The sequence below is a fragment of the Acidobacteriota bacterium genome (assembly GCA_004299485.1).
Classification (GTDB): domain Bacteria; phylum Acidobacteriota; class Terriglobia; order Terriglobales; family SCQP01; genus SCQP01.
Map to the genome: position 1 here is coordinate 1 of SCQP01000001.1, position 57,671 is coordinate 57,671.

Genomic DNA, 57,671 nt, shown 5'->3' on the forward strand with positions numbered 1-57,671 from the left:
GATGCTCGAGGCCAGCGCGCTCGCCAGGCTGGCATCGGTGCTGCCCTGGCCGAAGTTCACCGAGTAGGCGGTGCCGTTCACCGTACCCGACACCGTGCCCGTGTCCCACTCGTCGATGTACTGGTAGCAGCCGGCACGGTAAGGCTCGCAGGGCACCTTCACCACCGTATAGCCCTCGGTCCCGCTGATGGTGATCGAGCCGGTGCCGGGCGAGCCGCCCACCGGCGCGCCGCCGGAATCGGCGATGCTCGTCAGCCGGCCGCGCGCATCGTAGCCGCGCGTCTCCGTCAAGCCGTTGCCCAGCGATGCGCTGGTCTCTTCGCCAAAGGCGTTGTAGGCGACGCCCGAAATCAGCGTGCCGCTGGCGCTGCTCCCGAGCGACAGCGGACGGCCGGCGAGATCGTAGGCTGTGCTCAGGCTGGCCCCGCGGCTGTAAGCCTCCGACGTCACATCGCCGGCAAGGTCGTAGCCGTAGCTCAGCTCGAAGGGCGTGCCGCCCCAAACCTGCGGCGTGAACTCCCAGTTATCTGCCGCCCGGCCCCGGGCGTCGTACGAGAACACCTGGCCGGCATCGGCGCTGGTCGATTCCGAGCTCAGCCGGCCGGTGGTGTTGGCCAGGCTGGAAACGCCGAGCGCCGAGGTCTGGCCATAGGCGTAGGTCACCGCGGGCGTGCCGTCGGAATAGGTCTTCGAGACGAGACGGTGGTCGGCGTCATAACCGTAGCACGTTGTGATATTGCGGGCGTCAACGCGTGCCACCAGATCGCCCGGACTCGAGGAACAGGAGGCGTAGCTGCCGTATTTATAGGCGGTCGTGCCGCCGGCGGGCGTGGTCGAACCCGTCAATCGCCCGAGGCCGTCGTAGGCGAACGTGCGGCTTTCCCCACCCCGGGGCGATGCTGGTCAGATCATCGAGTGCATCGTAGGCGTAGGTGGTGAGGTAGCCATTGCCTGCCATCTCCAGGCCGCACTGCGCCGCGCCCGGGCCCTCGGTGGGCCCGTGGCTGCCGACCACCTCGCAGATATCTGCCAGCCGGCCGAGGCCGTCGGTCTCGGCAATGCGCGTTACGCGGCTGGTGCCGTTGCCCTCGTCCTGGGTTTCGGTATCGCGGCCGAGATAGCTGGTCAAAACCGTTGTGCCGTCGCCATGGGTGATTTGCGTTTGCCGCCCGAGGGCGTCGAAGGCGAAGCTGTCGCCGGGCTCGCCGCAATTGGCCGGACCATTGGCGCTCGAGGAACTATAGGCATAGGTGACGAAGCTCTTTTCGCCGGCGCCGTTGTAGCAGGTATCCGTCCGGCTCCAGGCGCCAGAGGCGGTCTCGGTAGCGGCGACGGCAACCCGGCCCAGGCCATCGAAGCTGTCGAGCGTTTCCTCCCACACGCCTGAGCTTTGCTCCCGCTCGGTCTCGAGCGTCGAAGGCGTGTAGGCGAACGTGGTCTCGCCGAGCGAGGCCGGGTCGGTGACCGAGGTCAACCGATTCCAGGAATCGTAGCCGTAGCTCGTCGTGTTGCCGTTCTCATCGGTGGAGCTGGCCATGGTGCCGCTGCTGTCGTTCCAGGTGTAGCTGCGCGTGTGGCCGAGTGCGTCGGTAATCGAGGTGATGTAGGCGTTGTCACCGGTCGAGCCGTTGTAAGCGTAGGTGGTGGTATGGCTGCCGGCATCGGTTGCGGTGAGGCGGTTGCCGTAGCTGTCGTTGGTGTAGGTGGTGGTGAGATCGCTGCTGCCGGCGACCCAGCGCGCAGCGGAGGTGAGATCGCCGTTGGCATTGTAGGCGAGATTGGCCTGGGCCGCTTCGGCACTGCCGGGGCCATAGACGGTGATCAAGGACGGCCGGTCAAGGATGTTGTTGGCCAGACTGGCGTAGCTCACCGTGGTCTCCCGCTCAAGCGGCGCGGAATTGATCACGAAGCCGTCGTACTCCTTCTTGTCGGTAATCTGGCCGCTGGCATTGTAGCCGAACGACTGCTCGCCGATGGCATCGTTGTTGCGGCTCACCTGCCGGTCGGCAAGCTGGTAGGGGAAGCCATTCGTCCAGGATTCAACCACGTCCTGCAGCGTGTTGCCGCCTTGCACCGTCTGGACGTCGCTTTCCACCGGAATCCGGGCGATGTTCTCCCATGCCGGACTGTTCGCCGGCGAGGAGGCGCCCTTGGCCGTGTAGGTGTAGGTCTTCGTCCAGCTTGTGCCGGCGACGGTATCGGTGGTGGTGACGGTCGTGGTTTTCTGCGTCCAGACGTCCGTGGCGGAAGGATTCCACGTCGTGGTGTAGGCAAAGTGCTGGTGCTCCGTCTCGTTGGTGCCGTCCGGACTGACGTAGCGGTCGGTGACGACCACACCATCGTAAACGCCGGTACAGGGCAACGGTGTGCCGCTGCCGGAGGGGGTAAAGAACACGCCCGCTTCCGACGGCGACGAGGTCGTGCCCCAGACGTAGCGCACGTAGCCGCCGTTGGGGTAGGTGATGCGCTTGAGCAGGCCATAGGTCGAGTCGTAGGAAAACGTGTAGGTGCCCTCGGGCGTGGTCAGGCTGGTGATGACGGGACTGTTGCCGCCAATGCCGGTCGCCTCCGCGGGACAGGCGCCGCTGCCGGCGCCGGTGATGCTGACGGCCGCGGCCGAGGGCCCGGTCGCCCAGTCCGCCGTATAGGTCGCCCCCGCCGCTGTGACGGTATCCGTCAGCGAGCTGTAGGTAGTCGAGGGCTGGAATCCGGTGGTGGTGAGAACCGTCCGGCCCACGCTGTCGGTGATGGTGAGCGCGTTGTTGCTGGCGGCGTTGAGGGTGTAATGCAGCCAGTCGCCGTTGCGGTCGTAGAAATAATCGGGCACCCAGCCGAACTCGGGGCCTTCGCCGCCGCCGGCAAAGGTGAGCTTTTGGCCGTCCGGCCCCTGCACGGTCGGCACCTTGGTCGAGTACGGCCCCGGCTGGGTCACGCCGGGCGTCGTCGCGGCCCAGCCATCGGCTTCGGTGTCGCTCAGATACTGCTGCGGACAGCCATCCTGCGGATCATTGAGAGTGTTGTCGCCCACATCGGAGAGATGAAACGAGTCGCGCTGACCGTCGGTGCGCTCCAGCACGTAATCCGTCGAGAGCTCGCAGTCGGACGAGCCGTTCGGGCTGGTCTGAATCTCGTTGAAGGTCAGTACGGGCGCAGTGTAGTTCCAGCCCTGGCTCGCCAGCGCCGACCACTGCGTGTACAGAAAGGCGCCGCCGGTCGAGCGTCCGCCGGCAAACACCGCCCCGGCGCTGCTGTAGGTGATGGCGAAGCGCGGCTGCCAGCCGCCCGGCTCGGCCGGCAGCGGAACGGCAAACCGCAGCGTGACCTGGCCGCTCGCCGGATCGACCGCCTCGTGCGGTCCCCGGATCAGCGCGTGGCCCGGCTCAGTGGGCGCCGGCAGCGTGATATCGGCAAGGGTGGGAATGTTTTGCGCGGAGGCGGACAGAGTCAGTGCGAGCGCGCTCACGAGGATCAGAGAGAGGAAAACAGACGTGACATGCAGCCGCATAAACATCACCTCGTGCTACTCATACCGTAAGGCAGCGTGAGACAAAACGGCGGCAGCCGTCCAAGCACAAAGTGTAAGTCCCTTGTTTACTTAGATGAATTGTGACAATTTGTCACAATCTAAGGTCTTCCACCCCATACTTGGCTGGGCGGGATGTGCTGTCGGCACAACCGCTTTAGGATAGAGCCTATGAGGAACCGCTTCTCGCCCTTTGCGCTTCTGCTCGTCTGCTTGCCCATGCTCGCTGCGCAGGCGCCGGCGAATTTCCAGGTCATCTGTCACACCACCGGTGGGGATTTCACGCTGGCCATTCACCGCGCCTGGGCGCCGCAGGGCGTGGACCGGTTTTATGAATTGCTCCAGGCTCATTACTACCGCGGCAATGCCTTTTACCGCGTCCTGCCCGGCTTCGTGGCGCAATGGGGTCTGAGCCCGGACCCGGCCGCCAACGCCTACTGGAGCCGGCGGCGCATTCCCGATGATCCCGTGCGCCAGAGCAATACCCGCGGCACCATTACCTTTGCCGACAGCGGCCGCAACACCCGCACCACGGTCGTGTTCATCAACCTCAAGAACAACCAGCGCCTCGACAAGTCGGGGTTTGCCCCCTTGGGCAAGGTTGTTGCCGGCATGAGCGTCGTCGACGAGCTCGACGGCAGTTACGGCGATGGCCCTCCTTTCGGACATGGACCGGATGCGCGCCTGATTGCCAAGCAGGGTGCGGCCTACCTGACCCGCAATTTTGCCCGCCTGGATGTGATCTACAGTTGTCAGGTGCATTAGACGGACATGGGCGCAAGCTGGCTGATCGTGATTTTCGGGCTGGTAGCGGGCAGCTTTTTGGCGCTCGCGGCCGAACGTCTGCCGCAAGGGTTGTCCGTCGTCCATCCGCCCTCGCACTGCCCGCACTGCGCACGTCCCTTGCGCGCCTGGGAGAATGTTCCCCTGGCCGCGTTTGCCTGGCTGGGCGGGCGTTGCCGCAGTTGCCGCGCAAGGATTCCCTGGGCCGATCCCCTCGTCGAGATCGCCGCCGCGGCGGCGTTTTACTGGAGCTGGCGCCGCACCGGTGGCGGAGTCGAGTTCGTGCGCGAAGCCTTTTTTCTGGGCTGCCTGATCGCGCTCGCCGCCAGCGACTGGCGCACGCGTCAATTGCCCGACGAAATCACCCTCGGCGGCTGGGTCACCGGACTGGTTCTGGCGATCTGGAGCGGCCCGGGCCTGGTCGCGGCGCTGGTGGCGAGTTTTGCCGGCGCGGGCGGGCTGGCCCTCGTGGGCTGGATCTACTTGCGCCTGCGCGGCCGCCTGGGCGTGGGCTGGGGTGATGTGAAGATGCTCGGCTTCCTGGGCGCTTTCCTGGGCGCCGGCGGTATGCTCGCCGCTCTCTTGATCGGCTGCGTGCTCGGCGCCCTCGTCGGCATCGTACAGGGCGGCCGCCTGATCGTCTTGCAGCGCCGCCGCGGCCGAAGCTGGGCGCGCGCCCGCGCCACCGCCGCCTTCTGGCCGCTGCCTCTGGGAGTGTTTCTCGCCATCGGCGGTGCAATTGCCCTCGCCTGGACTCCGGTCGTTTGGCGGGCGCTGTACTAACACGCCGCGCTTCTGGGATTGGCGTACCCGGATCCCTTGCTCACAAAGCACCCCCCGCGCGCCGCCATCCCGCTGGCCGATCCCTGATCGCTGATGGCTGATGGCCGACGACTGACAACTGATGACTGACAACTGACGACTGCTGCCTAAGAGCAGCTAAAATCGAGAGCATGGCCAAGGCCGGTTTCGACGCCCTGAAGTTGTCGCGTGAGGTGTTGGGGCACCTGCCCAGCGGAGTAGTCTTTTTCGACGGCACAGGCCGCGTCGTCGAAGCCAATCCTGCCGCGCGCGCGGCCCTGGGGTTTTCGCGGCCGGGCGGACTGACCGCGGCGCAACTGTTCCGCGACGCCGAACTCTGTGAAAGTGATGGCACGCGCCTCGGCCCAGCCACCGCGAGACTGCTGGACACCTACCGTTCCTTGCGCATCCTGCAGCGCAAGGTCATGCTGTACACCACCAGCGATGGCCAGGGCCGGCGGCTGGGCGTTACCTGGTTCCCGCTTCGGGGCCGCAATGGCCGGCCGCGGCCGCCCGCCGGCTTGATCTGCCTGCTTACCGATCTGACCGCCATTCACGCCCTCGAAGAAGAACTGCACCGGCGCCAAAGCCTGAGCGCGTTGGGCGAAATGGCCGCCGGCATCGCCCATGAATTTCGCAACGGCCTGGCCATCATTTCCGGCTACGGCCAGATGCTGCAGCACGCCGCCGCAGAGCCAGCGCGCGGCCAGGCCACGAAAATACTCGAACAGGCGGCCGGGCTGAACAATATCGCCACCGAATTCCTCTCCTTCGCCCGGCCCATGCCAGTCCAACTCGAGGCCATGGCCCTGGGGCCGGTCCTGCGGCAGTGCGTCGAGGCCGTCGAGGTTCAAAAGTTCACCAACGTCGCCGTCAGCGCCGAGGGGCGCTTCCCGCAGGTGCGCGGGGATGGCATCCTACTCGCCTCCGCCTTTCTCAACCTGCTGCGCAACGCCTGCGAAGCAGCCGGAGCTGGCAAGGGACGCGGTCAGGTCCGGGTGTGCGCCCCGGGGCGCGCCGGCACGCTGGAGCGCATTCAGATCATTGACAGTGGTCCGGGGGTGCCGGCAGACATCGCCGACAGGATTTTTGTCCCTTTTTTCACCACCAAACCTAGCGGTACCGGCCTCGGTCTGGCCATGGTCCATAAAATCGTTACCGCCCACCGCGGGGTGGTGCTGCTCGCCGATGGAACCCGGGGCCATACCGTCTTTGAAGTTCGATTGCCTTCCTGCCGATAAGCGCTTTTATGGACTCTATTCTGGTTGTAGAGGATAAACATGAACTACGCGCGATGCTGCGTGCTGCGCTCACTTCGGAGGGCTACCGGGTGGAAGAGGCCGCCGATGGGCACGCCGCGCTCACCGCCCTCCGGCACACTCAATATGACGCCGTGCTCACGGACTTGAAGCTGCCCGGCAACAACGGCATTGAGATCCTCCACGCGGCGCGCGAAGTCTCGCCCGCGACGCCAGTGCTGCTGATGACCGCTTACGGCTCAATTGAGGAAGCCGTGCAGGCAATGAAGGATGGCGCCTATGACTTCATCCAGAAGCCGCTCGACCTGGAACAGTTGGCGCTCAGGCTGCGGCGCGCCATTGGCGAGCAGAAACTGCAGCGGCAGAACGTATTGCTCCGGCAGGAGCTGGCCGAACGCTACGGCCTGCCCAAGATCATCGGCGACCACGACAGCATGAAGCAGGCGGCGGCGGCGCTGCAGCGCATTGCCACCACGGCAACCACCGTGTTGCTGCTGGGCGAGAGCGGCACGGGCAAGGAATTGTTCGCCCGCGCCGTGCACCAGCTCAGCGCCCGGGCCGCCGAGCCCTTCGTGGCCATCAACTGCGCGGCCATTCCGGAAACGCTAGTGGAAACGGAACTGTTCGGCCACGAGAAAGGCGCTTTCACCGGCGCCAATGCGCGCAAGCTGGGCAAATTCGAGCTGGCGCACCGGGGAACGATCTTTCTCGACGAAATTGGCGAAATTCCCCTGGCCGTGCAGGCTAAGATTCTCCGCGTCCTCGAGGAGCGGGAATTCGAGCGCGTGGGCGGGGTGCAAACCGTGCAGGTTGACGTCCGCATCGTGGCCGCGACCAATCGGGACCTGGAAGAAGCAGCGCACCAAAAGCAGTTCCGCGAGGATTTGTACTTCCGGCTTTCGGCCTTTCCCATCCGCATCCCACCGCTGCGCGAGCGCGGCAACGACATTATCGCGCTGGCCGAGGCATTTCTGGCGCAGTACAGCCGCGAGTTCAAAAAATCGCGCCTGCGCCTCAGCACCGCCGTGCGCAAACTGCTGCTCGCCTACCGCTGGCCGGGCAACGTGCGCGAGCTGCAAAACGCCATCGAGCGCGCCGTCATCCTGGCGGAAGGCACGGAACTGCGTGCCGCTGATCTGCAGTTGCGCGACGTGCGCAAGGCGCCCCAGCAGGCGGCCGCAGACCTGCACCTGCCCGACGATTTCGACTGGCAAGGCCCCCTGCCCGAAGTCCTGAAGCGCGCCGGTTTGATCCTGGAGCGGCGCCTGCTGCGCGAAGCCCTCGAACAAACCGGCTGGAACAAGCAGGCCGCTGCCCAGCGCCTGGGCATCACCTACAAACGGCTCCTCACTCGCATGCAGGCCACGGAGGTCTGACACGGAAGCGGCCAGGGGTAACAGGCCAGGGATCAGAACCACCAGCCCGCAGGTGCGCATAACCGCCTCATGGCTCCTGCGCTGGCTGGGATTCATTTACTTCTGGGTCTTTCTCGGATGGTGGCGCCAGGCGCCGGGACTGATCGGACCGCAAGGGATTTTGCCGGCGGCCGATTATTTGCACGCCGTCGCGGCGCATTTTCACCCCGCCGCCCGCATCTGGTTCACTCCTTCCCTGCTCTGGATCTCCAGCTCAACCGCGGCGCTGCACGTCATGTGCGGCCTCGGCCTGGCGGCAGCAGTCGCCGTCATGGCGCGTTGGCACTCGCGCTGGGGACTGGCGGTGTGCCTCGTCTGTTTTCTCTCGCTCATTGCCTGCGCCCAGGTCTTTGCCAACTATCAATCCGACGGCATGCTCATGACCGCCGGATTCTTTGCCCTGTTTGTTGATCTGAAATCCCCGAGCTGGTGGAGCTGGTTCTCACTGCGCTGGCTCTGGTTCACCATCTACTTCGGCTCCGGCATCGCCAAGTGGATGAGCCACGACCCGCAGTGGCGCCATCTGACCGCACTCGATCAGTACTATCAGAATCTGCCTCTGCCCAACTGGCTGGGATGGTACGCGCAAAACTACCTGCCCCACAGTGTCGAGGCCGCGATAGCCGCCGCAATTCTGATCCTGGAACTTTTTGTCGTCTGGCTGGCCTTTCTACCGCGCCGCTGGCGCATCGCCCTCTTCTGGATCGTCACCCCCTTCCAAATTGCGATCATTCTCACCGCCAATTACGGCTTCCTGAGCTGGTTGGTGCTGGGCCTCGGCCTGACCCTCATCGACGACCGGCATCTGCACTGGCTCTTGCGGCGCCCGTATGTTGCTGTGGAAAGCGTTCTGGCTTCTTGGCGCGTAGGCTTGGCGTCCGCGGTGCTGGTGGCGCTGGTCGCCGTGACCGGCCTGAATCTGGCTGGCCGCATGTGGCCGGCGCTGCCCACGCCGCAGCGGGTCACCTTCGCACTGCAGCCCTTCCGCATCGCCGATCCCTTCGGGCTGTTCGCGGTCATGACACGCAACCGATACGAGATCGAGTTTCAGGGAACGCGCGACGGCCGGACCTGGACGGCCTACCCATTCCGTTACAAGCCTCAAGATCCCCAGCGTGCGCCCGCAGGCGATCTTTTCCTGTTCGCCCCCTATCAGCCGCGATTCGATTGGAATTTGTGGTTTGCCTCGCTCAGTTCGGTGCAGCAGGAGCGCTGGGTGGAATCGACCGAGCTGCGCCTGCTGACCAATGATCCGCCAGTGCTCGCCTTGTTTGCTCGCAATCCCTTCGCCGCGCGGCCGCCCATCGCGGTACGCGCCGTGCTCTGGCAATACTGGTTCTCCACCCCAGCGCAAAAGCGCCGGCAAGGCATCTGGTGGCGCCGCAAACTGCTCGGTCAATACGCCCCCACGCTGGTCATGACCTCCGCCGGAGTCGAGTCTTTGCCTACTCGGTAAGCTGCGGCAGGTTCTCGACCGGCTTCAGATCGGCAGGCGTTTCCCAGTTGGCATTGAGATCCTGTAGCTTGTTCAACTGCGGCGCCAGGCGGGAGCGGTAGGAGTTGTTGGCCGAGTTGTAAGCTTTTCCGGCGGCATCGAGCGCTTTGCCCACGCCCTGGAAATGATCGAGGAAAACCTGCAAGCGCTGCCCGAGGGTGGCAATCTCGCGCAGCAGCACCTGCATTTTCTGGCCGGCATTGAACTGCTGCCATCCCTGCGCCACGATAGAAATCAGCGGAAACAAGGTGCTGGGGCTCGCCAGCAGAATCGCAGGCGCCAGTTGCTGGCCGTACCGGAACAGCTCCGGATCGGCGTCCAGCGCCGCGCGAAATGCGCCTTCGCTGGGCACGAACATGATCACGCAGGGCATGCTGTTCTCCAGGTGGCCGCAGTAATCTTTGCCGGCCAATTCCTTGGCGCGGCGGCGCAGCACCTGCGCGAAGGCGTTGTAGCAAGCCAGTCGCCGGGCTTCTTCGCTGGCGTCCAGTCCGGCAAGGAAATCGTTCAGGCTGGCCTTGGCATCAACCGCCAGCTTGCGGCCGCTGGGCAGGTAGACGACCGCATCCGGACGCAGGCCATTATCCAGCGTGAACTGCAGGTCATAGTCGATCTGTTCATGCAAGCCGCAAGCAGCAAAAATATTCTTTAAAACCGATTCGCCCCAGTCCCCGCGCACGCTATTGCTGGTGGCGAGCGCTTCGCGCAGCGTGCGCGCCTCCTGGGTCATGGCCGCACCCGCGCCCACCATCTGCTGAAGCTGCTGTTCGACTTTGGCCTGCGCCGCGGCGCGTTCTTTTTCAAACTCGGTAATGCGCGCCTGGTAGCTTTCGAGACGCGATTGCATGTCTTGCAATTTCGCCTGCAGGCCCGCGCTGGTGGTCTCGACCTGACGCACAGTTACTTCGCCCAGAAGCTGCAGTTCCGGGCCCGCGATGGATTTAAGTTCCGCGGCGACAGCCGTGCGCGTGCGCCACACCACGAACCAGGTCAACGCCACTCCGGCCGCCAGGCCGACCAGGACGTACAGCACGCCCATCATGCCGGCACCTTCCGCGCCGCCGCCACCGCCCGGTAGCGCGGCGTGAAGCCCAGCGCGCGGGCGCGCTCGAGCAAGCCGTTGAAGTCGAGGCTGATGGTGGCCCCGGCGCTCTGCGTAACCTCATCCTCGATCGGCAGGTCAAAGTCGTCGGCGCCATAGCAAAGTCCGTCCAGCGCGCCTTCGTTTTGGGTCAGCACCGAAGTGCGGATGCGGGCGATGTTGTCGAGATAAATGCGGCTGAGCGCGAGGTGACGCAGGTACTCGCGCGTCGAAACTTCCTTCCCGCCGAGAGGGGTGCCGTAGGGTTTGTAGGTCCAGCAGAGAAAACTCGCCAGACCGCCGGTCGCATCCTGAAACGCGCGCGTACGCTCCAGATGCTCCAGCCGCTCGGCCAGCGTCTCGTCGAAGCCGATCACCATGGTCGCGGTGGTCTTCAGGCCGGCAGCGACAATGGCCGCCTGCGCCGCAAAATACTCGGCAACGCTGTATTTGAACTTGCTGTGCCGCGCGCGGAAGCTTTCGGTGAGGATTTCCGAGCCGCCACCGGTGATCCAGCGCACCCCTGCGGCACGGAAGCGTTCCGCCGCCTGCGCCCAGCTCAGCTTGGCGTGGTCGGCCAGATACATAAACTCGGCAACCGTGAGCGCATAAAATTCCAGCCGGTCGCCATAGCGGGCGCGCAGCGAGGAAAACAAATCGCAGTAGTAATCGAGCGGCAGATGCGGGTTGAAGCCGCCGTTGAAACCCGCCAGATCGCCGCCCATCGCCAGCAGCTCGTCAATTTTGGCGAACACCTGCTCGCGGCTCAGCACATATCCGCCCGCTTGCCCCGGCAGGCGGTAGAAGGCACAATAATCGCACTGCGCCACGCACACGTTGGTATAGTTCACGATGCGCATGATCAGGTACGTGCACTCCCCCGGCCGGTGAAACCGCGCCCGCACCGCCGTGGCCAGCCGCTGCCAATCTTCGTCGCTGGCCTCGCGCCAGAGCTGCTCAGCGTCAGCCGCGTCGATGCGCTCGCCCGCCTCGACCTTTTCATACAATGAGGTCATTCGGAGATTAGGTTAGCAAATCCGCATGGCCTCAGACATTTTCACCATTGGACACTCCACCCGAACCAGCGAAGAATTCGTGCATCTGCTGCAAATGCATGGGGTGCAGCAGCTTTGCGATGTCCGCACCATCGCCAAATCGCGGCACAATCCCCAGTTTGCCGAGCCGGAGCTTGCCGCCAGCCTCACGGCCGTAAAAATCACTTATCGCCGCCTGGCCCAGCTCGGCGGCCTGCGCCACGCCCACAAGGACTCGCCCAACACCGGCTGGCGCAACCTCAGCTTCCGCGGCTACGCCGACTACATGCAAACCCCGGCGTTTGCCGCAGGGCTGGCCGAGCTGGAAGCTTTAGCCCGCGCGGCGCCAACCGCGATCATGTGTGCCGAGGCGGTGCCCTGGCGCTGCCACCGCTCGCTCATTGGCGACGCCCTGACGGTGCACGGATGGCAGGTATGGGACATCATCACCGAGAAACCGCCATCTCCGCATCGCATGACACCCTTTTTGCGCGTGGTGGATGGCCACTTAACATACCCTGCCACCGAATGAGGCTTCGCGCGTCATACTGTTTGTAGCAATTCTCCTTAAGGAGCCCCTCTGCATGCAATCACACTGGCGTAATGGTCTTTTCGCAACTGCTTTGAGCCTTGGAATGCTTCCCGTGGGCCTGGGCGCCCTGACGCCACCTCGCCAAAGCCACCAAAGCCAGATGACCACGGTCTATTCCGGCGTGGTCACCGATTCTATGTGCGGCGCTAAGCACACCATGGGCGGCAGCTCACCCGCAGCCTGCGTGCACATGTGTGTCGCCGGTGGCTCTGACTACGCGCTGGTGGTCGGCCAGAAAATCTACACCCTGGCCACCCACAACAACGCCCAGCTCAAAGAACTCTACAAGTACGCCGCCAAGCGCGTCGAAGTCCGCGGCACCCTAAAAGGCGACACCCTGACGGTCCACTCCGTCCGCCCCGCAGCACACTGAGGTTCGCGAGGTTCGCGGTACTGAAATACTGACGTACTGAAATACTGATGTACTGTTACGGCTGCACCTTCAAGTGCATGTTGGCGAGCAGAGTGTAAACCGCGCGTTCGTAAGCAATCTTCGCGATCTGGTAGCTGGTGTAGGAGGATAGGAGCTGCGACTGTGCCTGGCTCAACTGCACCTGGCCTTGCAAAAGCTGGAACAGGGTGATGGTGCCGAGCAGGTACTCCTGATTTTCCGCATCGACGTTCTTCTGCGAGAGATCGCGTGCGATGGTCGCCGACTTGACCTCTTCGACCGCCATGCGAAGCTGGGTGTCGGCTAAGCGCACATCCTGGCGGATGGTCTGCTCCTCGTTGCGGATGTTGTACTCTGCCTGCGTCTGCGCCAGCATCGAATCGGCCAACTGCGACTCGGCGCGGCTGTTGCGCAGCGGCAGCGTCAACTGCAGGCTGAAGCCGTAGGTCGGCGAGTTGAAAGCAAAGAGTTGATTGAAGTCGTGGCCCAGACCGGTACTGGACCCGCCGACGACCACGCCCAGCGGCGTCACGGAAGCGATCTGGTTGCCCGCGAGGGCATTCGAGCCGTAGCTGCCCGTGAGGTTCAACTGCGGCCGCAGGGCGTCGTGTGCAGCCGCGATGTTGAACTTGTTCTCCAGGTTCTGGCGTTGCAACGCATTCAACTCGGGACGATGAGCCAGCGCAACCTGGATCGCCTGATTGACGGGCATCGAGGGCGGCGTGGGAATCACGGCGCTGGGATCGTCATCAAGGATGAGGGTCGCATTTTGCGCCGTGGGATCCAGGTCGGCGCCAATCAAGCGGCGAATCTGGTCGAGCTGAAGCTGATACTGGGTCTGCGCCTGCAAGAGCGCGGTCTTATCCTGCGCGAGCTGCGCCTCCGGGTTAAAGATGTCGCCGGGGGCGAGCGCGCCCAGCTCCAGCATTTTCTTGTTGCGGTCGTACGATTGCTGCGCCAGATTCACGGCCTGCTGCTGCACTTTGATCTGGTCACGCGCCTGCACCGTTTGCCAGTACTGATCGGCTGCCTGCTGGATGTCGGTGGCGATAGAAGCCTGCGTCTGGTCGCTCACCACCAGCACCTGCGTCTTGGCGACGAGCAAGGGGGTCTTGGCCTGCAGCCCGGAGCGGTTCTGCAGTAAGGGCTGGGTAAATGAAAATCCGAGGTTGGCGCCAAGGCTGGGATTGAAGGTGTTGAACAAGGCGTTGCTGGAATTCCGGTTGGTGCCAAAATCCGCCAGGATCGTCTGGCCGCTCGATAACACCTGCGAGTATCCAATCGAGCTGCGCTGACTCAGGCTGCTGAGCGTCTCGGCGCCGCTGATCTGACTCGTCTGCGGCTGCACATTGCGGGTGCCGTTGAAGCTGGCCGTGATGCTGGGATCAAACGGGCTGTTGGCGGCAATCACCCCATAGTCCGCGGCATTGTCGTTCAATTGCAGCAAATGCACGGCGGTATCGTTTTTGAGCACCAGTTGCAGAAAATCCTCCAGCGTCAGATGCAAATCACCGTTTTGAATGCGCTGGTTCAGGCCTTCGATGGGCTGCACCGTGGGTGGGCTGAGGTGGAAATGCAGGATGGTTTGCGCACCGAGCGGTGCAGCCACCACGGCAAAGGCCAGGACCGCAACCAGAGTAACGGCCACACGGAGACGCGAACTATTCATAGCGAAGAGCCTCGATAGGATCAATGCGCGCGGCTTTGCGGGCGGGATAAATGCCGAACAGTACCCCCACGCCAACCGACACGCCGAAAGCGATAATGATCGACCAACTGGTGACCACCGTTGGCCAGTGCGCGGTGGCCGCAATCGTCCAGGAAAGGATGTAGCCGAATAAGATGCCCAGCGCACCGCCCGACAGCGAAATCAGCACCGCCTCCGCCAGGAACTGCCGCAGAATGTCGGTCCGGCGCGCTCCCGTGGCCCGCCGCACCCCAATTTCGCGCGTGCGCTCCATGACCGTCGCCAGCACGATGTTCATGATCCCGATGCCGCCCACCAGCAGCGAGATCGCCGCGACGGCGACCATGACCAGCGTGAAGATGCGCTGCGTCTGCTGCTGTTGCGCCAGCAGTGCCGCCGGAACGGTCACGTTGAAATCGTCGGTATTGTGATGCGTCGAATTGAGAATGGCGGTCACCACCGCCGCCGCGGCAACGCTGTTGGCGCTGGGCTTCAGACTCATGTCCACACCGTCGAGAAAATCCTTCTGGCGAAAACTGTTGTCGTAGAAGCGGTTGTCGAAAGTGTTCAGCGGCGTGTAGATGACGTTGTTCCAGTCACGGCTGGTCGCGCCTCCGCTCAACTGTTCATCGAGCACGCCGATCACCCGCAGCCAGCCGTCGTTGACCTTGATGTATTTGCCTACCGCGGCCGTATAGCCAAACAAACTGACTTTCGCAGTCTGACCCAGCACCGCCACCGGCGCGCTGGCGGCGTTATCCAGTTGATCGAAGAAGCTGCCCTCGAGCGCATGAAACCCATGGATCGAGGCAAACGATGGATCCACGCCTTCCAGCGCTGGCATCGCCTGCGTCGGCTGCGGCATCAGGTTCTGCGGGTGCAGCGACCGCCGCGGCGAAAGTTGGCTCAAGCCATCGAGGTTGGCCTGAATGATGCGCACGTCGCGCATCGTCAATCCCGGCGAGGTAAGCCGCCGCGCCTGCAGTTCCTGGGGACTGCCGGGCGCGATGGAGTCCACCATCAGGTTATGCACGCCCAGGGCTTCAATCGTCGCCAGGGCTTGCTGTTTGGCGCCCGCGCTGATCGCCAGCATGCCGATCACGGCGCCCACCCCGAAGACCATGCCCAGGCCGGTCAGCATCGTGCGCGTCTTTTGCGCACGCAGGTTCTGGCTGGCCTGAACCAGGTCAGTTCCAATCCGTGAGAAATCGTTCATTTAAAGTCCTCGACCCCCGCCGCCGGGTCCGCCGCCGGGCCCGCCCCCGCCAGGACCACCACGGCCGCCAAAGCCTCCGCGGCCTCCGCGGCCCCCGCGGCCCCCGCGCCGGCCGCCCGCGCCGCGTTCCTGGCCTGGCTTTGCGCCCGGGGAGGGCGTAGCGTCCGCCGCGCTGCCGCCACCTCCGCTGGCGCGATTTTGGGGATTGGTCAGCGCCAGCACGTCGCCTTGCGCCACGCCTTCCAGCACCACCTGGCTTTCGCTGCGCCCAATCACCTTCACCGGCACCTGGGCAAATTCTCCACTGCGGCGGAGGAAGACCACTTGCTGGCCGGCTTGGTTAAAGACGGTCTGCGCGGGGGCGTGGAGCACATTCGGCATCACATCGGTCGTCACTACCGCGTTGGCGGTAAAGCCAGGGTGCAGCTCGGGTAAAGGATCCAGCAGCTTCACATCGCACTCCACTTGCCGGTCCCACACCGGACCCGTGGCCTGGCCCAGCGCCGTGATGCTGCCGTGGAATGTGCGGCCCGGGAGCGGAATAAAATTGATCGCCACCGGTTGTTCCGGCTGCAGGTGCCCAGCGTCCAGCTCGTTCACCTGGAGCGCCACCTGCCAGGAACTCGTATCCGGAATTTCAGCGACCGTCTGACCGTGGCGAACCGTGTCGCCTACCTGAAAGTCCTGTGCCGCCTGCCCCGCGAACCCGCGCATGAAGCCCGAGTTGGTTTCAATCGCCACGTAGCCGGCATGGGAGGCGCGTAGCGTCATGGCCGCAATATCGGCTTGTGCCGTAGCCGCGTCGGCTTCCGCTTTCTTCTCCGCCGCCAGTTGCACCGCGATGGTGGCCTCGTTGCTGGCCTTGCGGCTGGCGATATCGTGTTCCAGTTGCGCCAGCCGGGCCTGATCCGATTTCAACTGCAGGTCGTTTTCCTGCGCCTGAATCTGCGGCAGAATCGGATTCTGCTGCACCTGCAATTTGTCGAGCTGGATCTGATACCGCGCATTGACCAGCGCGTAGTTGTCCGAGGCGGTTTGCGCCGCCGTTTGCGATTCTGCCAGCGCCACCTGCTGCCGCGCCTGATCCAGCGCCTCTTCGGCCTGCGTGAGGCTGTAATGCTCCTGCGTGGTATCAAACTGCACAACCACATCACCCGGCTTCACCAGCGTGCCGGGGGGCAGCAGGGAGCTGATCGTCAGTTGCCCATGACGGATGGAGGGTCCTACCAGCAAATCGGCATTGCCGCCTTGGAGCGTGCCCGGCGCGAACACTTGCAGCCGCACCGGGCTCCGTTGCACGATCGCGGTGGGAACGCCCGCCGTAGGCGAGGGATTGAGCGCGCGGATCAGCGCCCAGGCTCCCCAGGCGACCGCCAACACTACCGCGATGACGATGACCCAGCGCAGCAGGCGCGTCAGCGCCGAGCCGCCATTGCGGCCCAATCGCTTGGGCGGCGGCGTAACTTCGGTAAGCGGGGGAACGGGACTGGTCATGATCTGACTTTCAGTGTTTGATCTTGCCCGGCTGCGGCTGCTTCAACGCGATGCGCGTGCCCGCCTGGATTCCGGAAACCGCGGCATTGTCCGCCGAGCGCGCCAGCACGCTCACCGGCGCCGGCGTAAAGTGATCCCCATTCTGCACGTAAACATTGGGCTTCCCCTCAATCGGGAAAATGGCCTCCGCCGGCACAATGATGGCGTTGGGGATGCGCTTGGTCACCACATCCACGCTGCCGTTCATCGCCGGCTGCATGCGCGGCGAGAACTGATCGATGGAGGCGTTGACGCGAAAGACCTGCGGCGGCGGCCAGGTCGTCCCGAAGTCGGGTTCGGTGAGCGCGGAAATCGACAATATCCTGCCCCGAATCGGCAGCTCCGGCAACGAATCCAGCGTCATCCGGATCGGCTGGCCGGCCAGCAGTTGCCCGCGGGTGACTTCCGAGACCTTCGCCAGCACCTGCAGCGTTTTCATGTCCGGAATTTCCGCGAAGGCGCCGTTGCCCCACACACTGTCGCCCACCTTGAAGGGCGCCTCGTTGTCGTGCCCATTGGAGTGGTTCATCAGATAGGTAATGTGCCCGGTAATCGGCGCATGCACCGTCATCTCTTCAATCTGTTTGCTGATCAGATCGTAGTCCGCCTGGGCCTTCTCCTCCGAGCGCAGATCGGTAGCGATCTGCGCCGCGCTGGACGCCTTGTGCGACTGTACCGTCGCCTTTTCCACCTTGAGCTGTTCTTCGGCCATGCCCAGCGCCAGTTTGGCTTCCTTGCCGTCAATTGCGCTTTGCACCGACTTCAGCACCACATTCAATTTCGCCTTGGCGACCGCATTTTCATCCGTAGCGAGATCCAGGGCATCCTGCTGATCGGTAATCTTGGCCTGCGCCTGAACTTGCGCCAACTGGGCTTTCGCCTGATTGAGCGTCGCCAGATCGGAGACCTGCACATCTTTGGCCGTGCCGGAATCGAAGGTAGCCACCACCTCTCCGGCGTGTACCAGGCTGCCCGAAGGCGCCAGCGAGGCGATGATCAGTCCGCTGATGCGCGGCGCCTGAATTTGCACCGAGCGCACCGGATTCAGAGAACCACGCACCGACACGGTCACCTGAAACGTACCCTGGCGCGCGCTCACCGTGGGTACGTCCGGCGCCATGGCTTTGGAGCGGAAGGCTCGCACGCCGTAATACACCGCTCCCGCAATAAGGATCACCACGACGATTTGCAACCAGCGTTTCATCGCTATTCACCCGCTCCAATAATGACGGCCGGAACCTGCACGCGTTGCCCCGATTTCAGCCCGGCTAGAATCTGCACTTGCTGGTTGTCAAAGTTGCCCAACTGAACTTTTTGCTGCTTCCACTGGCCATCCGCCGTCTGCACGATCACGTAGGGCTGACTCTGCCCGAAATGCACCGCCCGGCGCGGCACCAGCAAATGCGACTGCGGACTGGTGATCTTCAGATCGATCGCCGCAGATAGATCGGGCAGCAACTTGGCGCTGGCCGCGTCCACCTGAAACAACGCCGAAAACGTGCGCACCGTGTCGCCGAACCCGCCCGTCGCCACCGCAATCGGACTGGCCGTCAGCAGATGCACCGGCAACACCACTCCCGGAAAAGCATCCAGCGTGAGCGTGCCTTTCATGCCCGGGGTGAGGGTGGCGTCATCGGCCTCATTGATTTGCGCGTTGACCTCCATGTTGGTAGGGTCAAATATGCGCAGCAGCTCCTGGCCGCTGAAAAGCTGATCTCCCGGTTCCGCCGGCCCCATGCCATCGCTGCGGCGCACCGGCACCAGCCCCACCATGCCGGAAATGGGCGCGCGAATCGTCAGTGCCTCGACGTTGCCCTCGTCCCGCTCCCAATTCACCTTCGCCTGATCGCTTTGCAGTTGCAACACCCGCAACTGCGCGGCATCGGCCTTCGCCATTAGGACATTCTGCTTCTCAATGCTGGCAATATCCGCTTTGAAGTTGGTGACGTTAATCTGGTCCGACTTGAGCTGAATCTCGGTCAGCACCGGCCCCTTCGACAGCTCCAGCTCAGCATTGCCGAAGTTCGTTTGCGCCTGCTTCAGGGTAGCCGCCCGCGTCTCGCTATTGGCTTTATTCACCGCCGCCTGGTTGGCGACCTTATGCACCGAGGCCTCGTAGGTCGCCTTGTCGTCCAGGGCATCCTGCGCCACCTGCGTGTCGTCAAAGCTGGCCAGGATCTCGCCTTGAGTCACCTTCGTGCCGCTGGCCACAATATTGACCAGAATCTTCATGAAACCCGCACCCCGGATGCGCGGCACCCGGATGACCTGGCTACGCACCGCTTGTGTGGTTCCCGAGACACGCAGATCGCGCGTCAATTTCCCCGGCGCAACGGTGACCGTGCTGTAGTTGGCAATCGCCGGATTTTTTGCCGCCACACTCGCCTGCGGGCTCGCCGCCGGCTTCTGCGCCGTGGCAACCGAACTGCAAGCCGAATTCAGCGCCACCGCGACCGCCAGGGCCACTGGCAGGCAGTACAGACGTAAGGCGTATGCGGTCCTCGCCGACAGGGTCGGGGCCACGGGCCCTCGGCCCTGTCGAGCGCCGAGCGGGTCGCACGGCACAGCCGGGCGGGGCCCCGTGCCAGTTAATGGGGTCGACATAAGAGTGCTTTCTAGTGTAAACGTCGTGACCGCGGCTTTGGTCACACTATGAGGGCAAGAAATTCACAGCTCGCCGTGCCCACCGCCACCACTTGGCTTCTGCGCGGCCTTGGGTGCCGGTTTGGTCACGCCAGCCGCCTGCGGAGGCATGGGAATCACCGGCGGCGGCGTGGGTATGGCAATCTGCAACTGCTGCGGGTTGATCGGACCAATGCCGGCGGCCGGCTGCTCCAACCCGGGCAGTCGTTCTTCACGAGCATCCGCGGCTGTCAGGCCGGCTTCTTGCGACTCTGCCGGCACCGGTAATTGCGCGGTGATCACCAGGACATCCTGCAAGCGCCCCAGTTCGGCGGCCGGTTTCACCGCCAGCGCCTTGAAGATTCCATCATGACTGGTGAGAACCGCCGTCACCGTTCCCACAGGGATACCTTTGGGGTATACCTGATCTTCGCCTGACGTGACCACTTCGTCTCCGGGCTTCACCACTTCGTTCTTCAAAACGTGCTCGACTTGCGCCGCCCCGGCGCCCAAGCCATGCAGAATGCCGCGATAGCCTTGCGCGCCCACCAGAACCCCCACCCCAGCGTCCGCCTGGGTAAGAAGCAGCACCTGCGAGGAGTTGGCGAGCACTTGGCTGAGCTTGCCCACCAGTCCCTGCGGCGTGATTACCGCCATATTGGTACGCAGACCCTGGTTGCGCCCCCGGTTCACGTAAATCGCCTGGGCATCAGGACTCGCTCCGTGGCTGATGACCTGCGCCGGCATGGTAATCATCGTAAAAGACCGGCGAAATCCCAGCAGCGCGTCCAGCCGCGGCAAATCCCGCACCGCCTGCCGAAGCTGCTGGTTCTGCAACTCCAGCTCGGTCACCTGCTTCTGCAATTGCTGATTTTGCTGATGAACGCCGCGCAGCGCGACATAATTCGCGGTGAAATCCCGCACCTTGCTGACGTAATGCTGCGAGATCCGCTCCGCCGGCAAGACCGCTTCAGCACTCCAAAGCCGGATCAACCGGATGCCGCCGGCCTCGGGGCTTCGGATCTGGTAGCCAAGCAGAAGGAGTTGACCCACCACCAGGCCCACCAGCACCCAACGACCGTGCCCGTAATGCCGCAACTCTGCCATCAGCTATCAGCTTTCCGCCACCAACCCTACCCTGTCAATCCCCGGTGCCCCGCGCCCACCACCACCCACCACCGCCTGTATCACTGATCAATGGAGATTTTGCGCAGCAGCTTGAAGTCGCTGAGCATTTTCCCCGTGCCCAGCACTACGCTCGCCAGCGGATCGTCGGCAATGGAAACCGGCAACCCGGTCTCTTCGCGGATACGCTTATCCAGGTTCTTGAGCAACGCTCCGCCGCCCGTCAGCACGATGCCCTTGTCGCTGATATCCGCGCTCAGCTCCGGCGGCGTGCGCTCCAGCGCCACCCGGATGGCATTGATAATCGTGCCCACGCTCTCGCTCAGCGCTTCCCGCACTTCCGCATCCTGAATCACCAGCGTCTTGGGCACGCCCTCGATCAGATTGCGGCCCTTGATCTCAAACGTCTCCGGCTGATCCAGCGGATACGCCGAGCCGATGCTGATTTTCACCTGCTCGGCCGTGCGTTCGCCAATCAATAGGTTGTACTTACGCTTCAGGAAATTGGTGATGGCGTCGTCCATCTCGTTGCCGGCCACGCGCACCGAGCGCGAGTAAACAATGCCGGAGAGCGAAATCACCGCGATGTCGGTGGTCCCTCCGCCGATATCGACCACCATGTTCCCGCTCGGTTCGGTAATCGGCAGTCCGGCCCCGATCGCCGCCACCATCGCCTGCTCCACCAGAAAGACTTCGCTCGCCTTGGCGCGATACGCCGAATCCATGACCGCCCGCTTCTCCACCTGCGTAATCTCGCTGGGCACGCCGATGACGATGCGCGGATGCACCAACACCTTCCGGTTGTGCGCCTTCTGGATGAAGTAGTTCAGCATCTTCTCGGTGACTTTGAAGTCCGCGATGACGCCGTCCTTCATCGGCCGGATAGCCACGATGTTGCCGGGCGTGCGGCCCAGCATCTCCTTGGCCTCCTTGCCTACCGCCTCGACCTCGCCGTTAACCCGATTGATGGCGACGATAGAAGGCTCGTTGACGACGATGCCCTTCCCGCGCGCGTAGACCAGGGTGTTGGCCGTACCCAAGTCGATGGCCAGGTCGCTCGAAAAAACGCTAAACAGGGTGCGAATACTCATCTTCTTTGGACCGGGGAGAGTCTCACAATAGCACAGCCAGATGGAGATTCGGCCCACTCCCGTTATAATCATTTCGGTTCCCCGTGTACTTGGCTTTAGAACAGAGTTTGGGTGAGGCGGTGCGCGCCCATCTGCGGCAGCGCTATGACTTCGAGCCCGCACAGTGGGTCGTGGAGCAGCCCCCGCGGCCTGAATTGGGCGAGTTCGCCCTGCCCTTCTGCTTCGAGCTGGCCAAGCAGCAGCGCCGCGCTCCGCGCCAGTTGGCGCAGGAAATCGCCGCCGAGCTGGCCCTACCGCCCGGCTTTGCCCGGCTCGAGGTCGCCGGCGCCGGCTATCTCAACTTCTACGTCGACCGCCTCGCCGCCGCCCGCTCTGCCTTTAGCGTCACCGAACCCGCCGCCGCCCGCAGCCAGCCGGGCAATCCCAAGGTTATCGTCGAACACACCAATATCAACCCCAACAAAGCCGCCCATATCGGTCATCTCCGCAATGCCGTGCTGGGCGATACCTGGGTGCGGCTGCTGCGCGGACGCGGCGAGCACGTCGAGGTTCAAAACCTTCAGGACAACACCGGCGTGCAGGTCGCCGATGTGGTCGCAGCTTTTATCCATTTGGCGGAACCCTCCACGGTCGAAGCCGCGGCGGCGCGCGTCGAGGCGGCTCTCGCCGGCCCCGGCGTCCGTTTCGATTACCTCTGCTGGGATCAGTACGCCGCCATCTCGCAACGCTACGCCGACGACGAAGCCGCGCTGAAGACCTGGCGCCCAGACACGCTGCACGCCATTGAAGCTGGCGACAACCCCGTGGCCGCGCTGGCCGATCGCATCTCGACCGCCATCGCCCGCGCCCACTTGCAGACCATGCAGCGGCTGGGCATCGCCTACGACCTGCTGCCGCGCGAAAGCGAAATCCTGCAGTTGCACCTCTGGGATCACGCGTTCCGCTTGCTGCAGGAGCGCCAGGCGATCCGGCTGGAAACCGAAGGCAAGAACGCCGGCTGCTGGGTCATGGACCGGCCCGGAACGGAAACCGCCGAGGGCGAGGAAGACACCAAGGTGATCGTGCGCTCCAACGGCACCGTCACCTACGTCGCCAAAGATATCGCCTACCAGCTTTGGAAATTCGGCTTGCTGCCCTTGGAGTTCGGCTACACCCCGTTCTACCAATACCCGAACCGTCACATCGCCTGGCGTACGGCGCTCGCGCGTGACCCCGCCGCTCCCGCCTTTGGCCGCGCCGGCTGGGTGTTTAACGTAATTGATACCCGCCAGACCTATTTGCAGGATGTCGTCGTCGATGGCCTCCGCGCCCTGGGCTACGCGCAACAGGCCGAACACAGCGTTCATTTCAGCTATGAGATGGTGGCCCTATCGCCCGCCTGCGCCGCCGAACTCGGCTACGCCGCCGCCGAAGGCGAGAAGCGCGTGGATGTTTCCGGCCGTAAAGGCACCGGCGTCAAGGCCGACGACTTGCTCGACCGCCTCCAGGCGCGCACCCACGAAGAAGTCGCCAAGCGCCATCCCGACATGCCCGCAGCCGCGCAGCGCGACGCCGCCGATGCCATCGCCATTGGCGCACTGCGCTACTTCCTGCTCAAGTTCACACGCAACACAGTCATCGTCTTCGATTTCAAGGAAGCGCTCAATTTCGAAGGCGAAACCGGCCCCTACGTCCAATACGCCGCCGTCCGCGCCCAGAGCATTCTCGACAAAGCCGGCAGCGCGCCGGACGCAACATTTCAGCAATCCTGGTCACACTACCTGAACGAACCCGATCACTGGAATTTACTTTGGCTCGCCGCAGGGCTCGAGCAGGCCGCGCGCAATGCCGTCGAAGCCCGCGAACCCGCCATGCTCGCCAAGTACGCCTTCGAGCTCGCGCGCGCCTTCAACACCTACTACCACCACCACCCCGTCTTGCAGGAACCGGACGCCGATAAGCGCGCGTTTCTGCTCGCCATCGTGCGCCTGACGCAGCGGCGGCTCGCTGAAGCCTTGCAGCTCATGGGCGTTCGGGTACCGCTGGCGATGTAGCTCGCCTCTCAAACCAGCGCGCGATCAGAATATCGGTCGAGGAATAAACCACGATCGAAAGCATAATCACCAGTCCGACCAGGTGCGCCATGTCCTCCGCCGCGGGCGTGGCCAATTCCAGAATCATCAGCCCGTAGACGACCGAGCCGAACCCTTTCGGCCCAAACCAGCCCGCCGCCAGCGTTTCTCCTCTTGAGAGCGCGCTCCCGATCATCGCAATCTCAATCGCCACCATCCGCACCGCCGCCAGCGAGAGCAAAACGAACGCAATCGCCGCCCCGCTCAGTGGTAGAAACAAATTCGGCGCCATCTGCAAGCCGAAGATCAGAATCGCCGCTAGCTTCAGCAGCTCCGTCACTCCTTCGCCAAACTCGTGAAACGCCGCGCGCACCTCCGGGTTGAACCGCGCCACGGCAATGCCGGCCGCAAAAGCTGCCAGAAAAATATTGGCGTGTACGCGCCAGCTCACCGCCAGCACCAGCAAGCCGATGGCAAAGGCATTGAGCGGCCGCAGAATCCCCGCCGCGCCAAAGAAGCGGCTGGCTTCCAGCCGGATCGCCAGCCACGGAATCACGATCCCGATACCCACGCCCGCAGCCAGCTCCACCGCCACCATGCCCAGGCTCGCCGGCTGCAACGCCAGTTCGCCCAGAAAAATCACCACTAGCGGCAGCGCGATGCCGTCGTTAATGCCACTTTCCACGTTGAGCAGCCGCCGCAACCGCTCCGGCACCGCATCAAAGCGGAAAATCGCCGAGACGAAGATCGGGTCCGTCGGGCTCAGCACCGATCCCAGCAAAATGCCTTCGATCCAGTCGAAGCCGAGCAAATAGTGCGCCAGCGCGGCAATGCCGACGATCGTCAGCGGCATGCCGATAGCCAGCGCCCGCGTCACCAGCGCCCGCGCGCCGGGCGGCGACGGTTCGCCGCCCGCGCGCATGCCGTCGGTAAACAGCACGCTGAACAGTGCCAGCTCCGCCAGGATGCGCAACCATTGCGGCCCCAGTCCCGGCAGCGCTCCAAAGGCCCCGCGTCCGGCCAGCAACCCGGCAAACAAAAACAGCACCGTGGTCGACAGCACCGTGCGCTGCACCAGCGCAGAAATCAGCACCGCGATCACCAGCGTGATCGCGAAAACCAGCAGCAGGGTCACTCCGCTAGTGTACGAGTGCCCGCCACCAGTCCCGCATCCCCGGCCAAAAGCCGTGCTTCACCGGTGAACCGCCCCCCGAGGTGACAGCGGCGAGAACATCGCTCGCACGCAGCCGCTGCGCCATCGCTTCCCGCGCGAACAATTCGATGTACCCATCCGCCGCCAGGATCACCGTCGCCGGCACCGCAATGCCGCCCCGCTCGCGCCGGTTGTACAAATCCCACGCCTGCACCGTCGCCCGCGCCGGGTCACACAGCAGCGGAAAGCTCAATTCGAGATCCTGCCGCAGCTTCGCCGCTCGCGCCGGCGGATCCACCGACAGCGCCGCCAGCGGGTAACCGGCGCCCGCAAATGCCTCCGCATACCGTTGAAATGCCACCAACTGGTGGATACAAAACGGTCACCAGTAGCCCCGATAAAACAGCAGCACCAGCCCCCGCGACCCGCTCAGCGTAGCAATGCTTTGCGGCACGCCGGCGTGGTCGCTCACCTCAAGCCGTGGCGCCATTTCCCCCTTGCGGACCATATGCGATTCTAACCCCTTGCGCCCGTGACCCGTACAGGTTACCATGAGGGCATGAAGCAGGTAGGCATTGCCGATTTCAAGGCTCATCTCAGCCAATATCTGCGCGAGGCCCGTGAGGGTGAAGCAATTACGGTCACCGACCGCGGCACGCCGGTCGCGCGACTGGGGCCGGCGCAGGCTAACGGGATTCGCATCCGGAGCGGCAAGGGCGACTTGCGGGGGCTCCCGCTGCCGCCACCCAACGACGTCGACTTCGACGTAGTCGAAATGCTGCTCCAGGACCGCGGGCGGCGCTGATGGCGTTTCTATATCTGGATTCATCCGTCGTGTTGCGCTATGTCTACCGGCAACCAGGTTTTTTGGAGCTGGCAAAACGGAGGGAAACCGTGGTCGCCAGCCCGCTAACCGGCGTCGAGTGCTTGCGTTCCCTGGATCGCATTCGCCTGGAGCAGCCCCCGCAGCCGAGCTGGCAGACAAGGCGTGCTTTGCTCTCGCTGGTTTTGGATCACGTGCAGGAGATTGACCTCACGCGGGCGATTCTGACGCGCGCTGGCGGGCCACTGGCCGTGCCGCTGAAGGCGCTGGATGCAATTCATCTCGCCAGCGCCCTGTTCTGGCACGAGCTCCACGGCGGACTCGGATTCGCCACTCATGACCGCGCACTCGCCCGCGCCGCCCGCCTCTACGGCCTCCAGGTCGTCGGGATCACCGACTGAGCCGCCTTACTCCGTTCGCAGCGCCCGCATTGGGTCAGCGCGTGCCGCCCGCCGTGCCGGCAGCCAACAAGCCACCACCGCCGCCCCCGCCAGGACGCCGGTCGCCGCCGCCAGCGTCGCCGGATCGAGCGGGCTGAGGCCATAAAGTTGGCTGCCAATCAGCCCGCGTACCGCCCAAACCCCCGCCGCACCTATCCCCAGCCCGATAACCGTAAGCCTCAACCCCATCCCCAAAATCAGCCGATACAGGTCGCTCCGCTGCGCCCCCAGCGCTATCCGCACCCCCAGCTCCCGCTGGCGCTGCCGCACCGCGTACGCCATCAGTCCATACAGCCCCGTCGCCGCCAGCAGCAACGCCAATATTCCAAAGATGCCCGCCGTGCCCGCTGCCATCTCAGGCTGCTGACCCCAGTTGTCCCAGTTCGCCGTCAGCGGCTGCGCATCGCCCAGCGCGAGATCCCGGCTCACCTCAGTCAACTGCCGCCGCACCGCAGGCAGCAGCACCATCGGATCGCCTCGCGCCACGCGCACCGCCAGCGACAGCGACCAGACATCCGCGTCCTGCGCGTAGGGCAGGTATAGCGCCGCGTGCGTGGCGCTGCCAGGCGTCACGATATCGCCAACCACGCCTACAATCGTGCGCGGGCATGTTGTTGCCAATGTAGGGCTTCACGGCCATGCCGACGGCAGCCTCAGTTCGCAATGAAGGCATGGCTTGGCGCAGCTCGGCAACAAAGCGCTGGTTCACAACGACCACCGGAGCCGCCTTGACCGTATCGTGCTCGTCAAAACCATGCCCGCGCAGCATACGCATGCGCAGGCTGCGAAAATACCCAGGCGTCACTTGCACCACATCAAACCCGAAGCCGTGGCCACGCGGCATTGGCTTGCCGCCCGCTCCAGCCAGCGAATTGAGACTCCACATCCCGCTCCACGGCAGGGTGAAGCCGGCCGAGGCCGCGCTCACGCCCGGCAGCTCGCCCACACGATCCAGGAATTTGCGCACGACCTCCGCACGGCGGGCCAGCGGCATCGCCACGGGAAGCGTCAATTGCGCGGTCAGCACCTGGCGCGGATCGAATCCGGGATCGCGGTGCGCCATATGGTACAGCGTGCGGCCCAGCAATCCCGCAGCCGCTACCAGCACCAGCGCGATCGCAACTTCCGCGATCACCAGCACGCTGCGGCTCCGATGCGCTTCACGTCCTCCCGTGACACGAGCGTCGGCGGCGGCGGCCGCGCCACGGCTTGCCATCCAGGCTGGCCAGCAGCCGATCAGCACCATGGCGGCAACCCCCAGCGCCACGGTATAGCCCACAACCCTTCCGTCGAGAACCGGAGTGAACCCCGGAGCCTCCATCTGCCGGCCAAGCTCTAAAATCACCGGCCAGGCCAGCGCCATACCCGCAGCGCAACCCCCAATCGCAAGCATCGTGGTTTCGGCGAGCATACCCGCCATCAGGTCACGCGGCCGCGCTCCCAAAGCCACACGCGTGCGCAGCGCCGGCAACTGCGCCATGCCGCGCGCGATGCCCAAGCCCGCCAGGTTGGCGCAGGCGAGCAGCAACACTAAACCCGCCCCCACCCACAATAACTTCAACTCGGTGGCAAACGCTGCCACGAAGGTCTGCCGGAAACCCGAAACCCGGGCATCCGAATACATCCCGCCGTTGTGATGCTGCCGGCGCAGCGCGGCAGCAATCGCATCCAGATCGCGCGTGGCCTGTTCGGCCCTCACGCCGGGCCGCAGGCGCGCAATCGGCTCCAGGAATCTGAAGCCAGTCGACTGGCTCGGCGGCGCCAACCCCGGCTTCGCCTCCGCCCAGGCCGCCGCCGTGATCCAATAATCCTCGGCCATGCCCGGCGGAAACACGAAGCCGCGCGGCGCCACGCCCACCAGCACGAACTCATGGCCCGAAATATGGAGCACACGACCCAATGCCGCGGCCCCGCCGCCAAAGCGCCGCTCGAACAGGCGATGGCTGATCACTATGGCGTCGACCCCGTCATCGGCGTGCGGGCGATCTTCGCCGCGCCGGAAAAATCGTCCGACGGCTGGCCGTATGCCCAACAGCGAAAACAAATTGGCCGAAACGATCATGCCCGTCAAATGCACCGCCTGCCCACGTCCGGTGAGCACGCCATCGGCCCCGCCCCACGCCGCCATTGCGCTAAAGCTATGGTTCTGGTCGCGCCAGGCTCGAAACTGCGGATAGGAGATGCCGGCCCAACGATGCGCGCGGCTGGAGCCCTGTGCGATGACCAACTCTTGCGGCTGGACATAAGGCAGCGGCCGCAGCAGCAAGGCGTCGGTCACGCTAAAGATAGCCGCGTTGGCAGCAATCGCCAACGCCAGCGTAATGATCACCGCCGCGGCGTAGCCCGGCGAGCGCCGCAGCGAGCGTGCTGCCAGACGCAGATCGCGCCCCCAGTGCTCCATCCATGAGAACCGCCGCGCGTCGCGCCACAGCGAGCGGATTTGATCTTCCCCGCCCAGCCTCAACCGCGCCGCCCGCCGCGCCGTCTCGGGCGCCAGCCCCTGCCGCTCGTACTCGGCCGTCAGCTCCGCCAGATGCTGCGCCAGCTCCTCCCGCAGCCGGCCCTCGTCAGCCACGTTCGCCTCCCGCCAGCACCCGCGCCATCAGCGCCGCCATCTGCCGCCATTCGCGGGTTTCGTTGCTCAACTGCTTCCGCCCAGCCGCGGTGAGCGAGTAGTAGCGCGCCCGCCGGTTATTTTCACTCGCCCCCCACTCCGACCGTATCCAGCCCCTCTGCTCCAGCCGCAGCAGTGCCGGATACAGCGTGCCCTGATTAATCGCCAGCAGATCTTCGGAGACCTGCTCGATGCGCCGTGCGATGCCGTAGCCGTGCAGCGGCCCCAGCGTCTCCAGCGTCTTGAGCACCAAAAGATCCAGCGTCCCGCGCAACACGCCGGGGGCGGGCTGGGGCTGCTGGGGCCCCCGGCCCGACCCGGCGTCAAGCGGGTCGCGTGGCGCAGCCACGCGGGGCCCCGCGCCTGTGATTCGATCGGCTTTGCTTTCTCCCATCGGATCTCCTTTAGAAAGCCAACAGAAGGGAGTGTACGTGCCTTTCTGTAGGAAGTCAACAGGAAGTGGCACGTGCCCCACCCGCCGCCTTATTACCGCTCCAATTCCGGACCCGCGCAGGTATCGAACCCCGCTGACTGCTTACCGCTGATCGCTGACCGCCGTCAGAGGGTCGCCCGGCTTGGCCGGGTGGGGCGAGCCACTCGACGATGCAAGCAACCCGCACCTTAGGAGCATGTCTCTCACATTGCAGCTTCTCCCATGCCCGTAATCACCGAACGGCGCGTCCACCACCGTCCGCTGCCGCACCTGCCTGCCCACACCCCCGGCGGAACCGTGCAGGCGGTCGGCACCGGCATCATCACCGGCGCCGCCGACGACGATCCCTCGGCAATCGGCACGTATGCCAGCGCCGGTGCAGCGTTCGGCCCCGGAATCCTCTGGGCTGCTCCGGTGCTGTTTCCGCTGATGACGGTGGTCATGTACCTGGCCGCCAAAATCGGCCACGTCTCCGGCGTCGGTTTTGCCGCCGTAATCAGGCAGCACTACCCGCGATGGATCCTGACCACCGTGGTTGTGGCCATCGTAGCGGGCAACGTTATTGAGGCAGCGGCGGATCTGGGCGGCGTGGGAGCGGCCTTACACCTCCTCAGTCCCCTGCCGGGGCTGTTCTGGGTTCTGCCGATAGCCGCTGGCATTTTAGCCATTCAGCTATTCGGCTCCTATACCTGGATCCGCAACGCGTTCCGCTGGCTCGCCCTCGCCCTGCTGGCCTACATTGGTTCGGCATTGCTGGCGAAGCCGGATTTGCTGCAGACGGTAAAAGCCACTCTCGTCCCACAGATCCATTGGAATCGAGATTACCTGGCGGTGCTGGTCGCCATGATCGGCACCTCGGGATCGACTTATCTTTACGGCTGGCAGGCCAGTCAACAGGTCGAAGAGGACATCTCCATGGGACGGCGCCGCCTCAGCGACCGTACGTCCACCACTTCGGCTACCACCCTCAAATCCTTGGCATGGGACGTTGTCCTGGGGATGTTTTTCAGCGTCGTGATCATGTATTTCATCTTGCTGTCTACCGCCGCCACAATCTATCCCACGCGCTGGGGCAGCATTCACACCGCTGCAGAGGCGGCGCAGGCACTGGCGCCCCTGGCCGGACACGCTGCCGGCGTTCTGTTTGCGGTGGGGGTCATTGCGGTCGGCTTTTTGGCCATTCCGGTGATGACAATAGGCGCGGCCTACGTCGTCTGTGACGCGGCCGGATGGAAGAGCGGCCTTTCGGCCAAGCGCAAGGATGCGCCCCAGTTCTACTGGATCATCACCGCGGTCATGATCGTCGCCGCAGGGCTGAATTATCTGGGCATGAATCCCATCCACGCGCTCATCGCCGCCGGCATTGTGCAGGGCTTTTTGGCTCCCGGCCTGATGCTGCTGTTGCTGCTGATTACCTGCAACCCCCGCATCATGGGCCCGTGGACGAACTCCCGCTGGGTGACTGTGGTGGCCGGCCTGGCCGCGCTGGCTTCGGCCGCCGCGGCAGTCGCCCTGATTGTCAGCCTGCACTGATGGCCGCGAGGAACTGTTCCGCAACCACCGCCGCCTCGAACTTCCGCACGTGGCGGCGCGACGCCGCAGCCATCTGCTCCCGCAAGCGAGCATCCGCCAAAAGACGCTGGAGAGCATCGGCTAGCTCGCCGGGATCACCGGGGGCAAACAGCAGCGCGTTCGTCCCTTCCGCTACGACCTCTGGAATTGCCGCCGCGCGTGCCGCGACGATGGGAAGACCCGAAGCCATGGATTCCAACAGCACGATCCCGAACCCCTCCTGACGGCTGGGCAGGCAGAAAACATCGGCATTGCGATACTCCTGCAGCAGCGCAGCTCGAGGGATGTGGCCGAGGAAGCTTGCGCGACCGCCCATCCGCTCGAGCCGCTTGCGCTCGGGACCATCACCTACAATGCGCAGCCGCACGCTCTCCGGCAACCGGCTCGTCGCCCGCAGCAGCGTACCGACATCTTTGCGCGGGTACAAATGCGCAACACAGAGGATGGTGAGCGGCCGGTCGGGAACCACCGGCGCCTGCTCCAACTCGCGCTCCCACGCGCCAACATCGAGCATTTCGGCAACCACGCGGATGCGGTCGGCCGGCACGCCGTAACGCCGCTCGATTGCGGCGGCGGCGTAGCGGCTGGTGGTCAGCACGCGGTGGGCTTGGCGCACGCGCCGGCGCTCCAGCCGCGATTGCATCCAGAGCCGGACCCGGGGAACCCCGTGCTCGAATTGCATTTCTTCCGCCAGCACGCCTTTGATGCAGGCAATCCGCGAGCGCGGCACAAACAGGCCATCCCAATCGAAGCCGATCACCGCCGCGCCCTCCGGCCAGGCCTGGCCCCGCAGGCGCCAGTTGAACGCCAGCCTCCGCCAGGCCGAGGGCGACGCGGCCGCGGGCGCGACCAGTTCCACCCGCGAACCCAGCGCGCGTAGCGACGCCTGCAGCGCCGCAATGCCCACAAACGTCCCGCTTCCCTGCCGCACATTCGCCGCCGTCCCGCTCACGAAAACGAGGTCCGGCACGGCTTTCATCTGGCTCGCTTGCATTAGCTAACTTCCTAGTCCATTATCAGCCTATGGCCGTACCCAAGCGTGCGAAGAAGAAGTCCGAGTACAACGTGCATGAGGCCAAAACGCAGCTTTCCCGGCTGCTCGCCCGCGCCGAAAAAGGCGAAACCATCACCATCGCCCGCGCCAACCGTCCCGTCGCCCGCCTCGTCCCTCTGCCCCAGTTACGCAAGTGGGGGACCGAAAGGGGCAGGATCTGGATCGCGCCCGACGCCTTTGACCCCGACCCGGAGCTGGAAGACATCATGTACAACGGCCCGGTATTTCCCGAAACGTGAAGGCCCTGATCGACTCGCACGCGTTTCTGTGGGCGCTCGAAGGAAATCCGCGGCTCGGCCCGGAAGCGCGCGGTGTGCTCGACGGTGGGGGAAATGAGCTCTACCTCAGCTTGGTGAGCATCTGGGAGCTAGCCATCAAGGCCAGCGCAGGCAAGCTCGATTTGCCGCAGCCCGCCTCGCGTTATCTCGAGCGCGAAGCGGCCGCAAGGGATGTAACGCTACTGCCCCTGCGGGTTGCTTACGTGCAGCAAATGGAGCTTCTACCCTTTTATCACCGTGATCCCTTTGACCGCATGCTGGTGGCGCAGGCCCTGGTCGAAGACCTGGTGCTGCTCACCGTCGACCGCCAGCTCGCGCGCTACGGCGTGCGCGTCATTTGGTGAGGCCCACTTTGAGCTTCACCGGCGCCTCGCCGGCCGCCACCAGCTTGCGATTGAACGCCGCCAGCGGACCCGACTGAATCTCCTGGAACCGCGCCAGCACCTGCTCGAGTTTGGTGCTGAGTGCATGGACGACCGCATACGTCTGGTCCGTCGGCCGCGCATCGTAGCTGCCCTCGATCACACCCATCAGATGGCCGATGCGATTGTTGAGCTTGATCGGGAAGTTCAGCGGATCCTCCGAAGCATGGCTCTTCGTTTGATAGATCGTGTGCTCAATGTTCGTGAGCTGCGCCACCAGAGCGTCGCCATCAGCCTTGAGCGCGGCGTCCTGAGCGATGCGGTCCTGCACCTGCGGCCGCAGCGCCCGCACATCGATCACCGCCTGATTCGCCCGGCTCTCGGCCGCAACCACCTGCTGGTCGAGGTCAAACTGCGCCTTGAGATCTTCCATCGTCGCGCTGCTATGCGGATTCGGCAGCACGGTGAAATGCACCGCCTGCGGCGCGCCGCCATCGACGCTGAGTTCAGCGCGGTAGCCGCCCGGCAGCGCGATAGGACCGTTGGTAATGTTAGCGCCCCACAGCACCATGCCCTTAAACGTCGTGGCGCCGGGATAGCGCAGATCCCACGTGAACTGGCTAATGCCGGCTTGGGTCGCCGGCGCTGCCGGCGCGCGGCGGAAGAAGCTCTCCTCCGCGGGCGCGTGCTTGCCCGGCTTGGCGCTAGTGTAGGTTTGAACCGTCCGGCCGTTGGCATCGAGAATCGTGATCTTCACCTGATGCGCCGCCTCCGGCAGGTAATAGCTCAGAGTCAGCCCGCGCCCACCGCGCGCCGCCGCCCGCGGCGTGAACAGATGCGGCGCATCCGCGCTGGCCACCGCCGGCGTGAGCTGCCGCAGGTAATCCATATTCCGCAGCGACCAGAAGCCCCGGCCCATGGTCGAAATCACCACGTCGTGCGCCGCCAGCTCGATGTCGGAAACCTGCTCATCCGGCATATTCAGCCGCAGCGATTGCCACTGGTCGCCGTTATCGAACGAAATATAAATCCCGTGCTCGGTGCCGGCATACAGCAGCCCGGGGCGCTTGAGGTCCGCCCGCACGGCGTGAACGTAATCGCCCGGCGCGATGCCCTTGACGATTTTCGTCCAGCTCTTGCCAAAGTCGGTGGTCCGAAAAATGTAGGGCGCGCGATCATCCTGCAAATAACGTTCGACCGCGGCATACGCCGTGCCCGCCGTGGTCGGCGAGGCCTCGATCAGACTGACGCGCCCCAGGTGCGGCATGTCCGGCGGGGTGACGTTGGTCCAGCTTTTCCCACGGTTGCGGGTAATGTAAATCAGCCCGTCGTCCGAGCCGGTCCAGATCACGCCCGCCACTTTGTGTGAGGGCGCGATGGTGAAAATGGTCGCGTAAACTTCCGGACCGTTCATGTCGTGCGTAATCGGTCCGCCGCTGTCGCCCAGCGTGGCCGGGTCATGCAGCGTCAAATCCGGACTGATTTTCGTCCAGCTCTGGCCTTCGTCCGTCGTCATCCAGAGGTGCTGGGACGAAGTGTAAAGAATGTGCGCATCGAAGTTGTCAAACACAATCGGGAAGGTCCACTGCCACCGCTCCGGCAGCGCCGACGACGGTTCCCCGGAGAAAAAGCGCGGGTACGGCTCGACGTCGCGGCACTCGCCCGAGCGCCGGTCGCAGCGGCTGAGCAGCGCCCCCTGGCTGCCCGCATAGAAGATGTTGGGGTCGGTTGGGCTCGGCGCGATGTAGCCGCTTTCCCCACCCCCCACGTCATAGCCCGCTGCCCACATCCCGCTGCCGCCGAACCGGCGTGGCGGCGTCGATTGTACGCAAATCGTGCCGTCGTCCTGCTGGGCGCCGCAAACCTGGTAGGGATCATCTTTCGTCAGCGCCACGTGATAAAGTTGCGCCGTCGAGTAGGTCTCCGGACTCCAGCTCTGCCCGTCGTTCGTGGTCACCGTCGCGCCGCTGTCGTTGCTCACGACCATGCGCTGATCGTTGTTGGGATCGATCCAAACCGCGTGCGTATCCCCGCCTCGCACCCGCTTCCAGCTCACTCCGCCATCGGTGGATTTATAGAACCCGACGTTGCCGGCGTAGACGACATCCTTCTTCTGCGGGTCGGCGAAGATATTGCTGAAGTAGAAGGCACGCTGCCGCACCGTATCCTCACTGTTCACCCGCTTCCAGGTCGCCCCGGCGTCGTCCGAGCGGAACACGCCGCCATCGCGCGCTTCCACCAATGCGTAGAGCCGGTTGGAATCGACCCCGCTCACCGTGATCCCGATCTTGCCGATTACGCCCGTCGGCAGGCCTGGATTACGGGTAATTTCCTTCCACGTCCCGCCCCCGTCGGTGGACTTGAACAACCCGCTGCCCGGTCCGCCGCTGGCCATGCCCCAGGACTTGCGCCACGCCTGCCACAGCGCGGCATAAATCACTTGCGGGTTGCGCGGATCAAGTGCCAGGTCGATCGCGCCCGTCTGGTCATTACGGTAGAGAATCTTCTTCCAGTTCTTGCCGCCGTCGGTGGACTTGAACACACCCCGCTCGGCGTTCGGCGCCGACGGATGCCCTAGCGCCGCCACATAGACGATGTCGGGGTTCGCCGGATCAATGCGAATGCTCGAGATGATCTGCGAATCGGCGAGCCCCACGTGCTGCCACGTCTTGCCGCCGTCGCTCGTCTTGTACACCCCGTCGCCCTGCATGATGTTGCCCCGCAGCGCGCTCTCGCCCATGCCGATGTAAACGACATCTGGGTTCGACGGCGCAACCGCCACCGCGCCCACCGAGGAGCTGTGCAACTGGCCATCGGTCACCGGCTTCCAGGTCAACCCACCGTCGGTGGTCTTCCACAGGCCCCCGCCGGTCGCGCCCGCGTAGTACTCCAGCGGCCGCGCCGCCGAGCCCGCGCTGGCAATGGAGCGGCCCGCTCGTCCGGGGCCCAGATTCACCCAGCGCAGGTTATGGAACAGCGTCGCAGGATAGGAGGACTGAGCCGGAGCCAGCAGTGCCAGGGCACATGCCGAAGCGATCAACACGAGAGCGCGTTTCATGCGCGCTAGCATACCGCACCCACTCGCCGCTGGCCAGCTTTTGTTATACTCCCTGCGATTTGCACTCTCGGGAGGGAATCATGCACATTCGGCGTTGGTTCTGGATTTTGGCCCTACTGACCGCGGTGACTGCCGCGCAGTCACCCGCAGCCACGCGGCTCACCGTGCCCGGCATCGCGCAGCCCGTGACCATCCGGCGCGACCACTGGGGCATCGCCCACATCTACGCCCAGAATGAGCACGATCTGTTCTTCGCCCAGGGCTACAACGTCGCCCACGACCGCCTCTTCCAGCTCGAGCTCTGGCGCCGCCAGGCCACTGGTACACTGGCCGAGGTGTTGGGTCCGAGCGCGGTGCAGCGCGATATCGGCAACCGCCTCTTCCAGTACCGCGGCGACCTCACGCAGGAGCTGAACTGGTATCACCCCCACGGCGCCGCCATCGTGCAGGCCTTTGTGGATGGCATCAACGCCTATGTCGCCCGCACCGAGCAGGACCCCGCACTCCTCTCACCCGAATTCAAAATGCTGCGCCTGAAGCCCGGGCGCTGGACCCCGGCGGTGGTCATTACCCGCTTCAATGGCCTGCTCGGCAATGTCAACCGCGAGATCAACCTTGCCGAAGCGGTGCGCGCCATTGGCCCGGCCGAGGTCGATGAGCTGCAAAACTTCCAACCCACCCACCCCAACCTCACCCTCGACCCGGCCCTGCAAAACGCACCCCTGACGCCGCAAATCCTGGCCATCTACAACGCCTTCCGCCGCCCCCTGCGCTTTCATGGCACCGAGATCGCAGCCACCGCCCAAGCGACGCTGCCGCCCACACCCTTCGATCTCGAGCGCCAGTTGCAGACCATTGGCAGCAACAACTGGATCGTCAGCGGACGCCTCACGCCCGGCGGCTTCCCCCTCATGGCCAACGATCCCCACCGCATGCAGGAGGCCCCCTCCCTGCGCTACTGGGTGCATTTAGTCGCGCCCGGCTGGGACGTGATTGGCGCCGGCGAACCCGCCCTGCCAGGCATTTCCATCGGCCACAACCAGTACGGCGCCTGGGGTCTGACCATCTTCGGCGGCGACACCGAAGATCTCTACGTCTACGACACCAATCCGGCCAACCCGTTGCAGTACAAATACCGCGGCGAGTGGCTGACGATGCAGGTCATCCCCACCACCATCGATGTCAAAGGGGCCGCCGCGGTCCACGTTGAGCTCAAATACACCCGCCACGGCCCCGTCGTCTACGAAGACGCCGCCCACCACAAAGCCTACGCGATTCGCGCCGCCTGGCTCGATAAAGGCGCCGCACCCTATCTCGCCAGCTTGCGCATGGATCAGGCGCGCAACTGGCAGGAATTCCGCGCCGCCTGCGCCTACAGCCGCGTGCCCAGCGAAAACATGGTCTGGGCCGGCGTCAACGGCGACATCGGTTATCAGGCCGTGGGCATCACCCCGCTCCGGCCCAACTGGAGCGGCCTCGTCCCCGTGCCCGGCGACGGCCGCTACGAATGGGACGGCTACCTGCCCATTCTCGACCTGCCGCACGCCTATAACCCCGCGAAAGGCTTCTTCAACACCAGCAACAATTACCTCATCCCCAACGGCTGGCCCTACGCGAAGGCCTTGCATTACGAATGGGCCGACGCCTTCCGCGCCCGCCGCGTCGCCGAGGTCCTGGGCTCAGGCCAAATCTTCACCGTCAGCGACATGGAGCGGCTGCAGAACGACGACACCTCCCTGCCCGCGCGCGCGCTCGTGCCCCTGCTGCGCGGCCTGCAAATCTCCACCGGCCCCGTGCGCGATGCCCAGCGCCAACTCCTCGCCTGGAACGACGTCCTCGACAAGGACTCCGTCGCCGCGGCGACCTTCGAAGCCTGGAAGCGCCGCCTCGTGGTCAACCTCAAGCAGCTCCTCGTCCCCAAAGCCGCTCAGCCTTATCTCAGCCTGAGCCTGACCAAATGCATCCGCTGGCTGGAGGCCCCCGATGGCCGCTTCGGTTCCGATCCGATCGCCGGCCGCGACGCCCTGCTGCGCAAGAGCCTGCGCGAGGCGGTGGCCTCACGACCCATGGCGCCTTGGGGTACGTATCATCGCGCCACCATCTTCCATCCCCTCAGCCCCATCCTCTCCCCTGCCGACCGGGCCCGCTTCGACGTTGGCGACGCCCCCCGCAGCGGCGGCGGCGTCACCGTCGATGCCACCGGCGACGGCCCCAACCAAGTCGCGGGCGGATCCTTCAAAATCATCACCGACACCGGCCACTGGGACGCCTCCGTCGGCCTCAACAATCCCGGCCAGTCCGGCGACGTGCGCAGTCCGCACTATCGCGACCTCTACGTCCTCTGGTCCCAGGGCAAATACTTCCCCATCTTCTTCAGTCGCACCAAAATCGAGTCCGTCACCGGCCAAACCCTCACCTTGGAACCCACCGCCTTGCACCCATAGTGCGGCCCGTCACCGCCGGCACTGGCGGCTGTACACTGAGGGCATGCACAACGAATTCACCGCCGTTTTCGAAAACGACGGAGAGTGGGTTATCGCCTACAGTCCGGAAATCCCCGGAGCGAACGGACAGGGGCGCACCAAGGACGCAGCGCGGGAAAGCCTGACGGCGGCGATCCAGTTGATCCTCGAAGAACGCAGGAACGAAGGTTTGCGCGCTGTGCCGGAAGGCGCCGAGCGCGAGGTCGTCACCATCGCGTGAAGCGCTGGGCGCTCTTGCGGCACCTGCGCCGCTTTGGCTGCGCGCTTCGGCGCGAGGGAGCCGCGCACTCCATCTGGACTGGACAAATCCTCGTACTGGCGCTTTCAGCGCCGTCCCACGCCATAAGGAATTCCCCGACCAGCTCGCGCGCCGGATCTGCCAGCAATTGGGTATTCCACAATTGCGCTAACGCAGTGTCGCGGCCGCCGCGCTCATGTATAGAACTTCGCTGTCAGCCATCAGCTTTCAGCGCTCAGCTTGGCACTTGTGTCCGGGAGGTCCCAGACCTTAACCTTTGTCACCAACTCCGCCGTCGCCCATCCCGCCTGATGGCTGATGGCTGATGGCTGATGGCTGATGGCTGATGGCTGATGGCTGATGGCTGATGGCTGATGGCTGATGGCTGATGGCTGATGGCTGACCGCCCTCACCGCTCCGCTGCGTCCCCCGCAGTCGCCCCCTTGCCCAGCAGGTACTTCGCATACCAGTCCAGATACCGCCGATAGCGGTCGCGCAAAAAGCTGGGCCGCCGGAAGCCGTGCCACTGCCCCGGATACAGCACCAGTTCGGTCGGCACATTCAGCGTCTTCAGCGCCTCGTACATCTGCTTGTTGCCCACCATGGGAACGTTCATATCCAGCAACCCGCTCATATATAACGTGGGCGTCTTGATGCGGTCCGCGTGCAGCAGCGGATACCCGATCTTCTGGTAGGTGGCCCAGGCCTTGGCATCCCACGGCGGCCCAATCTCGTTGTCGTACTGGCGGATATACTCGTCCACCCCGTAGAGCGAGAAGGTAAAGCCGGTGCCGGCGCCGCAAGTGGCCGCCTTGAAACGCGGATCGGAGGCGATCATGTAATCCGTCGAGATGCAGCCATAGCTCCAGCCGCCCACTCCCAGCCGGTTGGGGTCAGCGATGCCGCTCTGGATCGCCCAGTTCACACCCGCTTCCAGATCTTTTTCCTCCAGGTTGCCCCAGTCGCCGGCAATCACCTGTGAGTACGCCTGCCCGCGGCCATTGCTGCCGCGATAGTTCACGTTCAGCACGGCATAGCCGTGAGCAGCAAAAATTTGGTTTTCAAAGCTGAAGCTGTAGTCGTCCTGCCCGGTCGGGCCGCCATGAATGCGCAGCAAAAACGGTACCCGGCTGGCGGTCTGATAATCCACCGGCAGCGTCAGAATGCCGTGCGCGCTGTTGCCATCCGAGGCCGTAAACTCCACCCCCCGCACCTTGCCCAACTGCAGTCCGGCAAATAGCTTGTCGTTCTGGTGGCTGAGCTGATGCACCGTACCACCAGCGAGGCGGTAGACCTCATCTGCTTTTTCCGGATAGCCAATGATCGCCGCCTCGCAACCGGCTTTCTCGGTAAAGTCCGACACGACGATGGGCGGATTCAGTAGCTTGGTTTCGCTGCCATCGGCCAGCGCGAACCTGGCCGGGTAGCTGGAGCGGTCATCGGTGACCGTCACCTCGATGGATTGGCCGTCGGCCGTGAAATGCGGATTGTTGACGTCGCGGTCGAAACTGGGCGCCACCAGCCGCGGCGCGCCCGACCCATCCGCAGCGATCACTGCCAGCCGCGGCATGGCGTACATGTTCACCCTCGGCGCGGTGGATTTCAGAAACGCGATCGTGTGGCCGTCCGGCGACCAGGCCGGCTGGCCGGTGGCGTAGTAGTCCTCCTGCGTCAACTGCTTGGCCACCGCGCCCGGGCGCACATCCATGACGTAGAGCTGGCCGGTGTAATCGCGGTCGGGATGGGCATCATGGTTGCTGAAAAAGGCGATCCGGCGGCTGTCCGGCGACCACGCCGGGTGGCTCTGGTCGTAACGCGGGTCGGTCAGCAGCGAGAGCTTTTTCGTGGCCAGATCAAAAATGTAGATATGCGTCTTGCGGCCGGTCAAATACCCGACGGTGTCCGCCTCGAACAAGTAATGCTGGATCACCACCGGTGAGGGCGGCTGCGCCTGATCGTGATGCGAGAGCTTGTACAGCGTGGCTGCAGAAGGGTCTTCAATCTCCAGCGCCAGCTTGCGGCTGTCCGGTGACCAGACGAAGCTGTGCAGCGAACCCAGCGTCGCGGTCAACTGCACCGCTTCCCCGCCCCGCCGGTTCAACAGCCACACCTGATTGCCTTTGGCCGGCCCGGAGCGGGAAGAGGTAAAGGCCAGGTACTGACCGTCGGGCGACCACAGCGGCGAAGACTCGGAGCCGTCGGCGGAGTTCGTCAGTTGCACGTTCTCACTGCCATCGTATTTGGCCATCCAGATATGTGACTGGTGCTTGTCTTTCTTGACATTAATGCTGCTGACTACATACGCGACCCACTGACCATCCGGCGAACATTGGGGATCGCGGACGGAGCGCACCGCGTTCAGGTCGTTGATCCGCAGCGGACGGCGCGCCGCCGGTGCGCTTTGCGCGCCGGCCAGCGTGGCCGCGGTCAACAGTCCAGTGAGAAGCGCGAGGGTGGGTTTGTACCTTTTGTCCATGGCCGTGAGTATAATCCAAGCTGCCCCCCGGGGCGAGGACCTCTTGTGGAACCGCTCACCATCATCCGCATCGTCCACGCCAGCGTACTCATTCAGTTCGGAGCTTGCAGTGTGCTTACCGATCCCTGGTTCGCCGAGCGCCCCGGGCACCACCATGGCGAGCCCCTGGGCCTGCGCCTGGCCGATCTGCCCCAGCTATCTGCCGTAGTCTGCAGTCACAATCATTTCCACCATTTTGATATGCAGAGTTTCGCCCAATACCGTGACCGGGGCGTACCCATGATCGTGAACCGGGGCATGGAGAAGCCGGCGCGTCGGGCTGGCTTCAGCAATATTTTTCCGCTGGAACCCTGGCGCTCGGTGACCCTGGGACCACTGCGCGTCAGCGCCACCCCCTCCCGCCACGGCGTCCCCGATAACACCTACGTCCTCCACTGCGGCGGACGGCGCGTCTTTTTCGCGGCCGACTCCCTGGGCGTGGCCGAAGCCCGCAACCTGACCGAACGCTACTCCCACCCCGATGTGGCCCTGCTGCCCATCCAGGGCCTGCGCCTGCCCTTCTGGTTCAACCACCAACTGGTGATGAACCCCCAGCAGGCGGCGGCGATTGCCGGCCTCCTCCAGCCCCGCTTTGCCGTGCCCACACATTACCGGCTCTCCTACAGCGGCTTTCGCGACCGTTTTCTTTTCCAGACCAGGGGCAGTCTCCAGGCCTTTGCCGCCGCCATGGCCGCCGCGGCGCCGCAGACGCAAGTGCGCGTGCTGGCGCCCGGCGAGCCTCTGGTCATTGATTAATCGCCTATGGCCACCAGCGCTCTCCTCCCCGCCAATCCCTTGCCGCCGGCGCGCCGCAGTTTCCGCTGGGCTTCTCTGGGTCCGTTTCTGATCCTCGCCGCAACCGCCTCGCTTCTCCACGCCAACTGGCTGCTTATTCCCGCACGCTTTCCGGTGCACTGGGATCTGCAGGGCCAGGTCAACGGCTGGGCTACCCGCAACTTCTGGGGCGTGTACGGCATGCTGCTGCTCGCCGCACTTTTTTGTGCTTTGGATCTCTTCCTCGGCTGGGCAACCCTGCACTGGGCCGGACACCCCCGCGGCGCCGCCAGCCCCGCCCGCCGGCGCAATGCCGCGTGGGCGCTGCTGGCCTGTTCCTACCTCCTCGCCCTGGCTTTCAGCTTCGTGGCCCTGCTGCCCTTGCGCGGCGCCAGCCTCTCCGCCGCCAACGCCCTCGTCATCGTGCCCACCGTGTTGATTCCCTGCGCCGCGGCCATCGCCGTCCTGGTGGCCTGGCAATCACACCCCGCCGGCGCCCACCCACGCAGCTCGCCCCCACCCGAGCCTCACCACCAAGCCCACTGGGTCGCCGGCGTGGTTTACTACAACCCCGACGACCCGTCGATTCTCGTCCCCAAGCAGTTTGGCTTCGGCTACACCCTGAACTTTGCCCATCCGCTGTCCTGGTGGCTACTGGGCGCGACGGGCGCTGCCATTACCGTGGCGATGCTCCTCTCCTCGCCGCATTAGTGCGCAATCCCGCCAGCATTGCCTCAATAGCTGATGGCTGACGGCTGACCGCTGATCGCTTCTTTCGCGTGTTACTATCCCGAAATGGAAACTTGGTTTCGCCGCAGCGGTACTGTCGCTGCCGTCATTTTTCTATTCTTTGCCTCAGCCTTCGCCCAGGCGCCCGACTATGCCCATATCGCCAAACAGGCGGTCACCAACCTCGCCTCGGCGAACTATGACGCCGTCGAGCAGGCAATGAAGCCGGAAATGGCGCAGGAAGTTCCCGGGCAAATCCTGCAGTTGGTCTGGATGCACGTGGTCCGGCGCTTCGGCGCCTTCCAGCAGATCACCGGCGTCACCAGCAAGCCCGTGAAGGAGCAGCAGTTGGTCGAAGTCGCCTGCCAGTTCGCCCACGGCCCCGTCACCGTCGAGTGGATCATCAACGCTCAGGGCCAGATCACCGGTCTGCACTTTCAATAACTGGCCAGCGGCCGAATCAAACGGCGGCAGCTTGGAGGAGCCCTGAGCGCCAGCGGGCGGACCCTGCCGGCAATCGAAGCCCGCACTCCAAGCGACCCACGGGAGCGACCAGGGCAAAAAGTGGCGAGCCACCCACCCAACTCGGGTACAACCGGTCGCCAGGACCAGTAGCAAAAGGAATGGCGGAGGGAGAGGGATTCGAACCCCCGGTACCGTTTCCGGTACAGCGGTTTTCAAGACCGCCGGTTTCAACCGCTCACCCATCCCTCCGCACGCGCCGGTCGCGGCAGCTTGGAGGAGCCCGGAGCGCCAGCGGGCGGACCCTGCCGGCAATCGAAGCCCGCACTCCAAGCGACCAACGGGAGCGACCAGGGCAAAAAGTGGCGAGCCACCCGCCCTTAACTAATTTTAAGGCCTCCCGGCCCCGCGTAGGCCGACTTCCTGCTTTGCCAACCGCCATTAGCAATAACCGCCGATTCTCCGCGTGTTACCGGATGGGCGGTTACAGAAATGTCATTGACAACAACCTCCAGTCGGACTACACTCGCGCCCAGTAGACCTATCGCAGCGTGAAGTAAACGCTTATGTGAAAGGGGAATCTAAACAACAATGAGTTGTCGCCACTTCGCTCGCTTTTCCATGCGCCTGATGAGTGTGGCTTGCCTGCTGCTGTTCGCAACCGGCATGCTGATGGCGCAAACCACGTCTACCGGAGCCATCACCGGAACCGTCACTGATCCCAGCGGCGCCGCGGTGCCCAACGCCACGGTGCTGTTAACGCAGCAAGCTACGGGGTCCGTCACCCCCGCCGCCACCACCAGCACCGGAAAGTTCACCTTCACCGCCCTCCCGCCCGGCACTTATCAGCTCTCCGCCGTTGCCAAGGGCTTTTCCACCTCCAAGCAAAATGTCGTCGTGCGCGTGAACCAGATGACGAACGCGCCCTTCAAGCTCCAGATTGGCTCGGCCACGCAGACGGTCGAGGTCAGTTCTTCCGCCGGCACCGTCCAGGTCGATACCACCACCGCCGTGGTGGGCGGCACCATTACCGCCGAGCAGATCAAGAACCTGCCCAACATCGGCCGCAACTTCCTCGCCCTGGCGCAACTGCAGCCCGGCGTGCAGATGATTGATGGCGGCAACTTCGATCCCACCAAGAACGGCTTCGCCGGATTGTCCGTGCAGGGCGCCGAAGGCCGCACCACGGAAATCAATGTCAATGGCGCCGACATTACCGATCAGACCGTCGGCACGACCACCCTCAATCTCGCCTCCAGTTCGGTTCATGGGTTTCAGGTGAGCCAGTCCTCGGGCGACACCTCTTCGGACATCGGCAACACCGGCCAGGTCAACATCACCACCAATCACGGCAGCAACGACTGGCACGGCGAAGCCTTTGCCAATTACCGCAGTGCACGCTTCGCCGCCAACCCGACGCTGACCACCGTCAAGCCGCCGTTCAAGCAGAACCAGGATGGCCTCTCCCTGGGCGGTCCGCTCGTCAAGAACAAATTGTTCTTCTATGTCAACGGCGAACGCTATGACCGCAATGCCTACTCGTCGGTGGAAATGCCGGACTTCCCGCAGTACAACGGTTTCTTTTTAACCCCCGCGTTTGAAAAGGACGCCGACGCCCGCGTGGACTGGACCATCACGCCCAACTTCAAGATGTTCTACTACTTCGCGCACGGCAGCAATCGCGTCGTGCCTCCATCGGTGATTGGCGGCACCAGCCTGCAGCCCTTCACCAACGAGGACGTCTCTAACTTGCACGACATTTCGGCTACCTATACCCATGGCCGCTTCACCCACACTTTCCATTACGACCACCTGCTGTTCGTCAACCACATTTACAGCAACCCGGTCGCCGGCGCGCCCAATATTCCGATCAACATTGCCTTCCAGGATACGGGCGAGTCGTTCGGGCCGAATCTGCTTTCCCCGCAGAGCACCATGCAGTTTGACGATGAGGCTAAGTACGACGGCAGCTTCTACTTCGGCAATCACACCGTGCGCTACGGCGTGGAGTACAACCACATCGCCAACGACGTCTATGCGGCCTTTTTCGCTTCTGGGCCGCAGGTCGGCCCCTCGGTGAGCAACGGTCCGGTCAACGGCGGCTCCGCCAGCGACATCACCGCTTATGCGCCGGAGTTCGTCGTTTTCGCCAATGGACAGGGCTATTTTTCCAACCTGGCGGTTCATGGCCAGCCCTATGGCGGCGTCTTCAACCAGCGCAAATCGTTCTATATTGCCGACACCTGGCGGGCGAAGTCGAACCTGACCATCAACTACGGCATCCATTTCGAGCGCGATCCCGGCGAAGTGAACACCGATCTGGTACACCCCTCGGTGGTCGGCAACGCCTTCCCCACCCTGGCTCACGCCGCCAACATTCCCAACAACTTCTCCCCCACCGTGGGCATCGCCTGGGACCCGAGCGGTAAGGGGAGCTGGGTCATCCGCGCCGGTGCGGGCATGTACTATCAGAACAACATCTGGAACAACGTCATGTTCGAGCGCTCCAACTACATCAGCGCCGCAGTCGCCCCAGCCTTCCCCTTCACCAACGGCAATAAGGTGCTCGACGCCTTTGGGAATTGCGTCTTCTTGTGTAACGGTGGCAGCGCGTTGACTACCCAGTCGATTGCCCAGCTCACGCCAACCTTGCTGCAGGTGCAGACGCAGTTGTCCGCCAGCGCGGCGGCATTCGCGCGGAGCAGCGCCGCGGCAACACCGACCATCCTGGGCGTGCCCGGGCAGAGCGCCCCTGGCTCGAACATCGGCGGCAATCCCCTGTTTGACAGCACCTACCGCTCGCCCTATGCAATGCAATTCAACTTTGGTGTGCAGCATCAGCTAATGCCCGGCGCCGTGCTGTCCGCGAACTTCGTCGAAAACAAAGGCTTTGACCTGCTGTTGCAGCAGGATCTGAACGACGTGGGCGCGGCGCGCTACCTGAATCAGGCGGCGGCGATCACGGCCATCAACGCGGCGGCCTCGGATCTCGGCACCGCCCAGGGGGCTACCCCTCAGGATACGGTGCAGAACATGCTCAACGCCGCGGCCAAGGGACAGACCTATGTCCCATGCGGAAGCTGTGCGGCCACACCGATCACCAACCCGATCATCCAAAGCGAGTTGCTGGGCAACAGCAGCGGCGTTTCGCTCGGCTCGGGCACCAACACCGCCATCGGTTCGCCCAGCTTTGCCTTCGGCGGACGCAATCCCAACTTTGGGAATATGACCACCTACCGCAATGGCGCGGTCTCCGAGTACCGCGCGCTGCAAATGGAACTACGGCTGGAGAATTTCGCCGGCTTCGGTGCCATGCACATCAGCAGCCTGACCGTGAGCTACGCCCTGGGACGGCTGGACGCCAATCAGTTCTCTGGCTCCTTCGGCGGCGGCGCGGGTAATAATGACAATCCCCGCTTTTACTACGGTCCGGAAGGGTATGATCGCACCTCGCAACTGAGCGTCGGCGGCGTCTTCAACCTGCCGTGGGGCGTGCGTTTCGCTACGGTAAATCACTTTGATACCGGCTTCCCGGTTACGCCGCGCTTGGGCGATACCGGCTCCGGACCAGGGAAGATCTTCCAGACTGACTTCTACGGCAGCGGCTCCACCGGCAACATCCTGCCGGGCAGCAACCTGGGCGCCTTCAACCGCACCCTCGGTTCGCCGCAAGCTCTGCAGGCGGCGATTACCAACTACAACGCCTCCGAGGCGTTGACGGACACTCCGGCAGGCGAGGCCCTCCTCTCCGCCGGCCTGATGAACCAGTCGCAACTCTCCGCGCTGGATCTGGTCAAGCCCTACATCAACGTACAGGTCAATCCCCAGCAGATCATGCCGGATGCCTTCATGGATACCGACCTGACCTTGGCCAAGGACATCAAAATGGGCGACCGCTTCACGCTGACGCCGGAAATTGATGTCTTCAACCTGTTCAATGTCGGCAACTATGATCCTCCGGGCAACGTCATGGGCGGCTCGCTGGGCGTGGGTTACAGCCCCGCCACGGCCGGGAACTACGGCAGCCCCGATTCGCTCACCAACACCACCCGGCTCGGCCAGTTCAACAAGTACGGCCTGAACACGGGTACGTTTGCCTCCGGCATTCCCCGCGCCTTCCAGGGCCGCATCAGCTTCGTCTTCTAACCTGCGCCGCAGTCCATAGCGCGACGGGGCGTGCCTTCCGCACGCCCCGTTTTTATTGAATCCGGGCAATCGCCAAGCCGAGGTCGGTCGCCACCTCCTGTAGGCGCCGACCAACCGTCCACAGGAGAGCAGTGCTTTAACCGGCGCGCGGCCTCACGTTGAACTATCAGCGTCAGCGATCCGCGCAGCAGGCGCGACGTTTCCTGAATGCCCTTCTAGTGGCGAGCTTTGGCTACGAGCTCGTCGGGAAGAGTAACGGTGGTCCTCACGCGTCAACTATAGCGCCGGTCGATCGCCTATTTGAGCTCTGCCAGGGTAACCCCGGTGCCGCCTTGGTTCTGCGGCGGGTGTGCGAAGCGGGCCACCTGCGGATGCGCGCGCAGCGCGTCGGCGACCAGCTTGCGCAACACGCCGAACCCGGCGCCGTGTACGATGCGTACCTGCTCAGCGCCCGCCAGCAGCGCCGCGTCCAAAAATTTGTCCAGGCGCGCTTCCGCCTCATCCGCGCGCAGGCCAATGAGGTTCAGCTCCAGCGTCGCCGGCGTCAACCGGTCCGGATCCGCAGCGCTGGCCGCCGCGGGCCGCGCCGGCGGTGACACGGCCTCGATCTCGGCGGCTCCAACTTGCATCCGCACCGCGCCGGCAGCCACTTCGTAGCCCCCATCGGCGAGCCGCCGCAGGACGCGGGCCAGCGCCCGCGAGCCACGCAACCGCACCGGATCGCCGGGATGCACCTCCGGCCGTGAAGACGCCGCCGCCGATTCCTCCCCCAGCGCCGCCGCCGATTCAGCCTGCCAGGCTTCGGCAGCTTCGCGGCGCTGGCGCGAGCGCGCCGCCGCCAGCTTGCGCTGCTGCGCGGCGGTGAGCGAGGCCTTGAGCTCCTCCAGCTCGTGCTGCCAGCGCCGGTCGCCCGCCTCGGCAAACGCCGCAAACCGCCGCTCCATCTCTGCCCGCAGGCTCGCCATTTGCTTCTGCTGCCAGGTGCGGTCATGCGCCGCCAGCGCCTGCTCCCGCGCCCCGACCGCGCGCTCCCGCGCCTCCAGACCGCGGAGCTGTTCTTCGGCTGCTGCCAGGTTTTCCTGCAGCTTCTGCAGATACTCCGCCGCCTCCACCTGCTCGCGCGACAGCCGCCCGCGGGCGCCGGCGATAATCGCGGCCGGCAGCCCCAGGCGCTCCGCCATGTCCAGCCCGGCCGACACCCCGGGCACGCCCATGCGAAATTGATAGCTGGGCGCGAGCGTCACCGGATCGACCGCAACCGAACCGTTGGCCACCGCGCCCGGCTGCTGGCTGGCCCAGGCTTTCAGACTGTCATGGTGCGTCGAAATCAGCGTCCAGCAGCCGCGCTCCCGCAGCCATGCGCCAATTTCAATGGCCAGCGCCGCGCCTTCCGCCGCATTCGTGGCCGTGCCCAATTCGTCGAGCAGCACCAGGCTGGCGGGCGTCACCGCCTCCAAAATCCCGCGAATGTGTACCAGGTGGCTGGAGAATGTGCTCAGGTTTTGTTGAATCGACTGCACGTCGCCAATATCGGCCCAGAGAGCATCAAACACCGGCAACTCCGCGCCGCCGGCGCACACCGGCAAACCGCATTGCGCCATCCAGGCCGCGACCACCACCGTCTTGAGGACCACCGTCTTGCCGCCGGTATTAGGGCCGCTGACGATGAGCATGCGTTCCGGCGCCAGCCGCAGCGTGAGCGGGACGACGGCGCGATCCGCCTGCCCCCGCAACGTGGCCACCAGCAGCGGATGCCGCGCCTGCCGCAGCTCCAGCGCCTCGCCGAACTCCGCCCTGGTGGCGGCGTAGTCCTCCGCAAACCGCGCCTTGGCCGCTTCCAGCTCGAGGGCGCCGCAAACGCCGGCCGCGCTCGCGATCTGCGGCGCGGCAGCGGCGACTTGCCGGCTCAGCTCGCGCAGAATGCGCCGCTGCTCGGCTTGTTCGGCTTCCCGCAGCCGGATGGCTTCATTGTTGAGCTCGATGGTTTCGAGCGGCTCGACGAACACCGTCTGCCCGCTGGAACTGGCGCCGTGTACCACCCCCGGGGCGCGGCGGCGCGCCTCCGCCCGCACCGGCAGCACGAAGCGCTCGTTGCGCACCGTGATCAGTGTGTCCTGCAGGGCCCCATCGCCGCCGCTGCCCAGCTTCTGCATTTCCCGCCCCAGGGCGCTTTCAATCAACTGCCGCTGCCGCCCAAGCTGCCGGCGCAACCGGGCAAGTTCAGGCGAAGCCTCGTCGCTCACTTCGCCGCTCGGCAACAGCGCCCGCCGCAACCCTTGCGCGAGCGCGTCCAGCCGCGGCAACCCTTCCGCCAATTCGGCCAGCAACGGCCAGCTTTCGCGTGGATCCTGCCCGGCGGCGTCGAGAAGGTTGGCCCGCAGCGACCCCGTTTGTTCGGCGAATGCCGCGATCTGGACCAGCGCGGGACCGTCAAGTGTGCCCGCCGCCGCGTCTTCGAGCAACGGACGCGGATCCCCCAGCGCCGCAAACGGAAACGCCCCACGCTCCCGCCGCCAAACCGCAGCTTCGCTCCAGCGCCGCTGCAGCCGCTCCAGTTCCTCTCGGTCGCGATAAAAACGCAGCGCCGCCAGCGCTTCCCCGCCCAGCGGCGTCGCCAGATACGCCGCCAGCAGCGCCAGCACCGCCTCCGCGTCGGGCGGGGCGGCGCCAGGCGCCAGCGCGCGATCGGAGGCGGTCATTTCTTCTTGCGCGACCGCGCCTTGGGCGGCGCGGCGGGCGTCGGTTCGGTCGCCAGGATGCCCGCCAGCACCTGATCAAAGGCCGTCAGTTTCGGCTTGCTGCTGCGCGCCGGCGCCGTGCCGCCGCGCCAGGGATGCTGAAACCCACAGGTGCGGCAGGTCGTGGTCGCCACCGCATCCCCCACCAGCGCCGCCACCGTGTGATTGGTCAGGCGGTGACAATGGCTGCAGTAGTCGTCCACCTCATCGCCCACACGCTGGCCCATAACCCCTTCCTCCTGTATAATCGTAGTTTATTCGCGAGAGGACTTCATCTATGGCACGCGTCTGTGATTTGTGCGGCAAAGGACCGCAGTTCGGCAACCGCATTAGCCACGCCCACAACGTGACCAAGCGGCGCTGGAACGTCAATCTCCAACTCAGCCGCGTCCAGCGCCCCGAGGGCGGCACCGTCAAGCTCCGCCTCTGTACCGACTGCATCAAGTCCGGCAAGGCCGCCAAGCCGCTTAGGCGGCAGACGAAGCCGGCCGCCTAAGCGCCCTGCGTAGCCTTGGCGAAGCAGGGCACAGGATCAGTCACTTCGAACTATCCCGCCAGCGCAATCACATCGATTTCCACGCGCGCGCCTTTGGGCAGATCCTTGACCGCAACCGTGGACCGCGCCGGTGGATTCTGCGGAAACGCCTTGGCGTAGATCTCATTCATCGCCGCAAAGTCGCCCATCTCCGCGAGGAACACGCTCGACTTCACCACGCCCGCCAGGCTGCTCCCCGCGGCCTCCAGCACGGCTTTCAGGTTCTGCAGCACCCGCTCCGTCTGCTGGCGCACATCGCCCTCCAGCAGCTTGCCGCTGGCCGGGTCGAGTGCAATTTGACCGGAGCAAAAAACGAATCCACCTGCGCGCACGGCCTGCACGTAAGGACCGATGGCAGCGGGAGCGTTAGGAGTGGCAACGGTGGAGCGGGTTTCCAGAGCAGGCATGAGAACAGTGTACCGTACGCGGCAACTTGGAGACGCCCCGATCGCCTGCGGGCGTCCGTTGCCGGGAGCGACGCTCGGCCACAGCCCGACCACCGGGAGGGCGGCTCCAACAAAAGGTGGCCGTGCCACTTTCAACCCTCCGTTTTCAGTTTTCCGCGCCCGCGCACCCGCTCCACCGCATAAACCCCCGGCACCCGCTTCAGCCCCTGCAGAATCTGTTCCAGCACCCCGGCGTCCCGCACATCGACCGATAGATCCACCACCGCCCGCCCCTCGCCGGTCTTCGCCCCCGCATTGCGGATATTCGCGCCCTGTTCGGATATCACATTCGTTATGGCGTTCAGCATGCCGGCATTGTCGTCGGTGTGGAGCTGCAGCTTGACCTCGCTGGGCTCGGCCGCGTCCGGCGCCCAGGCCACCTCGATGCGCCGGTCGGCCTCGTACATAAGGTTGCGCACGTTGGTGCAACTGGCGCAGTGCACGCCCACGCCGCGCCCGCGCGTGATGTAGCCCACGATTGGCTCCCCATGCACCGGCGAACAGCAGGCGGCCCGATACACCAGCAAGTCACTGAAGCCGCGCACCAGAATTGGGCTGCCAGGCCGCGCCCGGGGCGTGCGCCGCGGCGTCTGCAAGCGCCGCGCCTGTTCCGGCGTGCGCTCGGCCACTGGCACCAGCTTCATCAGCACCTGACGCGCCGAAATCTTGCCATACCCGAGCGCCGCGTACACCTCCGCGGGTTTGGACAGGTTCAACTCCGTCCCCGCCCGTTCCAGTGCCGCCTCGGTCAGGCTCTTCACGCTGACATCGAACCGCCGGGCTTCGCGTTCCAGCGCGCGCCGGCCAATTTCGGTGGCGCGCTGCCGCTCGTGAATGTTGAACCAGTGCTTGATCTTCTGCCGTGCCCGTGAAGTGCGTACGTAGCCCAGCCACGTCCGGCTGGGGGTGTGCCGCGGCTGCGTCAGCACCTCCACAATGTCGCCCGTCCGCAGCCGGTAGCGCAGCGGTACGATACGGCCGTTCACGCGCGCGCCGCTGGCGCGATGGCCGACTTCGGTGTGGACCGCATAGGCAAAATCCACGACGCAGGCGCCGCGCCCCAGCGTCAGAATCTGGCCCTTGGGCGTGAAGGCATAAATCTCCTCCGGCGCCAGATCAACCTTGAGCATCGCCAGAAACTCAGCCGGATCCGCAATGTCGCGCTGCCATTCCACCAGCCGGCGCAGCCAGCGCAGCCGTTCATCGTCGGCCGCCGGCGTGGCGCCGGCGGCGCCGTCCTTGTACTTCCAGTGCGCAGCAATCCCCTCTTCCGCCATCCGGTGCATTTCTTCGGTCCGAATCTGCACTTCAAACGGCTGCCCGCTGGCGTCAATCACCGACGTATGCAGGCTGCGGTACATGTTGGCGCGCGGGGTGGCGATGAAGTCCTTGATGCGCCCCGGCACCGGCGTCCAGGCGCTGTGGATCACCCCCAGCACCGCATAGCAGTTGCGTACCGAATCGGTGATGATGCGCAGCGCCAGCAGATCGTAAACCTGATCCACCGCAATCCGCTGCCGCTCCAGCTTCTGATGAACGCTGTAGTTGCGCTTGATGCGCCCCTCGACGCGCGCCGGAATGTCATGCTCACCCAGCGCCGCCAGTACCCGCTGCTCCACCCCGCGCAGGAACTCCTCCCCGCCCGCGCGCCGGCTCTCCACCGCCGCCTGCACCCGTGCGTAGGCCTCCGGCTCCAGATAACTGAACGCCAGGTCCTCCAGCTCGCCCCGCATCTTCCCCATCCCCAGCCGGTGCGCCAGCGGCGCGTAGATGTCCATGGTCTCGCGCGCAATCGCCTGCTGCCGCTCCGGCGCCAGCGGCTGCAGCGTGCGCATGTTATGCAGCCGGTCCGCCAGCTTGATGAGGATGACCCGGATGTCGTCCACCATCGCCAGCAGCATCTTGCGCATGTTCTCCGCTTGCCGCGCGTCATTGCGGAACGGCCCCTGAAACTCCAGCCGGTCGATCTTGGTAACGCCCTCGACCAAATGCGCCACCGTAGTCCCAAACTCGTGCGCCAATTGTTCCGTGGTAGCCGGTGTGTCTTCCACCGCGTCGTGCAGCAACCCTGCCGCCACGCAGGTGCTGTCCATTTCCATTTCGGCCAGCACCGAAGCCACCGCCAGCGGATGCAGAATAAACGCCTCGCCCGACCGCCGCTGCTGATTGCGGTGCAACCGTGCGGCATACGCGAACGCCCGCTGCAACAGCCCAAGGTCATCCAGCGGCCGGTTGGCCTCCATCCGCGCCAGCAACACCTCGAACTCCGCCCGCGCGCGCGGACCCACCGCCGGCGCCGCCTGCGTTTTCGTGGCCACGAATCTAAGTTATCAGTTTTCAGTAATCAGTTCTCAGTTCACTCCGGAACCGCCGCGGGCCCGGCGTCCGAACTGAAAACTGATAACTGAGAACTGAGAACTGAAGACTACACCCGCGTCGACGCAATCTGCGGCGCTTCTTCTTCCTCTGCCGGCGCCGGCCGCAGATAGATCGCGTCGAGCTGGGACGTAAGGTGCGCAAACGCTTCCTCCGGGGTATTGGTGAAGTGAAACAACTCGACATCCTCGGCAGCGATCATCCCGCGCCGGATGAAGGCGTCAAAATCCACGACCTCTTCCCAAAACTCCCGCCCGTACAGCACAATCACCATCTTCTTGCGCAGCTTGCGCGTCTGCGCCAGCGTCAGGACTTCAAACAGCTCATCCAGCGTGCCGAACCCGCCCGGAAACGCCACCAGCGCCTTGGCCAGATAGGCAAACCAGAACTTGCGCATGAAAAAGTAATGAAACTGAAAATTCAGCGCCGGCGAAATGTAGGGGTTCGGTACCTGCTCAAACGGCAGGCTGATATTGAAGCCCACGGTTTTGCCGCCGGCATCGCGCGCCCCCAGGTTCGCCGCCTGCATGATGCCCGGCCCGCCGCCCGAGCTGATGACGAAGCGCCGCCGCCGGCTGGGCAGCGCCTCGGCCCACAGTGTCAGCCGGCGCGCCAGCTCCCGCGCGTCCTCATAATATTTCGCCATGGCCACCGCGGTCTCCGCCGCCGGGCGCTGCTTCGGCGCCGCCTGCGCCAGATGCGCCTGCGCCGCTTCGGGGCTCAGCACCCGCGCCGAGCCAAAGAACACGATGGTGTCCTGAATGTTCTCGCGCCGCAGCCGCGCCATGGGTTCGAGGTACTCGGCCAGAATCCGCAGCGGCCGCGCTTCCGGCGTATTCAGAAAGGGTTCGTTCTCGTAGGCCAGCGGCGCGCGTCGAGCCAGAGGGTGTTCAGCCATGCTCTCACGATTGTAGCGGAGCCGCGCATCACCCACCACCCACCACTGTTTGACTATTGCCCGGGCGCCGGCCGCTGCAGCGGAACCTCTTGCGTCGATAAATTCGTCAAATCCTGAATTCGTACCGCGACTTTCCCGATGCTGAGCACCTTATACCGGTGCGCAATCACATCGCCCTGGCTGACCACGTAGCTGTCCTCGCCGAATTGCAAAAAAATGCGCTCCGGCTGCCCCTCCGCCTGCGCGAACCCGAAAAACTTGAGCGGCAGCGGTGGGGGCGGCGGCGGACCCTCGAGCGCGCGCCGCTGGGACTCGGCTCGCGCCGCCTCCGCGCGCGCGTTGGCGGCAATCCGGGCCGAAGGCGTCACCGGCGCCGGCGGCGGCGCCGCCCCAAAGTGAAACAGGTTGCGGCCATCGCCGGTATACGTGCGCGCTCGCAAGTCGGTCAGCTTCGTCAGATCCAGGCGTGGATCCACGTGCGTCCAGCCCAGGGGCGTGGCCCCGCCGGATGCCGCTGGCGCCACCGCAGCCAGCGGCGAAGCGGCCGGCGTGGCTGGGCCTCCGCCGCCCAGCAGGCTGCGCCCCAGCAGCCCCCCCGCCACCGCCAGCAGCACCACCAGCGCGATGACTTCGCTCTTCTTTTCCGTGCCCATTTTCATGAGCCACCCATGCGCAGGTCGCTCGGCGTCGCCGAGCGGGGTCCCGCGCTCGTCAATGCCTGTTCGTAGGCTTCGAGGCGCACCTGCAAGCGCACCTGATTCGCCGGCGCCGCCACCCCCGCGGCCTCCCCGCCGCTGACGCTCACCTGGTCAATGAGGAAAAACATGGGCGAGCGCTCCAGCCCGTTGAGAAACTGCACCGCGCCGGCATACCCTCCCGATACCTGCAAATTGATCGAGACGCGCCGCAGGTCGAACGGTGCCGTCTTGTCCGGCGCAAACGTCGCCCCCGAGACCTCCACCTGGCTCTGCTGCGCAATCCGCCCGAATTCCGTCAGCAGTTTCGAGCTGGCCTCGCGCTGTCCGGGAAAGCCCTCCGCCATGAGCTGCTGCATCTGCTCCTGGCTGGTGTGTATCCGGCCGCGCAGCGCGCGGATCTGCGCCAGCTCGGCCTTGAGCGCGCCCAGTTGCACCCGCGCGTCGGTCAACTGTTGCCGCGTCGCCGACTGCGAGGGCGCGCGCGGCGACAGCAGCCAGCCCGCCAGCGCCAGATCGCAGGCCAGCACCAGGCCGCAGAGGATCTGCACGTTGCGCCGCAGCGGACTCATTGTCCCCTCCCGCCCGGATCTAGGTGCGGCGTGTACAGCGCGTTCAGTTCAAGCTGAAACCGCGGCGGCGCCGTGGCGGCGCGCGGACCGCCCGCGTTGGTGCGCGCCGCCGCTTCCGCCTCCCGCGTCACCACCGCGTCGGCAAAATCGCCCGACGTCTCCAGACTCTGCACAAAGTCGATCGCCGGCTGCAGCGTCTCGCTCGCAAAGCGCAAATCCACCGCATTCTGCCCGTTGCGCTGCAGCGGCCGCAGCGAGATAAGTTCCACCCCCGGCGGCTGAATTTGCTCCAGCTGCTCGAACAACTGCGTCCAGGAAACACTCTTGCGGTCGATGAGCTGATTTAAAAACTGGGCCCGTGCCACAATCGCCTGCGTCCCGGCGCTCCGCAGCGGCGCGCTGGTCTGCGCCGTGGCCAACTGCAGCGGTGCGATCTGGGCGCGCAGCCCCGCCGTCTGCGCCTGAATGGCGCGCGTTCCCCGCCACCCCAACCAGGCCGTCAGCGCCAGCCCCGCAAACGCCAGCAGCAGCACCACCAGCGCACTGCCCCAGACGATCCGCACCCGGCGCAGATTTTCCACCGGCCGCCGTCCCAGGTTGACCCGGATGCGCATCATGAGAAACGCCCTCGCAACGCCCCCGCCACCGCCAGCAAAGCGTCGCCGCTGGAGCCGCCATCATCGCCGCCCGCCGTATCCAGGCCCGAGGCCGGAATCTCGGCTGCTTGCCACGTCGCCCAGGGCGACTCCTGGGCCAGCCGCGCCGTCAGCTCGACCGGCAGGCCGCTGGTGAAAAGCACCGGCGTTGCCGGCGCTGCCTCCGCGCCCGTCTCCAGCGCATCGCGAAAATACGCCACCGAAGGAAACGCATCTTCAAATACCGGCGCCACCCCGATCTCCAGCGCCCGGAAAAATTCAATCCGCCCGTGCCGGCAAAAAGCGCTCGTCAGGCAGCCCGAGTCGGCACGCAGCAGCAGCGCCGCATCGTCCAGCACCGGATGCGCGCTCAAACACGCCAGCCCCGCCGGCAGCACCGCCGCCGCCCGCGCCCCCGCCTGCTCCAGGCAATCCTCGTATTCGTCGATGCGCGCGCGGTCGGCAAACGCCACCAGCAGCCGCGTCGCCGTCAGCGGCTGGCACGAAATCACCGCCTGCTCTTCCGCAAACGGCAGGCTCTTGCGCAGCCGGAAGCGCGCCAGCGGCGCCAGTTCCTCGCTCTTCGCCGGAAGCTGCTCGAACGTCAGCAGCGCCAGCCGCGCCGTCAAATCCGGCACCAGCAGCGTCACCTGCGCATCGACCGCGCCCAATTCTTCCAGCAGTACGCGCAACGGATCGGCCACCACGGCCAAATCCGCAAGATTCGTCCGCACCGCCGAGGCCACCACCGCCCCCGGCAGCAGCGACCGCGCCCCCGCCCGCAGCCCGTGCAGGTGGCCCGACCCGGCCGCGCGCAGCCGTCCCACCGCCACGTGGCCCGCGGCGATCTCGACCGCCACCGCGGGCGTCGGCGGCGCGGTAAAGGCTTCAAATCGGGCGCGCAGTCCCGATGCGGAGACGGTAGGCATGGCAGTTCAATTCAGCGGGCTAGCTCAATAAACGTTACCTTATTGATCTCTTTGAGCGTAGTCAACCCGGCCGCCACGCGCTCCAGTGCGCTTTCCCGCAAAAACTTCATCCCCTCCTGGCGCGCAATCCGGCGGATTTCCGACGACGGCCGCCGGTCCAGAATAATTTCGCGCACCGTGTCGGTCATTTCCAGCAGTTCGTGAATCGCCGTCCGCCCCCGGAACCCCGCACCCCCGCACTCCATGCAGCCGCGCCCTTCATAAAAATCCCGGTCCACCCACTCCGGCCCCAGCCCCGAGGCTTCCAGCACCTCGCGCGGGTAGCGCACGGCATGCCGGCAGGCCGGGCAAATGAGCCGCACCAGCCTCTGCGCCAGAATGCAGTTCAGCGACGAAATGAAGTTGTACGCCTCAACCCCAATATTTAAGAAGCGGCCAATTACGTCCACCACATTGTTGGCGTGCACCGTGGTGAACACCAGGTGCCCGGTGAGGGCGCTATTGATGGCGATCTGTGCGGTTTCGGCGTCGCGGATTTCGCCCACCATGATCTTGTCCGGATCGTGTCGCAGAATCGACCGCAGCCCGCGCGCAAACGTCAGCCCCTTTTTCTCATTCACCGGAATCTGCGTGATCCCCTGAAGCTGATACTCCACCGGGTCTTCAATCGTAATGATCTTGTCCTCAATGCTGCGGATCTCATTCAGCGCCGCATACAGCGTCGTCGTCTTGCCGCTCCCGGTCGGTCCGGTCACCAGCACCATGCCGTACGGTTCGCGGATGTAGCGCCGGAACTTCGCCAGGTCGTTGCCATCGAAGCCGACCACATCCAGGCTGAGGTTCTGGAATTTCTCGCTCATCGCCTCCTTGTCGAGCACGCGCAGCACGGCGTCTTCGCCATGAATGCTGGGCATGATCGAGACACGGAAGTCGATGGCGCGCCCCTTGTAGCGCACCCGGAAGCGCCCATCCTGCGGCACCCGCCGCTCGGCGATATCCAGCTCGCTCATCACC

At 64.7% G+C, this 57,671-nt stretch carries 49 protein-coding genes, 1 tRNA gene and 1 pseudogene (1 of these 51 running past the window's edge); 21 read left to right on the top strand and 30 right to left on the bottom strand.

Features of this window, described 5'->3' with window-relative positions; genetic code table 11:
* Both EPN33_00005 and EPN33_00010 read right to left on the bottom strand, forming a co-directional pair.
* Positions 1 to 846: hypothetical protein (locus EPN33_00005; protein TAN24193.1), on the bottom strand; the 846-nt coding region annotated here is incomplete at its 3' end.
* Positions 803 to 3,514, bottom strand: a complete 2,712-nt coding sequence (locus EPN33_00010; protein TAN24194.1) for a hypothetical protein — start codon at positions 3,512 to 3,514, stop codon at positions 803 to 805. The genes EPN33_00010 and EPN33_00005, both read right to left, overlap by 44 nt.
* A gap of 228 nt (positions 3,515 to 3,742) precedes the next feature.
* On the opposite strand from EPN33_00010, the gene EPN33_00015 reads away from it, so the two are divergent.
* From EPN33_00015 to EPN33_00035, 5 genes are all read left to right on the top strand, one after another.
* On the top strand, positions 3,743 to 4,288 hold the full coding sequence (locus EPN33_00015) for a peptidylprolyl isomerase (GenBank protein TAN24713.1): 546 nt from the start codon (positions 3,743 to 3,745) through the stop codon (positions 4,286 to 4,288).
* A 6-nt stretch (positions 4,289 to 4,294) separates the two neighbouring features.
* The gene (locus EPN33_00020; GenBank protein TAN24195.1) at positions 4,295 to 5,089 is read left to right on the top strand and encodes a prepilin peptidase; all 795 of its coding nucleotides are present in this window, start codon (positions 4,295 to 4,297) and stop codon (positions 5,087 to 5,089) included.
* A gap of 170 nt (positions 5,090 to 5,259) precedes the next feature.
* A complete protein-coding gene (locus tag EPN33_00025; protein TAN24196.1) occupies positions 5,260 to 6,348 on the top strand; it encodes a PAS domain-containing protein in 1,089 nt (362 codons plus the stop codon).
* 8 nt (positions 6,349 to 6,356) lie between these two features.
* Entirely contained in the window at positions 6,357 to 7,742 is a 1,386-nt protein-coding gene (locus EPN33_00030) for a sigma-54-dependent Fis family transcriptional regulator (protein TAN24197.1), read from the top strand.
* 52 nt (positions 7,743 to 7,794) lie between these two features.
* On the top strand, positions 7,795 to 9,237 hold the full coding sequence (locus tag EPN33_00035) for a lipase maturation factor family protein (protein TAN24198.1): 1,443 nt from the start codon (positions 7,795 to 7,797) through the stop codon (positions 9,235 to 9,237).
* Here EPN33_00035 and EPN33_00040 read toward each other — a convergent pair.
* Both EPN33_00040 and EPN33_00045 read right to left on the bottom strand, forming a co-directional pair.
* Positions 9,227 to 10,318, bottom strand: coding sequence for a DNA recombination protein RmuC (locus tag EPN33_00040; protein ID TAN24199.1), 1,092 nt, complete (start codon positions 10,316 to 10,318; stop codon positions 9,227 to 9,229). The two genes, EPN33_00035 and EPN33_00040, sit on opposite strands and share 11 nt — an antisense overlap.
* A complete protein-coding gene (locus tag EPN33_00045; GenBank protein TAN24200.1) occupies positions 10,315 to 11,373 on the bottom strand; it encodes a radical SAM protein in 1,059 nt (352 codons plus the stop codon). The genes EPN33_00040 and EPN33_00045 overlap by 4 nt, the downstream gene beginning before the upstream one ends.
* A 25-nt stretch (positions 11,374 to 11,398) precedes the next feature.
* Here EPN33_00045 and EPN33_00050 point away from each other — a divergent pair, with 25 nt between their 5' ends.
* Both EPN33_00050 and EPN33_00055 read left to right on the top strand, forming a co-directional pair.
* A complete protein-coding gene (locus EPN33_00050; GenBank protein TAN24201.1) occupies positions 11,399 to 11,923 on the top strand; it encodes a DUF488 domain-containing protein in 525 nt (174 codons plus the stop codon).
* A gap of 103 nt (positions 11,924 to 12,026) precedes the next feature.
* Positions 12,027 to 12,356, top strand: a complete 330-nt coding sequence (locus EPN33_00055; GenBank protein ID TAN24202.1) for a hypothetical protein — start codon at positions 12,027 to 12,029, stop codon at positions 12,354 to 12,356.
* Positions 12,357 to 12,411: 55 nt separating this feature from the next.
* Here EPN33_00055 and EPN33_00060 read toward each other — a convergent pair whose 3' ends face one another.
* The 7 genes from EPN33_00060 to EPN33_00090 form a co-directional block, all read right to left on the bottom strand.
* Positions 12,412 to 14,043 carry a TolC family protein gene (locus EPN33_00060; GenBank protein TAN24203.1) on the bottom strand — a complete coding sequence of 544 codons (1,632 nt, stop codon included), beginning with the start codon at positions 14,041 to 14,043 and terminating at the stop codon, positions 12,412 to 12,414.
* Positions 14,036 to 15,277 (bottom strand): FtsX-like permease family protein, encoded by a 1,242-nt coding sequence (locus EPN33_00065; protein ID TAN24204.1) that lies wholly within the window; start codon positions 15,275 to 15,277, stop codon positions 14,036 to 14,038. Before EPN33_00065 ends, EPN33_00060 begins: the two co-directional genes overlap by 8 nt.
* Positions 15,278 to 16,771 (bottom strand): HlyD family efflux transporter periplasmic adaptor subunit, encoded by a 1,494-nt coding sequence (locus EPN33_00070; protein ID TAN24205.1) that lies wholly within the window; start codon positions 16,769 to 16,771, stop codon positions 15,278 to 15,280. It lies immediately after the preceding gene.
* 10 nt (positions 16,772 to 16,781) lie between these two features.
* On the bottom strand, positions 16,782 to 18,014 hold the full coding sequence (locus tag EPN33_00075; protein ID TAN24206.1) for an HlyD family efflux transporter periplasmic adaptor subunit: 1,233 nt from the start codon (positions 18,012 to 18,014) through the stop codon (positions 16,782 to 16,784).
* A 2-nt stretch (positions 18,015 to 18,016) separates the two neighbouring features.
* Positions 18,017 to 19,414 (bottom strand): HlyD family efflux transporter periplasmic adaptor subunit, encoded by a 1,398-nt coding sequence (locus EPN33_00080; protein ID TAN24207.1) that lies wholly within the window; start codon positions 19,412 to 19,414, stop codon positions 18,017 to 18,019.
* Positions 19,415 to 19,477: 63 nt separating this feature from the next.
* Positions 19,478 to 20,539 carry a rod shape-determining protein MreC gene (mreC, locus tag EPN33_00085; GenBank protein TAN24208.1) on the bottom strand — a complete coding sequence of 354 codons (1,062 nt, stop codon included), beginning with the start codon at positions 20,537 to 20,539 and terminating at the stop codon, positions 19,478 to 19,480.
* An 80-nt stretch (positions 20,540 to 20,619) separates the two neighbouring features.
* Positions 20,620 to 21,648, bottom strand: a complete 1,029-nt coding sequence (locus tag EPN33_00090; protein ID TAN24209.1) for a rod shape-determining protein — start codon at positions 21,646 to 21,648, stop codon at positions 20,620 to 20,622.
* Between the two features lie 83 nt (positions 21,649 to 21,731).
* Here EPN33_00090 and EPN33_00095 point away from each other — a divergent pair, with 83 nt between their 5' ends.
* Positions 21,732 to 23,681: an arginine--tRNA ligase gene (locus EPN33_00095; protein ID TAN24210.1), complete on the top strand. Its 1,950-nt coding sequence runs from the start codon at positions 21,732 to 21,734 to the stop codon at positions 23,679 to 23,681.
* Here EPN33_00095 and EPN33_00100 read toward each other — a convergent pair.
* Both EPN33_00100 and EPN33_00105 read right to left on the bottom strand, forming a co-directional pair.
* Entirely contained in the window at positions 23,650 to 24,834 is a 1,185-nt protein-coding gene (locus EPN33_00100; GenBank protein ID TAN24211.1) for a sodium:proton antiporter, read from the bottom strand. The two genes, EPN33_00095 and EPN33_00100, sit on opposite strands and share 32 nt — an antisense overlap.
* A gap of 4 nt (positions 24,835 to 24,838) precedes the next feature.
* Positions 24,839 to 25,225, bottom strand: a complete 387-nt coding sequence (locus EPN33_00105; GenBank protein TAN24212.1) for a redoxin domain-containing protein — start codon at positions 25,223 to 25,225, stop codon at positions 24,839 to 24,841.
* 186 nt (positions 25,226 to 25,411) lie between these two features.
* Here EPN33_00105 and EPN33_00110 point away from each other — a divergent pair, with 186 nt between their 5' ends.
* Both EPN33_00110 and EPN33_00115 read left to right on the top strand, forming a co-directional pair.
* On the top strand, positions 25,412 to 25,657 hold the full coding sequence (locus tag EPN33_00110; protein ID TAN24213.1) for a type II toxin-antitoxin system prevent-host-death family antitoxin: 246 nt from the start codon (positions 25,412 to 25,414) through the stop codon (positions 25,655 to 25,657).
* A complete protein-coding gene (locus tag EPN33_00115) occupies positions 25,657 to 26,076 on the top strand; it encodes a PIN domain-containing protein (protein TAN24214.1) in 420 nt (139 codons plus the stop codon). The genes EPN33_00110 and EPN33_00115 overlap by 1 nt, the downstream gene beginning before the upstream one ends.
* A gap of 6 nt (positions 26,077 to 26,082) precedes the next feature.
* Here EPN33_00115 and EPN33_00120 read toward each other — a convergent pair whose 3' ends face one another.
* The 3 genes from EPN33_00120 to EPN33_00130 are packed head-to-tail and all read right to left on the bottom strand — an operon-like array spanning position 26,083 to position 29,123.
* The gene (locus EPN33_00120) at positions 26,083 to 26,688 is read right to left on the bottom strand and encodes an FtsX-like permease family protein (GenBank protein ID TAN24215.1); all 606 of its coding nucleotides are present in this window, start codon (positions 26,686 to 26,688) and stop codon (positions 26,083 to 26,085) included.
* Complete coding sequence (locus EPN33_00125) at positions 26,546 to 28,690, bottom strand: FtsX-like permease family protein (protein ID TAN24216.1); 2,145 nt, start codon at positions 28,688 to 28,690, stop codon at positions 26,546 to 26,548. Before EPN33_00125 ends, EPN33_00120 begins: the two co-directional genes overlap by 143 nt.
* On the bottom strand, positions 28,683 to 29,123 hold the full coding sequence (locus EPN33_00130; protein ID TAN24217.1) for a PadR family transcriptional regulator: 441 nt from the start codon (positions 29,121 to 29,123) through the stop codon (positions 28,683 to 28,685). The genes EPN33_00125 and EPN33_00130 overlap by 8 nt, the downstream gene beginning before the upstream one ends.
* Before the next feature lie 261 nt (positions 29,124 to 29,384).
* On the opposite strand from EPN33_00130, the gene EPN33_00135 reads away from it, so the two are divergent.
* A complete protein-coding gene (locus tag EPN33_00135; protein TAN24218.1) occupies positions 29,385 to 30,695 on the top strand; it encodes a divalent metal cation transporter in 1,311 nt (436 codons plus the stop codon).
* On the opposite strand, the gene EPN33_00140 is transcribed toward EPN33_00135, so the two are convergent.
* Positions 30,682 to 31,728 carry a glycosyltransferase family 1 protein gene (locus tag EPN33_00140; GenBank protein TAN24219.1) on the bottom strand — a complete coding sequence of 349 codons (1,047 nt, stop codon included), beginning with the start codon at positions 31,726 to 31,728 and terminating at the stop codon, positions 30,682 to 30,684. The genes EPN33_00135 and EPN33_00140 overlap by 14 nt on opposite strands.
* A 29-nt stretch (positions 31,729 to 31,757) precedes the next feature.
* Here EPN33_00140 and EPN33_00145 point away from each other — a divergent pair, with 29 nt between their 5' ends.
* Positions 31,758 to 32,027 (top strand): type II toxin-antitoxin system Phd/YefM family antitoxin, encoded by a 270-nt coding sequence (locus tag EPN33_00145; protein TAN24220.1) that lies wholly within the window; start codon positions 31,758 to 31,760, stop codon positions 32,025 to 32,027.
* The gene (locus EPN33_00150; GenBank protein TAN24221.1) at positions 32,012 to 32,410 is read left to right on the top strand and encodes a type II toxin-antitoxin system VapC family toxin; all 399 of its coding nucleotides are present in this window, start codon (positions 32,012 to 32,014) and stop codon (positions 32,408 to 32,410) included. Before EPN33_00145 ends, EPN33_00150 begins: the two co-directional genes overlap by 16 nt.
* Here the strand turns inward: EPN33_00150 and EPN33_00155 are convergent.
* Positions 32,400 to 35,486: a glycosyl hydrolase gene (locus tag EPN33_00155; protein TAN24222.1), complete on the bottom strand. Its 3,087-nt coding sequence runs from the start codon at positions 35,484 to 35,486 to the stop codon at positions 32,400 to 32,402. The genes EPN33_00150 and EPN33_00155 overlap by 11 nt on opposite strands.
* A gap of 80 nt (positions 35,487 to 35,566) precedes the next feature.
* Here EPN33_00155 and EPN33_00160 point away from each other — a divergent pair, with 80 nt between their 5' ends.
* The 3 genes and pseudogenes from EPN33_00160 (at position 35,567) to EPN33_00170 (ending at position 38,379) form a co-directional block, all read left to right on the top strand.
* The gene (locus EPN33_00160) at positions 35,567 to 37,930 is read left to right on the top strand and encodes a penicillin acylase family protein (protein TAN24223.1); all 2,364 of its coding nucleotides are present in this window, start codon (positions 35,567 to 35,569) and stop codon (positions 37,928 to 37,930) included.
* Positions 37,931 to 37,973: 43 nt separating this feature from the next.
* Entirely contained in the window at positions 37,974 to 38,189 is a 216-nt protein-coding gene (locus EPN33_00165; GenBank protein TAN24224.1) for a type II toxin-antitoxin system HicB family antitoxin, read from the top strand.
* A pseudogene (locus EPN33_00170) lies at positions 38,186 to 38,379 on the top strand (type II toxin-antitoxin system HicA family toxin). Before EPN33_00165 ends, EPN33_00170 begins: the two are co-directional and overlap by 4 nt.
* Positions 38,380 to 38,616: 237 nt before the next feature.
* Here the strand turns inward: EPN33_00170 and EPN33_00175 are convergent.
* Positions 38,617 to 40,839 (bottom strand): S9 family peptidase, encoded by a 2,223-nt coding sequence (locus EPN33_00175; protein ID TAN24225.1) that lies wholly within the window; start codon positions 40,837 to 40,839, stop codon positions 38,617 to 38,619.
* Between EPN33_00175 and EPN33_00180 the strand changes: the two genes are divergently transcribed.
* The 3 genes from EPN33_00180 (at position 40,468) to EPN33_00190 (ending at position 42,669) form a co-directional block, all read left to right on the top strand.
* Positions 40,468 to 41,478, top strand: coding sequence for an MBL fold metallo-hydrolase (locus EPN33_00180; protein ID TAN24226.1), 1,011 nt, complete (start codon positions 40,468 to 40,470; stop codon positions 41,476 to 41,478). The genes EPN33_00175 and EPN33_00180 overlap by 372 nt on opposite strands.
* A 6-nt stretch (positions 41,479 to 41,484) precedes the next feature.
* Positions 41,485 to 42,207, top strand: coding sequence for a DUF1648 domain-containing protein (locus tag EPN33_00185; protein ID TAN24227.1), 723 nt, complete (start codon positions 41,485 to 41,487; stop codon positions 42,205 to 42,207).
* A gap of 84 nt (positions 42,208 to 42,291) precedes the next feature.
* On the top strand, positions 42,292 to 42,669 hold the full coding sequence (locus EPN33_00190) for a DUF3887 domain-containing protein (GenBank protein ID TAN24228.1): 378 nt from the start codon (positions 42,292 to 42,294) through the stop codon (positions 42,667 to 42,669).
* A gap of 180 nt (positions 42,670 to 42,849) precedes the next feature.
* Here EPN33_00190 and EPN33_00195 read toward each other — a convergent pair.
* Positions 42,850 to 42,939, bottom strand: a tRNA-Ser gene (locus EPN33_00195).
* A 339-nt stretch (positions 42,940 to 43,278) separates the two neighbouring features.
* On the opposite strand from EPN33_00195, the gene EPN33_00200 reads away from it, so the two are divergent.
* Positions 43,279 to 46,833, top strand: coding sequence for a TonB-dependent receptor (locus EPN33_00200; protein ID TAN24229.1), 3,555 nt, complete (start codon positions 43,279 to 43,281; stop codon positions 46,831 to 46,833).
* 296 nt (positions 46,834 to 47,129) lie between these two features.
* Here EPN33_00200 and EPN33_00205 read toward each other — a convergent pair whose 3' ends face one another.
* Both EPN33_00205 and EPN33_00210 read right to left on the bottom strand, forming a co-directional pair.
* Positions 47,130 to 49,532: an endonuclease MutS2 gene (locus EPN33_00205; GenBank protein ID TAN24230.1), complete on the bottom strand. Its 2,403-nt coding sequence runs from the start codon at positions 49,530 to 49,532 to the stop codon at positions 47,130 to 47,132.
* Entirely contained in the window at positions 49,529 to 49,798 is a 270-nt protein-coding gene (locus EPN33_00210) for a hypothetical protein (GenBank protein TAN24231.1), read from the bottom strand. The genes EPN33_00205 and EPN33_00210 overlap by 4 nt, the downstream gene beginning before the upstream one ends.
* A gap of 50 nt (positions 49,799 to 49,848) precedes the next feature.
* Here EPN33_00210 and rpmB point away from each other — a divergent pair, with 50 nt between their 5' ends.
* Positions 49,849 to 50,067 (top strand): 50S ribosomal protein L28, encoded by a 219-nt coding sequence (rpmB, locus tag EPN33_00215; protein TAN24232.1) that lies wholly within the window; start codon positions 49,849 to 49,851, stop codon positions 50,065 to 50,067.
* Positions 50,068 to 50,117: 50 nt separating this feature from the next.
* On the opposite strand, the gene EPN33_00220 is transcribed toward rpmB, so the two are convergent.
* The 8 genes from EPN33_00220 to EPN33_00255 all read right to left on the bottom strand — a co-directional run.
* Positions 50,118 to 50,513: a RidA family protein gene (locus EPN33_00220; GenBank protein ID TAN24233.1), complete on the bottom strand. Its 396-nt coding sequence runs from the start codon at positions 50,511 to 50,513 to the stop codon at positions 50,118 to 50,120.
* Between the two features lie 131 nt (positions 50,514 to 50,644).
* On the bottom strand, positions 50,645 to 52,795 hold the full coding sequence (locus EPN33_00225; GenBank protein ID TAN24714.1) for a bifunctional (p)ppGpp synthetase/guanosine-3',5'-bis(diphosphate) 3'-pyrophosphohydrolase: 2,151 nt from the start codon (positions 52,793 to 52,795) through the stop codon (positions 50,645 to 50,647).
* Positions 52,796 to 52,977: 182 nt separating this feature from the next.
* Positions 52,978 to 53,826: a TIGR00730 family Rossman fold protein gene (locus EPN33_00230; GenBank protein ID TAN24234.1), complete on the bottom strand. Its 849-nt coding sequence runs from the start codon at positions 53,824 to 53,826 to the stop codon at positions 52,978 to 52,980.
* A gap of 53 nt (positions 53,827 to 53,879) precedes the next feature.
* On the bottom strand, positions 53,880 to 54,485 hold the full coding sequence (locus tag EPN33_00235; GenBank protein TAN24235.1) for a hypothetical protein: 606 nt from the start codon (positions 54,483 to 54,485) through the stop codon (positions 53,880 to 53,882).
* Positions 54,482 to 55,093, bottom strand: coding sequence for a hypothetical protein (locus EPN33_00240; protein ID TAN24236.1), 612 nt, complete (start codon positions 55,091 to 55,093; stop codon positions 54,482 to 54,484). The genes EPN33_00235 and EPN33_00240 overlap by 4 nt, the downstream gene beginning before the upstream one ends.
* Complete coding sequence (locus EPN33_00245) at positions 55,090 to 55,710, bottom strand: hypothetical protein (protein TAN24237.1); 621 nt, start codon at positions 55,708 to 55,710, stop codon at positions 55,090 to 55,092. The genes EPN33_00240 and EPN33_00245 overlap by 4 nt, the downstream gene beginning before the upstream one ends.
* A complete protein-coding gene (locus EPN33_00250) occupies positions 55,707 to 56,657 on the bottom strand; it encodes a hypothetical protein (GenBank protein ID TAN24238.1) in 951 nt (316 codons plus the stop codon). Before EPN33_00250 ends, EPN33_00245 begins: the two co-directional genes overlap by 4 nt.
* Before the next feature lie 11 nt (positions 56,658 to 56,668).
* Positions 56,669 to 57,671, bottom strand: the 3' portion of a protein-coding gene (locus tag EPN33_00255; GenBank protein TAN24239.1) for a type II/IV secretion system protein. Its footprint extends 620 nt past the window's final position; only the last 1,003 of its 1,623 coding nucleotides appear in the window; the start codon falls outside the window, past its right edge — the gene reads right to left on this strand; its stop codon occupies positions 56,669 to 56,671.

Coding starts and splice junctions, on each gene's coding strand:
- EPN33_00015 (TAN24713.1), top strand. CDS start 3,743: ATGCTCGCTGCGCAGGCGCCGGCGAATTTCCAGGTCATCTGTCACACC.
- EPN33_00020 (TAN24195.1), top strand. CDS start 4,295: ATGGGCGCAAGCTGGCTGATCGTGATTTTCGGGCTGGTAGCGGGCAGC.
- EPN33_00025 (TAN24196.1), top strand. CDS start 5,260: ATGGCCAAGGCCGGTTTCGACGCCCTGAAGTTGTCGCGTGAGGTGTTG.
- EPN33_00030 (TAN24197.1), top strand. CDS start 6,357: ATGGACTCTATTCTGGTTGTAGAGGATAAACATGAACTACGCGCGATG.
- EPN33_00040 (TAN24199.1), bottom strand. CDS start 10,318: ATGATGGGCGTGCTGTACGTCCTGGTCGGCCTGGCGGCCGGAGTGGCG.
- EPN33_00045 (TAN24200.1), bottom strand. CDS start 11,373: ATGACCTCATTGTATGAAAAGGTCGAGGCGGGCGAGCGCATCGACGCG.
- EPN33_00050 (TAN24201.1), top strand. CDS start 11,399: ATGGCCTCAGACATTTTCACCATTGGACACTCCACCCGAACCAGCGAA.
- EPN33_00055 (TAN24202.1), top strand. CDS start 12,027: ATGCTTCCCGTGGGCCTGGGCGCCCTGACGCCACCTCGCCAAAGCCAC.
- EPN33_00060 (TAN24203.1), bottom strand. CDS start 14,043: ATGAATAGTTCGCGTCTCCGTGTGGCCGTTACTCTGGTTGCGGTCCTG.
- EPN33_00065 (TAN24204.1), bottom strand. CDS start 15,277: ATGAACGATTTCTCACGGATTGGAACTGACCTGGTTCAGGCCAGCCAG.
- EPN33_00070 (TAN24205.1), bottom strand. CDS start 16,771: ATGACCAGTCCCGTTCCCCCGCTTACCGAAGTTACGCCGCCGCCCAAG.
- EPN33_00075 (TAN24206.1), bottom strand. CDS start 18,014: ATGAAACGCTGGTTGCAAATCGTCGTGGTGATCCTTATTGCGGGAGCG.
- EPN33_00080 (TAN24207.1), bottom strand. CDS start 19,414: ATGTCGACCCCATTAACTGGCACGGGGCCCCGCCCGGCTGTGCCGTGC.
- mreC (TAN24208.1), bottom strand. CDS start 20,539: ATGGCAGAGTTGCGGCATTACGGGCACGGTCGTTGGGTGCTGGTGGGC.
- EPN33_00090 (TAN24209.1), bottom strand. CDS start 21,648: ATGAGTATTCGCACCCTGTTTAGCGTTTTTTCGAGCGACCTGGCCATC.
- EPN33_00110 (TAN24213.1), top strand. CDS start 25,412: ATGAAGCAGGTAGGCATTGCCGATTTCAAGGCTCATCTCAGCCAATAT.
- EPN33_00115 (TAN24214.1), top strand. CDS start 25,657: ATGGCGTTTCTATATCTGGATTCATCCGTCGTGTTGCGCTATGTCTAC.
- EPN33_00130 (TAN24217.1), bottom strand. CDS start 29,123: ATGGGAGAAAGCAAAGCCGATCGAATCACAGGCGCGGGGCCCCGCGTG.
- EPN33_00135 (TAN24218.1), top strand. CDS start 29,385: ATGCCCGTAATCACCGAACGGCGCGTCCACCACCGTCCGCTGCCGCAC.
- EPN33_00140 (TAN24219.1), bottom strand. CDS start 31,728: ATGCAAGCGAGCCAGATGAAAGCCGTGCCGGACCTCGTTTTCGTGAGC.
- EPN33_00145 (TAN24220.1), top strand. CDS start 31,758: ATGGCCGTACCCAAGCGTGCGAAGAAGAAGTCCGAGTACAACGTGCAT.
- EPN33_00155 (TAN24222.1), bottom strand. CDS start 35,486: ATGAAACGCGCTCTCGTGTTGATCGCTTCGGCATGTGCCCTGGCACTG.
- EPN33_00160 (TAN24223.1), top strand. CDS start 35,567: ATGCACATTCGGCGTTGGTTCTGGATTTTGGCCCTACTGACCGCGGTG.
- EPN33_00165 (TAN24224.1), top strand. CDS start 37,974: ATGCACAACGAATTCACCGCCGTTTTCGAAAACGACGGAGAGTGGGTT.
- EPN33_00175 (TAN24225.1), bottom strand. CDS start 40,839: ATGGTGGTGCCCGGGGCGCTCGGCGAACCAGGGATCGGTAAGCACACT.
- EPN33_00185 (TAN24227.1), top strand. CDS start 41,485: ATGGCCACCAGCGCTCTCCTCCCCGCCAATCCCTTGCCGCCGGCGCGC.
- EPN33_00190 (TAN24228.1), top strand. CDS start 42,292: ATGGAAACTTGGTTTCGCCGCAGCGGTACTGTCGCTGCCGTCATTTTT.
- EPN33_00200 (TAN24229.1), top strand. CDS start 43,279: ATGAGTTGTCGCCACTTCGCTCGCTTTTCCATGCGCCTGATGAGTGTG.
- EPN33_00205 (TAN24230.1), bottom strand. CDS start 49,532: ATGACCGCCTCCGATCGCGCGCTGGCGCCTGGCGCCGCCCCGCCCGAC.
- EPN33_00210 (TAN24231.1), bottom strand. CDS start 49,798: ATGGGCCAGCGTGTGGGCGATGAGGTGGACGACTACTGCAGCCATTGT.
- rpmB (TAN24232.1), top strand. CDS start 49,849: ATGGCACGCGTCTGTGATTTGTGCGGCAAAGGACCGCAGTTCGGCAAC.
- EPN33_00220 (TAN24233.1), bottom strand. CDS start 50,513: ATGCCTGCTCTGGAAACCCGCTCCACCGTTGCCACTCCTAACGCTCCC.
- EPN33_00225 (TAN24714.1), bottom strand. CDS start 52,795: ATGGAGGCCAACCGGCCGCTGGATGACCTTGGGCTGTTGCAGCGGGCG.
- EPN33_00230 (TAN24234.1), bottom strand. CDS start 53,826: ATGGCTGAACACCCTCTGGCTCGACGCGCGCCGCTGGCCTACGAGAAC.
- EPN33_00235 (TAN24235.1), bottom strand. CDS start 54,485: ATGAAAATGGGCACGGAAAAGAAGAGCGAAGTCATCGCGCTGGTGGTG.
- EPN33_00240 (TAN24236.1), bottom strand. CDS start 55,093: ATGAGTCCGCTGCGGCGCAACGTGCAGATCCTCTGCGGCCTGGTGCTG.
- EPN33_00245 (TAN24237.1), bottom strand. CDS start 55,710: ATGATGCGCATCCGGGTCAACCTGGGACGGCGGCCGGTGGAAAATCTG.
- EPN33_00250 (TAN24238.1), bottom strand. CDS start 56,657: ATGCCTACCGTCTCCGCATCGGGACTGCGCGCCCGATTTGAAGCCTTT.